The 52,465-nt window shown below is 49.3% G+C and carries 39 protein-coding genes (1 of these 39 only partly in view); 28 read left to right on the top strand and 11 right to left on the bottom strand.

The features are described 5' to 3' along the window. A protein-coding gene (locus tag ACFSUS_RS18350) for a S9 family peptidase (protein WP_381525151.1) crosses the window boundary here: on the bottom strand, nucleotides 1–1,424 show its 5' portion. 709 nt of this gene lie to the left of the window's left edge; 1,424 of the gene's 2,133 nt are visible here — the first part of the coding sequence; its start codon is at nucleotides 1,422–1,424; its stop codon lies beyond the left edge, outside the window. A gap of 143 nt (nucleotides 1,425–1,567) precedes the next feature. On the opposite strand from ACFSUS_RS18350, the gene ACFSUS_RS18355 reads away from it, so the two are divergent. Beyond that, the gene (locus ACFSUS_RS18355) at nucleotides 1,568–2,260 is read left to right on the top strand and encodes a DUF3431 domain-containing protein (protein ID WP_381525153.1); all 693 of its coding nucleotides are present in this window, start codon (nucleotides 1,568–1,570) and stop codon (nucleotides 2,258–2,260) included. A gap of 123 nt (nucleotides 2,261–2,383) precedes the next feature. Continuing rightward, nucleotides 2,384–3,877: a M20/M25/M40 family metallo-hydrolase gene (locus ACFSUS_RS18360; RefSeq protein ID WP_381525155.1), complete on the top strand. Its 1,494-nt coding sequence runs from the start codon at nucleotides 2,384–2,386 to the stop codon at nucleotides 3,875–3,877. Between the two features lie 18 nt (nucleotides 3,878–3,895). Here the strand turns inward: ACFSUS_RS18360 and ACFSUS_RS18365 are convergent, their stop codons facing one another. Both ACFSUS_RS18365 and ACFSUS_RS18370 read right to left on the bottom strand, forming a co-directional pair. Further along, the gene (locus ACFSUS_RS18365) at nucleotides 3,896–4,303 is read right to left on the bottom strand and encodes a putative toxin-antitoxin system toxin component, PIN family (RefSeq protein WP_381525158.1); all 408 of its coding nucleotides are present in this window, start codon (nucleotides 4,301–4,303) and stop codon (nucleotides 3,896–3,898) included. 2 nt (nucleotides 4,304–4,305) lie between these two features. Beyond that, a complete protein-coding gene (locus ACFSUS_RS18370; protein WP_381525160.1) occupies nucleotides 4,306–4,536 on the bottom strand; it encodes a hypothetical protein in 231 nt (76 codons plus the stop codon). A gap of 287 nt (nucleotides 4,537–4,823) precedes the next feature. On the opposite strand from ACFSUS_RS18370, the gene ACFSUS_RS18375 reads away from it, so the two are divergent. The 4 genes from ACFSUS_RS18375 to ACFSUS_RS18390 all read left to right on the top strand — a co-directional run bounded on the left by ACFSUS_RS18375 (nucleotide 4,824) and on the right by ACFSUS_RS18390 (nucleotide 7,888). After that, the gene (locus tag ACFSUS_RS18375) at nucleotides 4,824–5,054 is read left to right on the top strand and encodes a DUF433 domain-containing protein (protein ID WP_381525162.1); all 231 of its coding nucleotides are present in this window, start codon (nucleotides 4,824–4,826) and stop codon (nucleotides 5,052–5,054) included. After that, nucleotides 5,038–5,283 (top strand): hypothetical protein, encoded by a 246-nt coding sequence (locus ACFSUS_RS18380; RefSeq protein WP_381525164.1) that lies wholly within the window; start codon nucleotides 5,038–5,040, stop codon nucleotides 5,281–5,283. Before ACFSUS_RS18375 ends, ACFSUS_RS18380 begins: the two co-directional genes overlap by 17 nt. Before the next feature lie 111 nt (nucleotides 5,284–5,394). Further along, complete coding sequence (locus ACFSUS_RS18385; RefSeq protein ID WP_381525165.1) at nucleotides 5,395–5,793, top strand: FtsL-like putative cell division protein; 399 nt, start codon at nucleotides 5,395–5,397, stop codon at nucleotides 5,791–5,793. Beyond that, nucleotides 5,783–7,888, top strand: a complete 2,106-nt coding sequence (locus tag ACFSUS_RS18390; protein WP_381525168.1) for a penicillin-binding protein — start codon at nucleotides 5,783–5,785, stop codon at nucleotides 7,886–7,888. Before ACFSUS_RS18385 ends, ACFSUS_RS18390 begins: the two co-directional genes overlap by 11 nt. A gap of 83 nt (nucleotides 7,889–7,971) precedes the next feature. Here the strand turns inward: ACFSUS_RS18390 and ACFSUS_RS18395 are convergent, their stop codons facing one another. After that, on the bottom strand, nucleotides 7,972–8,382 hold the full coding sequence (locus tag ACFSUS_RS18395) for a hypothetical protein (RefSeq protein ID WP_381525169.1): 411 nt from the start codon (nucleotides 8,380–8,382) through the stop codon (nucleotides 7,972–7,974). A gap of 278 nt (nucleotides 8,383–8,660) precedes the next feature. On the opposite strand from ACFSUS_RS18395, the gene ACFSUS_RS18400 reads away from it, so the two are divergent. The 15 genes from ACFSUS_RS18400 to ftsZ all read left to right on the top strand — a co-directional run bounded on the left by ACFSUS_RS18400 (nucleotide 8,661) and on the right by ftsZ (nucleotide 24,638). Next, nucleotides 8,661–10,139 carry a UDP-N-acetylmuramoyl-L-alanyl-D-glutamate--2,6-diaminopimelate ligase gene (locus ACFSUS_RS18400; protein ID WP_381525171.1) on the top strand — a complete coding sequence of 493 codons (1,479 nt, stop codon included), beginning with the start codon at nucleotides 8,661–8,663 and terminating at the stop codon, nucleotides 10,137–10,139. Nucleotides 10,140–10,220: 81 nt separating this feature from the next. Continuing rightward, on the top strand, nucleotides 10,221–11,429 hold the full coding sequence (gene mraY / locus ACFSUS_RS18405; RefSeq protein WP_381525173.1) for a phospho-N-acetylmuramoyl-pentapeptide-transferase: 1,209 nt from the start codon (nucleotides 10,221–10,223) through the stop codon (nucleotides 11,427–11,429). Nucleotides 11,430–11,555: 126 nt separating this feature from the next. After that, nucleotides 11,556–11,999 carry a 50S ribosomal protein L13 gene (gene rplM / locus ACFSUS_RS18410; RefSeq protein WP_381525175.1) on the top strand — a complete coding sequence of 148 codons (444 nt, stop codon included), beginning with the start codon at nucleotides 11,556–11,558 and terminating at the stop codon, nucleotides 11,997–11,999. Between the two features lie 11 nt (nucleotides 12,000–12,010). Beyond that, on the top strand, nucleotides 12,011–12,397 hold the full coding sequence (gene rpsI, locus ACFSUS_RS18415) for a 30S ribosomal protein S9 (RefSeq protein WP_020597105.1): 387 nt from the start codon (nucleotides 12,011–12,013) through the stop codon (nucleotides 12,395–12,397). Between the two features lie 157 nt (nucleotides 12,398–12,554). Next, nucleotides 12,555–13,415 carry a 30S ribosomal protein S2 gene (gene rpsB, locus ACFSUS_RS18420; RefSeq protein WP_381525178.1) on the top strand — a complete coding sequence of 287 codons (861 nt, stop codon included), beginning with the start codon at nucleotides 12,555–12,557 and terminating at the stop codon, nucleotides 13,413–13,415. A 176-nt stretch (nucleotides 13,416–13,591) separates the two neighbouring features. Further along, nucleotides 13,592–14,425, top strand: a complete 834-nt coding sequence (gene tsf / locus ACFSUS_RS18425) for a translation elongation factor Ts (RefSeq protein ID WP_381525180.1) — start codon at nucleotides 13,592–13,594, stop codon at nucleotides 14,423–14,425. A gap of 130 nt (nucleotides 14,426–14,555) precedes the next feature. Beyond that, complete coding sequence (locus tag ACFSUS_RS18430) at nucleotides 14,556–15,116, top strand: RNA polymerase sigma factor (RefSeq protein ID WP_381525182.1); 561 nt, start codon at nucleotides 14,556–14,558, stop codon at nucleotides 15,114–15,116. 230 nt (nucleotides 15,117–15,346) lie between these two features. After that, a complete protein-coding gene (mscL, locus tag ACFSUS_RS18435) occupies nucleotides 15,347–15,679 on the top strand; it encodes a large conductance mechanosensitive channel protein MscL (RefSeq protein ID WP_381525185.1) in 333 nt (110 codons plus the stop codon). A gap of 89 nt (nucleotides 15,680–15,768) precedes the next feature. Next, nucleotides 15,769–17,127 (top strand): UDP-N-acetylmuramoyl-L-alanine--D-glutamate ligase, encoded by a 1,359-nt coding sequence (gene murD, locus ACFSUS_RS18440; protein WP_381525188.1) that lies wholly within the window; start codon nucleotides 15,769–15,771, stop codon nucleotides 17,125–17,127. 50 nt (nucleotides 17,128–17,177) lie between these two features. After that, entirely contained in the window at nucleotides 17,178–18,299 is a 1,122-nt protein-coding gene (locus ACFSUS_RS18445) for an FtsW/RodA/SpoVE family cell cycle protein (protein ID WP_381525190.1), read from the top strand. Between the two features lie 72 nt (nucleotides 18,300–18,371). Further along, nucleotides 18,372–19,469, top strand: a complete 1,098-nt coding sequence (gene murG, locus ACFSUS_RS18450) for an undecaprenyldiphospho-muramoylpentapeptide beta-N-acetylglucosaminyltransferase (protein WP_381525226.1) — start codon at nucleotides 18,372–18,374, stop codon at nucleotides 19,467–19,469. Between the two features lie 48 nt (nucleotides 19,470–19,517). Continuing rightward, on the top strand, nucleotides 19,518–20,903 hold the full coding sequence (gene murC / locus ACFSUS_RS18455; protein WP_381525192.1) for a UDP-N-acetylmuramate--L-alanine ligase: 1,386 nt from the start codon (nucleotides 19,518–19,520) through the stop codon (nucleotides 20,901–20,903). A gap of 37 nt (nucleotides 20,904–20,940) precedes the next feature. Next, on the top strand, nucleotides 20,941–21,714 hold the full coding sequence (locus tag ACFSUS_RS18460; RefSeq protein ID WP_381525194.1) for a cell division protein FtsQ/DivIB: 774 nt from the start codon (nucleotides 20,941–20,943) through the stop codon (nucleotides 21,712–21,714). After that, complete coding sequence (gene ftsA / locus ACFSUS_RS18465; protein WP_381525196.1) at nucleotides 21,711–23,102, top strand: cell division protein FtsA; 1,392 nt, start codon at nucleotides 21,711–21,713, stop codon at nucleotides 23,100–23,102. Before ACFSUS_RS18460 ends, ftsA begins: the two co-directional genes overlap by 4 nt. Nucleotides 23,103–23,189: 87 nt before the next feature. After that, a complete protein-coding gene (ftsZ, locus tag ACFSUS_RS18470) occupies nucleotides 23,190–24,638 on the top strand; it encodes a cell division protein FtsZ (protein ID WP_381525227.1) in 1,449 nt (482 codons plus the stop codon). A 321-nt stretch (nucleotides 24,639–24,959) separates the two neighbouring features. On the opposite strand, the gene ffh is transcribed toward ftsZ, so the two are convergent. Continuing rightward, the gene (gene ffh / locus ACFSUS_RS18475; protein ID WP_381525198.1) at nucleotides 24,960–26,279 is read right to left on the bottom strand and encodes a signal recognition particle protein; all 1,320 of its coding nucleotides are present in this window, start codon (nucleotides 26,277–26,279) and stop codon (nucleotides 24,960–24,962) included. 249 nt (nucleotides 26,280–26,528) lie between these two features. Here ffh and ACFSUS_RS18480 point away from each other — a divergent pair, with 249 nt between their 5' ends. Further along, nucleotides 26,529–26,990 (top strand): hypothetical protein, encoded by a 462-nt coding sequence (locus tag ACFSUS_RS18480; RefSeq protein WP_381525200.1) that lies wholly within the window; start codon nucleotides 26,529–26,531, stop codon nucleotides 26,988–26,990. A 114-nt stretch (nucleotides 26,991–27,104) separates the two neighbouring features. Here the strand turns inward: ACFSUS_RS18480 and ACFSUS_RS18485 are convergent, their stop codons facing one another. Both ACFSUS_RS18485 and ACFSUS_RS18490 read right to left on the bottom strand, forming a co-directional pair. After that, nucleotides 27,105–28,796 (bottom strand): peptidase dimerization domain-containing protein, encoded by a 1,692-nt coding sequence (locus ACFSUS_RS18485; RefSeq protein ID WP_381525202.1) that lies wholly within the window; start codon nucleotides 28,794–28,796, stop codon nucleotides 27,105–27,107. Nucleotides 28,797–29,012: 216 nt separating this feature from the next. Beyond that, nucleotides 29,013–29,171: a hypothetical protein gene (locus ACFSUS_RS18490; protein WP_381525204.1), complete on the bottom strand. Its 159-nt coding sequence runs from the start codon at nucleotides 29,169–29,171 to the stop codon at nucleotides 29,013–29,015. A gap of 234 nt (nucleotides 29,172–29,405) precedes the next feature. Between ACFSUS_RS18490 and ACFSUS_RS18495 the strand changes: the two genes are divergently transcribed. Next, nucleotides 29,406–30,623, top strand: coding sequence for an NADP-dependent isocitrate dehydrogenase (locus ACFSUS_RS18495; RefSeq protein ID WP_381525205.1), 1,218 nt, complete (start codon nucleotides 29,406–29,408; stop codon nucleotides 30,621–30,623). Between the two features lie 84 nt (nucleotides 30,624–30,707). Next, nucleotides 30,708–31,103, top strand: a complete 396-nt coding sequence (locus ACFSUS_RS18500; RefSeq protein ID WP_381525207.1) for a Dabb family protein — start codon at nucleotides 30,708–30,710, stop codon at nucleotides 31,101–31,103. A 113-nt stretch (nucleotides 31,104–31,216) separates the two neighbouring features. Here ACFSUS_RS18500 and ACFSUS_RS18505 read toward each other — a convergent pair whose 3' ends face one another. The 3 genes from ACFSUS_RS18505 to ACFSUS_RS18515 form a co-directional block, all read right to left on the bottom strand. Further along, the gene (locus ACFSUS_RS18505; RefSeq protein WP_381525209.1) at nucleotides 31,217–33,412 is read right to left on the bottom strand and encodes a S9 family peptidase; all 2,196 of its coding nucleotides are present in this window, start codon (nucleotides 33,410–33,412) and stop codon (nucleotides 31,217–31,219) included. Nucleotides 33,413–33,488: 76 nt separating this feature from the next. Beyond that, the gene (locus ACFSUS_RS18510) at nucleotides 33,489–34,073 is read right to left on the bottom strand and encodes a YcxB family protein (RefSeq protein WP_381525211.1); all 585 of its coding nucleotides are present in this window, start codon (nucleotides 34,071–34,073) and stop codon (nucleotides 33,489–33,491) included. Between the two features lie 106 nt (nucleotides 34,074–34,179). Next, the gene (locus ACFSUS_RS18515; protein ID WP_381525213.1) at nucleotides 34,180–34,584 is read right to left on the bottom strand and encodes a DUF4783 domain-containing protein; all 405 of its coding nucleotides are present in this window, start codon (nucleotides 34,582–34,584) and stop codon (nucleotides 34,180–34,182) included. A gap of 139 nt (nucleotides 34,585–34,723) precedes the next feature. Here ACFSUS_RS18515 and ACFSUS_RS18520 point away from each other — a divergent pair, with 139 nt between their 5' ends. Both ACFSUS_RS18520 and ACFSUS_RS18525 read left to right on the top strand, forming a co-directional pair. Then, nucleotides 34,724–35,236 (top strand): phosphoribosyltransferase family protein, encoded by a 513-nt coding sequence (locus ACFSUS_RS18520; RefSeq protein ID WP_381525216.1) that lies wholly within the window; start codon nucleotides 34,724–34,726, stop codon nucleotides 35,234–35,236. 208 nt (nucleotides 35,237–35,444) lie between these two features. Beyond that, nucleotides 35,445–36,056, top strand: a complete 612-nt coding sequence (locus ACFSUS_RS18525; protein ID WP_381525218.1) for an OmpW family outer membrane protein — start codon at nucleotides 35,445–35,447, stop codon at nucleotides 36,054–36,056. 97 nt (nucleotides 36,057–36,153) lie between these two features. Here ACFSUS_RS18525 and ACFSUS_RS18530 read toward each other — a convergent pair whose 3' ends face one another. Beyond that, a complete protein-coding gene (locus ACFSUS_RS18530; protein WP_381525220.1) occupies nucleotides 36,154–39,129 on the bottom strand; it encodes a DEAD/DEAH box helicase in 2,976 nt (991 codons plus the stop codon). A gap of 790 nt (nucleotides 39,130–39,919) precedes the next feature. Between ACFSUS_RS18530 and ACFSUS_RS18535 the strand changes: the two genes are divergently transcribed. After that, the gene (locus tag ACFSUS_RS18535) at nucleotides 39,920–41,140 is read left to right on the top strand and encodes a vanadium-dependent haloperoxidase (protein ID WP_381525221.1); all 1,221 of its coding nucleotides are present in this window, start codon (nucleotides 39,920–39,922) and stop codon (nucleotides 41,138–41,140) included. 782 nt (nucleotides 41,141–41,922) lie between these two features. Then, on the top strand, nucleotides 41,923–52,465 hold a 10,543-nt coding region (locus ACFSUS_RS18540), incomplete at its 3' end, for an SdrD B-like domain-containing protein (RefSeq protein ID WP_381525222.1).

Here is a 52,465-nt window from a genome sequence, read left to right on the forward strand (position 1 = left end):
GCCGAGCCGTCTTTTTTGGTGCCTTTACGGTAGACAAGCGAAATTGGCACCTTAACCCCATCGCGAACCGTAGCATAGACCCGTTCGGATACGTAGTTATTCTTGTCGAAGCCACCTAAGACCTCCTGCTGCTTCAGGAGTGTTTTCTCCTTCGTGTCCATGTTATAGTCGAAGGTCGAACTGGGCGTCGTTAGCGATGAATAGCCATAACGGAGTACGTTCGTGTTGAAATCGGGGTTGTAGCCAATACCAGCTACGTAAGCTGGTTCGCCAAAATCCAGGTATTCATCCGTCTTCGTCTTTTGGTTAATCACCCGGATGTTAGTTAAACCGGCTTTGCGTTCGCCCAAAACGAGGTGGTTAGCAAAAACGTCCAAATCTGCCAGATATACGTCCGGGCGATGAGCGATAACTTCTTTCCAGGCGGTACGGTCGGTAGTTTTGCCTTCCGGTACTTCCATCAGCCGGAAGTTTTCGGCCTTCCAGTTCGTGCGGACGTAAAACTTGTCTTTGTAATGCACAATGTCATACTCATGGCCTTTCTCGCGGGGCAGAAACACCGTAAACTGGCCCGTTGGCTGGCTGGCGTTTAGCAATCGGTACTCTGTCGATACGCCGTTGTGGTCAGAGCCAATCATGATGTATTTCTTCGACTTCGACCGTTCCAGCCCCATGTAGAACTGGTTATCCTCTTCTTCGTAGACCAGTACGTCGTTCTTGGCGTCGGTACCCAACACATGCCGATACACTTGATAACCGAGCAAGGTTTGTGGGTCTTTCTTGATGTAAAACAGCGTCTTGTTGTCCGTGGCCCAGGCAAAGCTGCCTACTTCTGTGTTCGGAATGGCCTCGGGGTAGAGCTGACCCGTTTTTAGGTTTTTAACCCGTAGCGTAAATAACCGTCGGCTCACGGTATCCTCCGCAAAAATGGCCAGCTCTTCGTTGTCGGATACCTCAAAGCCGCCGATCTGGTAATAGTTATGGCCTTTTGCCATCTCGTTGCCATCGAACATGACTTCTTCGGGGCCTTGCAGTGAGCCTTTCTTACGGCAGTAGATGGGGTATTCTCCTCCCGTTATGTAGCGGGTGTAGTAAAAGTAGTTCCCTTCCTTGTAGGGGACCGACTCATCCTGCTGCTTAATGCGCCCCTTCATTTCCTCGAATAGTTTGTCCTGTAAGCTCTTAACCGGAGCCAGCACCTGTTCGAGATAAGCGTTTTCGGCTTTGAGATAGTTGATTACCTCTGGGTTTTCGCGTTCGTTGAGGTAGTAATAATTGTCGGTGCGCTTATCGCCGTGGATTTCTAACACTTTGGGTTTAACGGCGGCCTTAGGTGCCGCAACGGATGTTGGCTGTAACGTTTGGGCTTGTGTCATGCTGTATAGCGTGAGCGTGGTGATGAGAGTAAAACACGTCTGTTTCATTGGGGTTCGCCGGTGCGGTCAATTATGAGTGTTTATTCGTAAAATTAGGATAAACACAGAGAAAACGGAGGGTTATACCGAGGCCAGGAAGTTTTGCCGTTCTTTGTGATCTCCATGAAACCTCTCGGTGTTTAATTGTAACCATGCTCGAACTGGTTGTTGCTCGTTATACCGAAAATCTGAACTGGCTGCGAAAGCTGCCGACTGGGCTACATACAACGGTGTACGATAAAAGTCCCGATCACTCAGCGGGTCCGGCAGCTATCGTATTGCCGAATATCGGACGGGAAGCACATACGTACCTGCATCACATCGTCAGCCGGTACGATACGCTGGCTGAGTGGACTGTCTTTTGTCAGGGCAAACCCTTCGATCATGCGTATGACTTCAAGAAAAGTCTGCGCGAGTTTGCTCTCAATCCCATTGCTATTAGTCCAGCCGGATTCCGTTGGCTAGGTCACCTGATCGATACGGATGATGACCAAGGGGAACGCCTTTTCAGGCCCTGGAGCAAGAATGAAGATAACCGCGGACTGGACTTACGGAGCTTTCACCACGCCCTTTTTGATAGCGACGGACCAGCCACTTACACGTTTGTGCTCGGAGCGCAATTCGCAGTTCATTGTGATTTGGTACGTCGGCAGCCGCGTGCTTTTTACGAGCGGGCGCTGGCCGTATCTATCAACTTCCCGGATGCTGCTCACTGCTTTGAACGAAGCTGGGATCTGGTATTCGGACTGGTGGGCATTGATCGTGGTTGGCTGGCCGGACGATTAACAGTTCAATTGAAACTAATGAAACACCAGTCCGCAGAGGGGCAAAATTCTGGTGAGTAACAACCGATGCAAAACTTTTTTTGCGACCAGACTAAACGATTTAATGCTACTCCGCGTCTACTAATTCGGCTTCGCAATCAACAGGCTTTTTCATATCTTTAGCCAAGCTTTATTCTCCCTTCTATGCATCGAACGTTTTACGTGCCCAGTTTTCGGCTCGTCCTGTTCAGTATCGGTACGGCCGGTTTATTGACCGCTTTTTATCCCAACAAACTTTCCCTCGAAAAAGCGTTTAAACGGATCAATGATGAGGTGCAGCAACACAGCCGTGCCTACGAAACGCTCTCCGAAGCATCACAACGGTTAGGCCATCGCCTGACGGGGAGCCCCAACGGAACCCGCGCTGAGTCGTACGCTTTTGATTTGCTGTCGTCGTATGGCTTCAAAGAAGTGCGGTATGAGCCGTTTGAAGTTGAAGCCTGGCAGCGTGATACCGTCACGTTATCCGTAGTGCCCGATCGTAGTGATAACTTCCGCGAAGTGCCCGTTGTCGCGCTGGCGCACTCGCCGGTGGAATCGCACGTAAAGGGCGAAATTGTCGACGTTGGTAACGGCCTGGAAGGTGACTTTGCGGCCGTTAAAGATAAGCTTAAAGGTAAAATTGCCTTAGTTAACATCGGTTTAGCGGCACCGACTAAAGGCGCCCGAAACCTCCACCGCTCCGAAAAAACCGCTTTAGCCATTCAGCATGGTGCATCGGGAGTAATCATGGTTAACCTCGTGCCGGGGAACGTACTGCTCACCGGAACCGCTTCTGTAACGGGCAAACTGATTTCAATTCCATCCGTTTGTATTTCGCTGGAAAGTGGTCAGGCGCTGCGGGCGTGGATGCAGGAAGAGCCGAGTAAGATGCAGGCCGTCATTGATATGACAAACACAAGCCGCAAAATTCGGGCACGTAACGTCATTGCTACGTTGAAAGGATCGAAATACCCCGATGAAAAAATTATAGTGGGTGGACACCTCGACTCCTGGGACTTAGCCACCGGTGCGATCGATAACGGCATTGGCTCATTTGCCATCATGGACATTGCCCGTACGTTTAAAACATTGAAACTAAAACCGAAACGTACCATCGAGTTCGTGCTCTTCATGGGTGAGGAGCAGGGGTTGTTGGGATCGCGGGCAATGGTTGAGAATCTGAAAAAAGCGGGTCAACTCGATAAGGTCCGCTACATGATGAACCTCGACATGACCAACGATCCAACAGGACTGAACGCGTTCGGCCGGTCTGATATGGTCTCGTTTCTCAATACCGTTGGCGAAACCATGAAGCAGGTGGAACCCACTTTTGGTAACCAGATGCAAAACCAGGCCGGTTTGCACTCGGACCACCAGCCGTTTATGCTGGAAGGCGTACCGGTAGTTGGGATGAATGGTCACCTGGCCAAAGACGTCCTGGATTGCTACCACGCCAACTGCGACCGTATTAACCTAGTTAATGCCGATCAGCTGAAAAATACCGTACGTTATTCGACGATGCTGCTCTATGCGCTGGCCGATGCGGATGCCATTCCAACCCGTCGCCAGACCGATACGCAAACCCGCGATTACCTCGTGGCGCAGGGCTTACGAACGCCTTTACAGATTGCTAACGAGTGGCGCTGGAAAGAATAAACCGAACTTATATGCCAATCAGACGCTGGTTAATTGGCGAAAGGCATGAGGAGATAGAACCGAAATTTTAGGAAATTCCAGTTTTTCGAGAACATCAAAATGTCGGTCGTTCGTAACAATACACTGAGCGTTAGCGGCAACAGCACAATCTACAAACTTATTATCATCTGGGTCTGCCTCGATGGCAACCCAATGAAAGTAAGTATCAGTCTTCTCCACAAATGGACTGTATACAAGCGCTGTCAAAAAGCTTTCGGCAACGATTGGGCTATAGAACCGACCAAATATTTCGGCATATTCAGTCAGTATCTCGTTAGAAACGCAAAGGGTGAACGTACCGTTGATAATGCCTTCAAATAGCCAGAAATTACCAGATGTGGGTAGGACTGCATTCAGCAACACATTCGTGTCAACCACAATTTTCATGATTAAAATTTAGAAACGCGGTTGTGCTGATGAGCAATGGCTTCAACATCGTTAGCCGTCATTCCCCGCTCTTCAATAATCCGTTGTGCTTGCATGGATGCCTTTCGGGCAAAATATTGAGACAACATTTTACGGATTTCGTGCAGATCACTTTCGTCAACGGTGGGCATAGCAAACGCTTTAAGAAGCTCAACCTGCAAAGGTGATAAGGGAGGATTAAGGTCTGTATGCATAAAAAAGAAAACTATTTCTAACAAAAATAACCACTGGCTATTCCAATCGCAATTTCATTGACACGCAAACCCGCGATTACCTCGTGGCGCAGGGCTTACAAACGCCTTTGCAGATTGCTAACGAGTGGCGCTGGAAAGAATAAACCGAACTTATTAGTTAAGCGCAACCCCGGAGGGTCAACGACTTTCCGGGGTTTTTTATGATCAGGCAGTCGTCGTACACAAAGATTTCACTGCCCACGAAGCGATGTTTTTGTTACTTTGTGTTTAATTAATCTAAGAAAGACATGACGGCTAAAGAAGTAATCGTGGTTGACCCTGAAGTACTAGGTGGTACTCCGGTGTTTGGTGGGACGCGTGTTGCCATCCAAACACTTTTCGATTATTTGGAAGCAAGTTCGCTGGACGATTTTTTGGAAGGTTATCCATCCGTCAGTCGCCAGCAAGCCGAAGTTGTTATCGAATTAGCCAGCAATCTGCTCAACACCTTCTCGACACAATATGAAGGTATTGCTTGATGAAAATATAGACATCCGGCTTCGCTACGCTTTCGAGGGGTCCGGGCAGGAAGTTTTCACAGTTAAATATATGGGCTGGAGTGGTATTAAGAATGGCCAATTGCTGGCTTTAATGAAAGAAAACAAATTTGATGTCTTTGTTGCTGTCGATAAGAACTTACCCTATCAACAGAACCTGCATAAATTGCCTGTTACGATATTTATTCTGGACGTAGTAAAAAATGTTTAAGTGATGTTAAGCCATATGTGCCCATCATTGTTGATCGGATGAAGGAAAATATGAATAACGAAGTAATCGTATTGCGTTTAGAATAAGACCTATTTCTATCCACTGCTCAATATGGCGAAAAATACCTTTAAGCAGCCCGAGCGGGTAGCCAAACAAAAGAAGCAACGACGTAAGCTTCAATTGGCAACCTGGTTAAACGATTTTATTGGCTTAGACCGGCTCTTCGGCGAAGATAATGCTTGGCCCATTCGTCACATTGATCGCATTTTGTGGGTAACGGCTCTACTCATTCTCTACATTGGCCTGAACCATAACGCCGAGCGACTCGTCCGGCGAATTCAGCGTACCAAAATACAGGTCGACGAACTGCGGTCACAGTTCACCGTTCTACAGGCCGATTACAACCGAAGCGGTAAACAATCGGAGCTTAATAAACGCGTTGCCGCACTAGGCTTGACTGGTAGCCAGACCCCACCCCATAAAATTGTCGTCAAGTCAGATGAACATTAAACAGGACATCATTTCTCGGGCCAACAACGTCTTTTACGTTGTTATTTTTCTGGCTATGGGTGTGGTTGTACGGCTTGTTTACGTGCAATACTTCCAGACGTTCAAGGGGAAATTCTGGCGCGAACGTGTAGCCACCACGCTTATTCAGCGAGATACGATTCGAGCCATGCGGGGCAATATCCACGCAGCCGACGGAAGTTTGCTGGCTACCTCGTTACCTACCTACGTCGTTGGGCTGGACCCAACCGTTGCCAAACCTGAGTATTTTGCCAAAAAGGTGGACTCACTGGGTGTGCTGCTATCACGCATTTACGGCGACCGATCAGCTCGGGATTACACGGACCTCGTACGTGACGCCCGGGCGCGCAAACGTCGTTACGTACTCCTAAATCGTCGCCGGGTTACGTTTCAGGAGCGGCAATACATGCTGAAATGGCCTTTCTTCCGGTCGTCGGCTAAGGTAGCGGCTCGTGGGGGCGTTCTGCGGCCTTACTACGAACGATACCATCCCTTTGGCCGCATGGCTGAACGAACCATCGGTAATCTGGACGCCAAAAACGGTCGGGGCCTGATTGGACTGGAAGCGAGTTTCCAATCAGAACTGGCCGGTAAAAACGCCGTGGGTTTGGTTGAGGTCCTATCGGGTGGTGTACGCAAACCCGTTAACGACGGTCCCGACATGAAACCTGAGCCGGGAATGGACCTCTATACGACCATTGACGTCAATTTTCAGGACATGGCTGAGTCGGCCTTACACTCAGCGCTTGAAAAGTACAATGCCGCCAAAGGATGCGTCATTGTGATGGAAGTAGCTACGGGCGAAATCCGGGCTATGGCTAACTTAACGAAGCAGAAGGATCATTATGTCGAAAACTTTAATCACGCGCTGGCCGGACGTACAGATCCTGGGTCGACATTTAAGCTAGCCACCATGATGGCTTTGATGGAAGAGAAAGCCATTTCACTTGATCAGATGGTTGCCACGGGCAATGGATCGATGACCTACAATGGCCTAAACATTCGTGACGCGAGCCGAAATGGTAAGGGGACAATTACCGCCCGGCAAGTATTCGAAAAATCGTCGAACGTTGGTACTCACCTGCTCATGCGCAGTTATTTCTACCGACGCCCCGATTTGTATTGTCAGTATCTACGCCGGTTCCGGCTTACGCAGCCGACCGGTATTCGCATGAAAGGGGAAGCTATTCCAGTAGTGCGTAATCCGGATATGAAAGGCTGGAGTAAAGTTTCTCTAACATCAATGTCATACGGCTACGAAATGCAGATAACGCCCTTACAAATGCTGGCGTTCTACAACGCCGTGGCCAACGACGGGCGTTGGGTTCGCCCAATGATTGTCAAACAAATTCGGCGGGACAATGAACTAATTGAGGATAACATGCCCTATGTAGCCCCCGAGCCAATTTGCTCCAGAGAGACCGCTCGTAAAGCGCAGCAGTTATTAAGGGGCGTTGTTGAGCACGGTACGGCCAAACATATTAATAATCCGCACTATGCTATAGCGGGTAAGACTGGTACTGCTCAGAAAATCATTAACGGCCAGTATCAGGTGGGTAAATATTATACTTCATTCATTGGTTATTTCCCGGCCAACAACCCCAAATACAGCATGATTACCGTTGTTGACAACCCACAGGGCGATAACATTGATTTGCTGTATGCTGGATCGGTAGCTGCCCCCGTGTTCAAAGAAGTGGCTGATCGAATTGTTGCGTACGACATCCGAATGCACGCGCCGATTCGGCGGGGAGGCCGACAGAATCGCCCGGCAACCGGTTTGCTGGCGGGCTACTCCGATGACCTGCACACCATCAGTACTGCACTCAATATAAACAGTGAGCCCACAACGGAAGGGTGGGTAGAGGCTACTGCGAATGGCCGTTGGAAATCGCGTCCAACCCGACCCGACCGCGTTCCGGATGTTCGTGGCCTAAGCCTCCGTGATGCTCTCTTCCTACTCGAGAACCGAGGATTTCACGTTGTAGTTGAAGGACGCGGTAAAGTAAAAAAACAATCTCTGGAGCCTGGCGATAAATCAGCCGACAGTAAACAGATTGCTCTGCAGTTGGAGTAGTGGGGTGACCAAGACATACACCAACGAGCACAAAAAAACGCTACGATCACGAAGACCGTAGCGTTTTTTATAAATCACTAATTCTACTGTTCCATACTGATCGTACGGCTAACTTGGGGTAGCGTCGAAAGCGTAAACGAATGACGGCTAACTTCCTGACCATTCACTAACTCAATCTCGTAATTTCCGTCGGTTAACTCCTCTACGTTAAACTTCGTCCGGTGACTAGTCACGTTCTTACTAATAGTCTGGGTAAATAGCAGGTGATTTTGTTTATCGACCATGCGGACAACCAGCGTTTGGCCAGCTGGTTTTTCGATGACCACGTTTACCGCTTTACCCGCGGCCGATGGAAATACCGCTGAACGAACCGCCGTGGGAGCGGTAGGATTCGTAGGGCGGCCCTGAGCGGCTCCGGCCGTCATGATAACTATGGCACTAAAGGCTGCGATCAGCGCTATAGCGAGAAACAAGGATTTAACTAAAATTTTCATAATGTTCAAAAGTTGTTGTTGGTAGTTGTTTTTAAGAGAACGGCACAAAGGTATACCGAGCTAAATCACTTGTTTACAAGCTTTTGAGTGAATAGCTGAAGTGGAGTGATGAATCGTGGAAAAAGGTGTATGAACCGTTACCTGTATAAGAAAAGTTATACTCAGACAGGTTAAGCCATACAAGCGATTCAGGATATACCGCTTACCAAAAATTAGGTAGAACCGTTCTCAACGGTTTGTTTTGCACAAAAAGCGGGCTTTAAGCTCGTTTCATTGGCATGCAGCTTAAAGACCTTGTTTATAAAATTTCCTTGTTGTCGACCGCTGGCAACATGGACGCCGACGTTACAGACCTGACAATGGATTCGCGTAAGGTTGGACCAGGTAGCTTATTCATTGCCGTGCGAGGAACCGTTACTGACGGCCATAATTTCATTGGAACGGCTGTTCAACAGGGCGCGACTGCTGTTTTATGCGAGGAATTCCCCGCTACCACTACCGACGGTGTCGCTTACGTACGGGTCCAGGATTCAGCACGGGCGATGGGATACGTAGCGGCTAACTTTTATAATCAGCCGTCACAAAAGCTCAAGCTCGTTGGTGTAACCGGTACCAACGGCAAAACGTCGGTGGCTACGTTGTTATTCCGACTGTTTCGAACCTTAGGATACCGCTGTGGGTTGCTCTCGACTGTTCAGAACCAGATCGATGACCAGGTTATCCCGGCTACCCACACGACCCCTGATGTAATTACGACGAATCAGTTGCTGAGTCAGATGCTCAATCATGGTTGTACGCACGTCTTTATGGAAGTTAGTTCACATGCCGTGGTGCAGGAGCGCATAGCCGGCCTGGCGTTTGCGGGCGGCATTTTTACCAACATAACCCACGATCACCTCGATTTCCACGGTACGTTCGATAACTACATTCGTGCGAAGAAGGGCTTCTTCGATCAACTGCCAGCTTCCGCATTTGCGCTTACCAACGTAGACGACAAACGTGGCCTGGTTATGCTTCAGAACACAGCCGCCCGCAAAGAGACGTATTCACTGCAAACACTAGCTACGTTCAAAGGCAAGATCATTGCCGACAGCCTGTTCGGACTGAATATGCTCGTCGATGATCAGGAAGTGTGGTTCAAGCTGATTGGTCGCTTCAACGCCTATAACCTGCTCAGCGTTTATGGAGCCGCCGTGCTGCTGGGCGAAGAACCCGCCGATGTATTGACGCTGTTATCAGGAATAACTCCTCCGTCTGGCCGATTTGAACAGGTCATATCCGAGGATAAAATCGTTGGTATAGTCGATTACGCACATACGCCTGACGCGCTCCAAAATGTGCTGGAAACCATTGTGGGCCTGCGACATGACAACGACCAGGGCCAGCTCCCCCAAATTATTACGGTGGTCGGCTGTGGAGGCAACCGCGATGCCGCTAAACGGCCCATCATGGCTGAAATTGCTTGCCGGTTTAGCAACCGAGTTATCCTGACCTCCGACAATCCCCGCAACGAAGATCCCATGGCTATTCTGGAGCAGATGCAGGCTGGCGTACCTCCGATTGACTTCAAGAAAACGTTAACGATCGAAGACCGGCGTAGTGCCATTCAAAAGGCGGTGTCGCTCGCCAAACCAAATGATATTATTCTAGTAGCGGGCAAAGGCCATGAAACGTATCAGGAGATTAAAGGGATTAAATACGATTTTGATGACCGATCTGTGCTGCGGGAGGCTTTTGCAGAACACGGAAATCTATAACTTTGACGAACAAAGAGCGAAAGGGTGAAAGAGCGACTTCTGACTCACTCTTTCGCTCTTTCACTCTTTCGCTCTCTACTAATGCTTTATTATCTCTTCCAATTTCTCGACGAGCGCTATAACTTCCCCGGTGCGGGCGTTTTTCAATACATTTCGTTTCGGGCGCTTAGCGCTGTTATCACCTCACTGCTGATTGCGGCTATCTTCGGGCGTCGTATTATCGACAAACTGCGCAGTCTTCAGATTGGCGAATCAATTCGCGACCTTGGCCTGGAAGGTCAGTTACAGAAACGAGGAACGCCAACCATGGGAGGCTTCATCATATTGGCCTCGTTGCTGATTCCGGCCTTACTGTTTTCCAAGCTTTCTAATGTCTATGTCGTGCTGGCCCTCGTATCAACCGTTTGGACCGGGTTAATTGGTTTCCTCGACGACTACATCAAAGTATTCAAGAAAAATAAAGAAGGGCTGGAAGGGAAGTTTAAAGTGGTAGGGCAGATTGGTCTGGGACTAATTGTTGGTCTTACGCTTTATTTTAATGATTACGTTAAAATTCGGGTGTACGCCCCCCGGCTCCTTACTACATCGAATGTGCCCGATGTATACACCGACATTAAGTCTACTCTGACAACCGTGCCCTTCGTTAAAAACAACGAGTTTGATTACAGCTCGCTGTTGTTTGGCTTCTTACCGGATAGCTACACCTGGATTGTCTACGTTCTTGTTTGTATTTTCATTATTACGGCCGTTTCTAACGGTGCTAACATCACCGATGGTATTGATGGGTTGGCTGCTGGTACGTCCGTTATCATTGCGCTAACGATTGGCGTGTTGGCGTATCTGTCCAGCAACAAGGTCTTTTCGCAGTACCTGAACATCATGTATATCCCTAACGCTGGCGAACTGGTAATTTTTAGTGCAGCTTTTGTGGGGGCCTGCGTTGGATTCTTATGGTACAACTCCTATCCGGCACAGGTTTTCATGGGCGACACGGGTAGTTTGATGCTGGGCGGAGTTATCGCCGTATTGCTGCTGGCTATTCGTAAGGAGCTAATGATTCCCATCATCTGCGGCATATTCCTGGCGGAGAATCTCTCGGTGATTATGCAGGTCAGCTACTTTAAATACACCAAGCAGAAATATGGCGAGGGCAGGCGAATCTTTTTGATGTCACCTCTGCACCACCATTTTCAAAAGAAAGGGTACCACGAAGCTAAGATTGTGACGCGCTTCTGGATCATCGGAATCATACTAGCCGCATTAGCTCTGGCAACGTTGAAACTTCGTTAGAAAGGAAAAGTAGGCACTCCCTTGTATTTCAGCAGGATAACGCCTATATTTGCACTCCCGTTTTGAAGCGGGAGTGCTTTTTGTTTAAGCAATCAGTTAGAAATCAAACAATTAGTCTCCATAACAGTGAATACGCTCAGTTACAAAACCATCTCTGCCAACAAAGAAACGGTGCAGAAGGATTGGGTTGTGGTTGACGCTCAGGGCGAAGTGCTCGGTCGGCTGGCCAGCCAAATCGCGCGCCTGATCCGCGGCAAACACAAAACCAACTTCACTCCGCACGTTGATTGCGGGGATAACGTAATTGTCATCAATGCCGAGAAGGTGCGCCTGACTGGCTCGAAGATGACCGACAAAATCTACGTCCGCCACACGGGCTACCCCGGCGGTCAGCGCTTTGCTACGCCCCGGTTGTTGCTGGAAAAGCACCCCGAGCGGATAATCGAACATGCTGTAAAAGGTATGTTACCTAAGAACCGGCTTGGTCGGCGGTTGTTTACCAACCTGCACGTGTACGTCGGTGATCAGCACCCACACGCGGCTCAGCAACCTACAGAAGTTAAATTCTAAGTCACAGACGAATGGATCGTATTAATACCATTGGCCGCCGTAAAACTGCTATCTCCCGCATTTATTTGTCGGCGGGCAGCGGGGCCATCTCGGTGAACGGGAAAGATTACAAACAATACTTCCCAACCGAAGTGCTGCAAATTATCCTGAACCAGCCGTTTGCTACGGTGAACGGTGTGGGGGGCTACGACGTAAAAGTTAACGTTCGTGGTGGTGGGGTGGCTGGTCAGGCTGAAGCAACGCGCATGGCAATTGCCCGCGCTTTAGTTGAGTTGAACGCTGATTTCCGCCCGGCACTGAAGAAAGAAGGATTCCTGACCCGGGATTCCCGCATGGTCGAACGTAAGAAATACGGCCGTCGGAAAGCGCGTCGTCGGTTCCAGTTCTCGAAACGTTAATCATTGGCATGGGGCATGGCGTCTGGGGCTTAGGGTCGTTATATATCCTCCGCTCTTTGCCCGTAACCCTTCGCTTATTTCGTCCAGACTGCCCTTAGATGATGCCGACGGGCGGTGCTGCGTAATTTTTTTACAACATTCATTTTTCATTACGAAAATGGCACAAATCGAATATAAAGACCTGCTCGACGCTGGTGTGCACTTTGGCCACCTGACGCGTAAGTGGGACCCCCGGATGGCTCCGTATATCTTCATGGAGAAAAACGGCATCCACATTATTGACCTCAACAAAACGTTGGCCTCTTTAGACGAAGCCTGCAATGCCATTAAAGGTATTGTTCGCTCGGGCCGGAAAGTGATGTTCGTCGCAACGAAGAAACAGGCACAGGAGATCGTTTCGGAAGAAGCGCGTCGTCTGAAAATGCCTTACGTTACTGATCGCTGGCAGGGCGGTATGTTAACGAACTTCGCTACGATCCGTAAATCGCTGAAGAAAATGCAAACGCTGGACAAAATGCTGAAAGACGAGGAGACCGTCAAGAGCATTGCCAAGCGCGAGCGTTTAACCCGGACTCGTGATAAAGAAAAACTGGAGCGCGTATTGGGCGGTATTGCCGACCTGACCCGCTTACCAGCTGCTCTGTTCGTTGTTGACGTAAAGCGTGAGCACATTGCCGTTGCTGAAGCACACCGTCTGGGTATCCCCGTATTTGCTATGTGCGATACGAACTCGAACCCCGAAGAAGTAGACTTCGCCATTCCAGCCAACGACGATGCGTATAAGTCGATCTCTTTGATTACCCTTGCCATTGGTAAGGCGATCGAAGAGGGTTTGATGGAGCGCAAGCAGGATAAAGATGATCAGCGCATTCAGGAAGAGGAAGAAGCTAAGCGCAACGAAGACCTCGTTAAGGCCCGTGCTGAAGACGAGAGTAAGCCGGGCGACGCTTCGCTTGATCCTCAACCAGAAGCATTAGCTTCACCAGCGGCTATCGCTGAAGAAGAGCAGGAAGACTAAAGAGTTATACAGTTGTAAAGTTTGCGACAGGTTAAACTACGTAACTCTACAACTGTAGAACTTTGCAAGTCATTAAATAGCCCGTAGCCCAGCCGCTATGGGCTATTCCATTTCAAATACAATATGTTGATTACCAAATTATTTTTGGCAATTTAAATAGATAACCACCCTTTATTATGGCAATTACTGCTGCTGACGTAAACAAACTTCGGCAAGAGACCGGAGCCGGCATGATGGACTGCAAAAAAGCCCTGACCGAAGCCGACGGCGATTTCGAAAAAGCAAAAGAGATCCTGCGTAAGCAGGGGCAAAAAATAGCTGACAAGCGTGCCGATAACGCTACGGCCGAAGGTATCGTGTTGGCGCACGTGAGTGAAGATGGCAAAAGCGGTAAAGTAATCGCCCTCGCCTGCGAAACGGAGCCTGTTTCTAAAGTTGCTGACTTCCAAAATCTGGCTATGGCCGTAATGAGCACAGCTGTTGCCACCGGTGCAACTGACAAAGAGACATTGCTGGCGACTTCACAAGCTGATGGTCGCGCTTTGCAAGACCACATCACCGACCTGATGGGTAAAATTGGTGAGAAAATCGACGTAGCGTCTTTCGAAACGGTATCAGCTGATAAAGTTGTGTCCTATATCCACTCGAACGGTAAGTTAGGCGTACTGGTTGGCTTGAGCAATACCAATGGTACCGACGTATCTGAAGTTGGTAAGGACGTAGCCATGCAGATTGCCGCTATGAAACCAGTTGCGCTGGACAAAGATGGCGTTGACGCAACGATCGTAGAACGCGAAATTGAAATTGGTAAAGAGCAGGCTCGTCAAGAAGGAAAACCGGAAGCCATGCTCGAAAAAATTGCCTTGGGTAAGCTCAATAAGTTTTACAAAGAGAACACACTGCTAAACCAGGAATTCGTTAAAGATAATTCGTTGACGATTGCGCAGCTTTTGGATAAAACTAGTAAAGGCTTAACGGTTTCGGCGTTTAAGCGCGTTTCGATTGGATAAAAGCTTGAAACAAGATACCGTTTAGTAAATACCCGGCTTTTAGCCGGGTATTTTTGTTTTCGGGGAAACTAGAAGTTATTGATGTACGTACATGAATTATATAAAGGCCTTTTATTGACCACCGTACAGCATGAAGAATTATTTTACCGACGAAGAACTCGTCAATCAATACCAGGAAACAAGACAGAACGATTATTTTGAACAGCTTTACGAACGCTATTGTGACAAAGTGCACCGTAAGTGTATGTCATTCACAAAAGACTCGATGCAGGCTGACGACTTAACGCAGGATATCTTTCTACGATTAATAAATAAGATTGACGGATATAAGCACCAGGCAAAATTTTCAACCTGGTTGTATTCTATCACTTATAACTACTGCACCGACCAAGTAAGAGCTCCCCGCTCGCGTAAGGAAACGTTGTTAGGAGAAGGCTGGGAAGGCTTGAACATAAACGCCGACGATGGCTTGTCTGAACGGGAAGAGCTGGCCGCTCGGCAAGTGCAAAAAGCAATGATGCGCCTGGCTCCTGAAGATCAGAGTCTGTTGCGCCAGAAATATCAAGATGATCTGAGTGTAAGGGATCTGGCCTATAGCCACTCGTTAACCGAGAGTGCGGTAAAAATGCGGCTCAAACGGTCAAGAGATCGGCTGAGACAGTACTACCAAGAGCAAATGGCTGATTATTAACAACAAATATCGGGCTCCAGCATTGTACTGGTTACTCTGATAACAAAAAGTCCGACTGCTAAGCCGGACTTTTTGGCTTTTAGATAAGAGTATATTTTTAGAGGAAACATGCTACAAAAAAACATCTCAGTCGGCAAGAGTGGGCATTCTTGTTTTGATATATAATTGATGTTCATTAGTTTACCACCGCTTTACCTTAATTCCGTTTCTCACCTTAACCAGATTGTACTATGTTAAAAGAATTCCGTGCCTTTATTGCCCAAGGTAACGTACTTGACTTAGCCGTTGGTATCATCATTGGTGCCGCTTTTACGAAGATTGTGAATTCGCTGGTTGAAGATATCCTGAACCCAGTGATTGGTCTGTTACTCGGCGGAGTTGACTTGACCCAATGGAAAATAGTCCTGAAAGAAGCGGTTGGAACCGATCCTGAAGTGGCTATTCGGTATGGTAATTTTTTAAACAACATAGTACAGTTTCTGATCGTGGCCTGGGTGATTTTCATCATTGTAAAAGCGGCTAACCGTATGCGTCTGTCTAGTTCTCTAGCCGCTAAGGAATAAGTTAAACAGATTAATTCGCTTGAAAAGCTCTCCGAACGTTCGGGGAGCTTTTGTTTTATGCGTTATTTTGTCTTGAGTACCGTTTGACTATGGCAGGATCGAAAGTAGTAATTTTAGGTGGGGGCGAAAGTGGAGTAGGAGCGGCCTTATTAGCGCAAGCGAAAGGCTTTGACGTTTTTTTGTCCGATAAAGGAAAATTAAAAGAAAGCTACCGGACAACGCTCCAGAATGCTGGTATCCCCTTCGAAGAAGGTGAGCACACGGAAGAACGTGTTTTAGGCGCTGATGAGGTTATCAAAAGTCCAGGAATTCCATCGACCGTACCGCTTGTTCAGAAGCTGCGTGCTCAAGGAACGTCAGTCATCTCCGAAATCGAATTTGCCGCCCGCTATACAAAGGCTAAGCTTGTCGGTATCACCGGCAGTAATGGTAAAACCACCACTACGCTATTAACGTATCATCTGTTCAAAACGGCAGGCCTGAACGTAGGCTTGGCTGGTAACGTTGGCGATAGCTTTGCCGAGCAGGTTATCGACGATACGTTTGACTATTTCGTGTTGGAATTGAGTAGTTTTCAGCTAGACGATATGTACCAGACGCACCTTGATATCATGGTGCTGCTGAATATTACGCCCGACCATCTCGACCGGTATGGCTACAATTTTCAGAATTACGTGGATTCTAAATTCAGAATTTTGCAGAACGCCCGGCCTGATGATGACTTTATCTTTTTTCGGGAAAGCCAGCCTATCGCAGACGAATTAGCTAAGCGTACGCCAACTGTGCATCAGTTGCCTATTTCATTGGAGGCTTCAGTCGAAGTAGGCGGTTACCGGCAGGATGAGCAGTTAATAGCCATCAATCGTAACCATAGATTCTCAATACCTCAAGCCGAGACTACCTTACGTGGGCCACACAATGCCATCAATATGTTGGCAGCTATACTAGCGGCTCAATCCGTTAGTGTACCGGAGGAGGCCATTGCCGAGGGCTTAAAAACGTTTGAGAATGCGGCTCACCGGCTCGAGCCAGCGGGTACAATTAACGGTGTCCAATTTATCAACGACTCAAAAGCAACGAATGTAGACTCGGTGTTTTATGCCTTGTCGAGCATGGACGCGCCAACAATCTGGATTGCCGGTGGCCAGGATAAAGGCAATGATTACAGCCAGTTAGATCAAGTTGTGCAACAAAAAGTCAAAGCACTAATTTGTCTTGGCGTAGATAACCATAAATTAGTGGATTACTTCGGTAGTAAAGTCATTTCTATATACGAAACTCAGGATGTACAAGACGCGGTAGCACACGGATTGGCTTTTGGTCAACCCGGCGATGTGGTGCTGTTATCACCTGCCTGCGCCAGTTTCGATCTGTTTAAGAATTATGAAGACCGGGGGAATCAGTTCAAAGAATCAGTAAGAAATCTAATGATGAATGATAAAGGATGAATGCATTTGCCCTTCATCGTTTATCATTCATCACTTATCATTCAGGAAATATGGTGCTTCGCGACTGGATTCGTACCCATCTCAAAGGTGACCGCCAGATTTGGTGGATTGTGCTGTACTTGTCGATTATGAGTGTACTAGTCGTTTATAGTGCGACGGGTACGAAGGCGTTTCGTGAGCTTGACGGAAATACGGAGGTCTTTCTGCTGAAGCACGGCTCGCTGTTATTGATCGGCTTGGCTTGCACCTATTTTGCGCACCGGATTAATTACATCTATTACGCCCGACTGTCAAAATTTGGGCTTTGGCTATCCATTCCGTTGCTGCTATGGGCGTTTTTTAAGGGATCGACCCTGAACGATGCTTCACGTTGGGTAACCATTCCGATTATCAACCAAACGTTTCAGCCATCTGACTTAGCGAAACTGGCGCTTATTTCCAATTTGGCGGCAATGTTGGCTAAGCGGCAGCGGTTCATGAACGACCCTAACGTGTTGTTCAATTTGATTCTCTGGATCGGTATTATTTGTTCGCTCATCATCCTGTCGAATACGTCAACGGCATTGCTACTTGGGGCAACCTGCTTTCTGTTGATGTACATCGGTCGGGTACCCGTGCGCTATCTGGCTTATATGATTGGCGTATGCGTTGTATTCGGTGGCTTGGCATTGCTTTTGGGCCAACGCTTTGGTACCGCTACGAATCGAATGAAAAACTTCATGGATTCTGACACGATTGTCTACCAGGTCGAGCAGTCATATATCGCGCTGGCGAATGGAGGCCTAACCGGGCAAGGGCCGGGTAACAGCCACCAACGTAATACGCTCCCGAATCCATTCTCAGATTTCATTTATGCGATCATCGTTGAAGAATACGGCTTAATTCTGGGAGGTATTCCGGTCGTGTTAGCCTATATCTGGTTTTTATGGCGAGGTATGAAAACGTTACAGAAAGCGACCAGGCCATTTGGAGGATTATTGTCAGCTGGATTGACCTTTAGTATCGTGTTTCAGGCTTTTGCCAGCATCTGCGTGGCCATTGGTCTGGCACCTGTAACAGGTCAGCCTTTGCCACTGCTAAGCATGGGCGGTACATCACTGATATTTACTGGTTTAGCCATTGGTATTGTACTGAGTGTCAGCCGCGAAGAAGCTGACGAAAGCAAGATATAATAATTTATTCTTCCATAAACGGGCGATTTAAATTACCCGCTCATGGAAACGAAAAGTCGGTTCGAAAACGAAATGAGAATAATTATTAGCGGGGGCGGAACTGGTGGGCACATTTATCCTGCCATTGCCATTGCCAACGAATTGAAAGCAATGGACCCGTCCACCGAAATTTTGTTCGTGGGAGCGGAAGGGAAAATGGAGATGGAAAAAGTGCCCCGCGCTGGCTACCGGATTGTCGGGTTACCCGTCGTGGGCATCAAGCGCGAATTGACGCTGGCCAACTTAGCCTTTCCGTTTAAACTCGGTCGTAGCTTTCTACGAGCGCAGCAAATCGTCCGCGATTTTCGTCCTGATGTGGCAGTAGGCGTTGGTGGTTACGCGAGTGGCCCGCTTCTGCTGGCTGCTTCTGTAAAGGGCATACCGACGCTCATCCAGGAACAAAACTCGTATGCTGGATTAACCAACAAAGCGCTATCCCGTTGGGCTGAGCGCATTTGCGTAGCCTATCCGGGCATGGAATCATTCTTTGCAGCCGGAAAAATAAAACTAACGGGTAATCCAGTACGTAGTGATATTCAATTGGCCGATCAGCAGGTAGAGGCCGGGCGTAAACTATTTGGACTAGAAGATAATCGACCAACCCTATTGGTGATTGGTGGCAGTCAGGGCGCAAGAACGCTGAATGAAAGCCTGGAAGCAGGGCTAAAGCGGTTTGTAGATGCGGGTGTTCAAGTGGTTTGGCAAACGGGACCCGCTTTTATTGAGCGCGCACGGGCGGCCGTCGCCACGGTTGGGTCGCCATTGATTAAAGCGTACGATTTCATCTATGACATGGACAAGGCATACGCCATCGCCGACGTGGTTGTATCGCGGGCCGGAGCTTTATCAGTATCTGAATTGTGTCTGGTTGGCCGACCGGCGATTTTAGTGCCATTTCCTGCCGCAGCTGAAGACCATCAGACTAAAAATGCAATGGCGCTCGTTGACCGGAAGGCGGCTCTTCTGGTTCGCGATCAGGATGCCCGGGAAACCCTCGTTACGACAGCCCTAACGTTGATTAACGATCAGTCGCAACGACAGCGGTTGGGTGCTGAAATCAAAACATTAGCTAAACCTAATGCCGCTCGAGAAATCGCCGAGGAGGTATTAAAACTAACAAATAAAGGATAAGAGCGATAAGGAGGCTTCGGTTATATCTTATCGCTCTTTTTTGCAATCATGACATTAGATCAGTTCAAATACATTTATTTTTTAGGCATTGGCGGCATCGGCATGAGCGCGCTGGCACGTTGGTTTCGGGTAAATGGCTATTCCGTTGCGGGTTATGACAAAACCGCAACTGGCCTTACCGAAGCTCTACAGGCGGAAGGCATGGCTATCCATTTTACCGAAGATGTTAACGAAATACCAGCCGCCTTTCGTGAGAATGCGACCGAAACGTTGGTAATCTATACGCCGGCCGTACCAAAAACACATGCAGAGTACATTTTTCTAACAGAGAACGGCTTTACGCTACAAAAGCGGTCGCAGGTGCTCGGGTTATTAGCCGGACAAATGAAAACCGTTGGTGTAGCTGGCACACACGGTAAAACAACGACCTCATCGATGGTGGCGCATATCCTGCGCGACGCCGGAGTGAATTGTGCCGCTTTTTTAGGAGGAATTACCAACAACTATGGCACGAATTTCTTGCTCAATGATCCTGCTGAAGACTTACGCTCGGTTGTCTGCGTAGTGGAGGCAGACGAGTTCGACCGTTCGTTTCTAACGTTGTTCCCTCACTTAGCCATTGTCACCTCAACGGATGCCGACCACTTAGATATTTATGGCGCACACGATGCTGTACTCGAATCGTTTGGCCAGTTCGTGAGCCAGATTGAACCGGATGGTACACTGTTCATGAAAAAAGGATTATCGCTGGCGGATCAAACAAAAGCAGCTGTTCGGAAGTATTCGCTAGAAGAAGGTGATTATTACAGCCAGAATTTACGAATCCAAAACGCGGCCTTCGTCTTTGATTTGGTGCATCCCAACGGTATTATTTCTGATATCCATTTGATCGTCCCTGGGTTTCATAATGTCGAAAATGCAGTAGCCGCTTCTGCCGTAGCGCTGAAGTTAGGCGTATCGGCAGAAGCGATCCGGTTGGCACTCAACACGTACCGTGGCGTTCGCCGACGGTTTGAGTACATCCTTAAAACTGATAAAGTCGTATTTATCGATGATTATGCTCATCACCCAGCTGAAGTGCAGGCGTTTTTATCCTCAGTAAAGGCGTTGTACCCAGACCGGGAATTAACGGCTGTGTTCCAGCCGCATCTGTTTAGCCGCACACGCGATTTCGCGGATGGGTTCGCAGAGAGCTTATCATTAGCAGATAACGTGATTTTATTGGATATTTACCCGGCGCGGGAGTTACCGATAGAAGGCGTTACTTCAGAGTTGATATTCAAAAATGTTACATCGAAAACAAAAAAACGATGTACAAAGGCTGAATTAGTCGATATTTTACAAGAAATGAAGCCATCTTTGCTAGTAACCATCGGAGCTGGTGATATAGATCAGCAGTTACCAACGATAAAAAACGTATTAGAATACCAATAGATAAAAATATCTGTGTAACAACTTAGCTTATTTACAGATGTTTTTTACCTTTAATTCAACCAGAAAGTGGCTGTTCGTAGCTGGAGGGCTTTTAAGTCTCTTTGGACTCATTGCTTTTACAGAAGCTCGGCACGGTCAGAAGCGCGTTCGGGCGGTAGTCATTCAATTAGATCAAATTGACGGCCATCGCTTTTTAACTCGCAAAGACGTAACGGGTTACCTGACGAACGAAGGTGCTGATCCGGTTGTCGGAAAGGCATATGATGAGGTAGATTTTAAGCGATTGGAGACTCGGTTAAGGCAGCATGGATTAGTCAGAAATTGCCAGGTATCGCGTGATCTCATGGGCAATCTGCTTGTGATGGTTGAGCAACCCCGGCCATTGGCCCGCCTGATGCCATCTGGTGATGGAATACGAGCTGTATCAGGTCAATATGTGAGCGAGGAAGGGCGGTTTTTTCCGATATCGATGAACTATTCGGCACGAGTCCCAATTCTGACCGGAACGTATTTCGTGCGGAATCGCTCATTAGCTAGTGAGCGAAATCGGCCGTTACTGGAGCTGCTGAAACGAATTAACGACGATCCGTTTTGGCGAGCCCAGATTACAGAACTTTCCGTTGATGAGCTGGGGGAGGTGACGATGTGGCCCCAAATGGGAAATCATCGAATTGAATTGGGTCCACCAACGGATTTAGAGGCAAAGTTTAAAAAATTGAAATTAGTCTATACGGACGTTCTACCGGCAAAGGGTTGGGACCGTTACAGCCGGGTAAGCGTTCAGTACCGAAACCAAATAGTTTGCGAATGACAATGACGGGCATGGACGAGAAAATTGTGGTGGGCCTGGATATCGGCAGCACCAAGGTGTGTGCGGTAGCGGGCCGGTTGATTCGTAATAACAAAGAACAGGAAACACTCGAAGTATTGGGTGTGGGAGAAACGAATCTGACTGACGGCGTTGCTAAAGGCTCCGTAGTAAACGTCAACAATACGGTTAATGCGATTCGACGGGCAGTGGCAGAAGCCTCTAATCAATCGAATCTTAATATTCACTTAGTAAACGTCAGTTTCAGCGGCTCGCACGTTACATCGGTCAAGTCAAGTGGTAGCATCACGCGGTCTTCGTCGGGCGATGAAGTGCAAACCGAGGACATTGACCACCTCCTGAGTGACATGTACCGCACGTCTATTCCAGCCGATAAAGAGATTATTCACGTGCTGCCAATGGATTTCGTGGTGGATAACGAAACCAACGTAAACCAACCCGTTGGCCGAAACGGGGTTAAGTTAGGAGCTGATTTTCAGTTGATTACGGCTCAGGCTAATGCAGCGCGTAACATTCGGAAATGCATTATGCGTAATAACCTGGCGCAGGATACTATGATGTTATCTGCGCTGGCGTCGGGTTTAGCCGTGCTGACCGACGAAGAGAAATACGCTGGCGTTGCTTTGGTTGACATTGGCGGAGGCACAACCGAAATGGCTATCTATTACCGCAATGTATTACGTCACGTAGCAGTGTTTCCGTGGGCGGGTAATAGCCTTACGTCCGACATTCAGGCAGGTTGTAAAATCCTGCCTAACCAGGCCGAACAACTCAAGAAGAAATTTGGTAGCGCAAACCCTGCCGAATACAACTTAAATGAAGTTGTAGCTGTGCCAGGGTTAAGCAATCGTAAGCCGAAAGACGTCTTGCTAAAAAACGTAGCGGTTATTATTGAAGATCGGCTACGCGAAATAGCAGCGTTGGTTCAGGCTGAAATCATTCGTTCTGGTTACGAAGGTAAACTGCTGGGCGGTCTTGTGCTGACTGGCGGTACAGCACTCATTCCGGGTGTAGAGCAGATTTTTGGGCGCGTGACGGGTGTTGAAGAGGTTCGTGTTGGTTTCCCCGAACACCTTGAGCCCAACGGGCGCGCTGACCTGGTGGGCGATCCGGCGTATGCCACGGCCGTTGGCTTAGTTTGGGCGGGTTACAAGACCATTGATAACCGGATTTCGTTTATCAGTGATCCTAACCGGAGCTCTTATAGTGAAGAGCCAGCTCCTGCTCCCGTTCGGCAATCCTACGCTCCGCCCGTTAGCCGCGAAAAGCCGGTTGAAAAAGTTGAGAAAGAGCCTGAAGAAGGTGGTTTATTAGGATGGCTGCGTAAGGTTACCAGACCGATTCGTGGCAGTGAAACCGATACGTATTAACGACCCCGCAAGGAGAATCGGCCTACCGCCGATTTAATCGTAATTATGCAGTTTTTGTATAACGAAAAGACACCACAGGCTGATAAAATGCTTAGTCAGGGCTATAGATTCGAGATTCCAGACGACAATCCAACCATTATAAAGGTTGTCGGTGTGGGGGGCATGGGCGGTAATGCCGTCAAGCACATGTTTAACCTCGACATGAAGGATGTTAACTTCGCTGTTTGCAACACAGACCGGCAAGCTCTTATGAGCAATCCCGTGCCAACAAAGTTGCAATTAGGAGATGGGCTGGGTGCTGGAACAGAGGCTAAAGCCGGGGAAGATGCGGCCCGCGCCAGTATTGAAGAAATCCGGAATCTATTAGCTCCACCAACCAAAATGGTCTTTATCACGGCCGGTATGGGCGGAGGAACGGGTACAGGGGCTGCACCGGTTGTGGCCGAAGTAGCCCGGGAAATGGGCTTACTGACCGTCGCTGTCGTCACAGCACCGTACTGGTATGAAGGAACGGATAAGAAAGAACAGGCCCGCGAAGGTATCGAAAAGCTGAAGAAAAGCTGCGATACCGTGTTGGTCGTGCTCAACGATAAACTAGCCGAGTTATACAGCGAGCTTACCTGGACCGAAGCCTACGCGCATGCTGATGACGTACTGGCCAATGCAGTGAAAAGTATTGCCGAAATTATTACGACGCAGGGCGACATCAATGCGGACTTTGCTGACGTAAAGAAAGTGCTCGAACAGGCGGGTCAATCGGTCATGGGCTCTGCTGAAGCATCCGGTGAAGATCGGGCGCTTCGGGCTATTGAGGCTGCTTTGAATTCGCCTTTGTTGAACGACCACGATATTCGGGGCGCCAAGCGAATTCTGCTTACCATTTCGTCGAGTAAAGAGCACGCCATGCGGCTTAAAGAGCAAATGGCGATTTCTGAACACGTTGCCAAAAAGATTCAGACCGAAGCCCGGATGTTTAAGTTCGGCGCTATAACAGATAAGAATCTGGGCGAAAGTTTGCGGGTAACCATTATTGCGGCCGGTTTTGATGGGACCAATGCCCTCATGGACCAGCTGAAGAATACGGTTGATCCTGAAGAAGAAAAGCCCGTTGACGATGTACTTGATGTAGTTGACGAGCCTGAAGGTAGTTTGGATCAGGAAAATACAGCGGAAGAGTTAGTGGCTGTTGAAGACGAGGCTGACGAACCGATTGGCAAACCAGTGGGGGTAACTGTTAAAACTGACGAGAAACAGACGCAGACCGGTTATAACGGCACGACTATCATCCGCCCCGAACCGTCGTCGACTAGCAGGCCTTACCCTCATGAAGAGCCTAACGCCGATGTGTTGGTGCTCGACGACGAAGAGCGCCCCAGCGATGCTGATCTTATCCGGCGAATGGTTGATGCGTTTGTGAAAGGTCAATATCTGGCGGCTGATCTCGACAGACCAACGTTCGAGCGAAACAAAACGATGCTGTATGGCATGCCGTTGTTGTCTGAACACGAATTTGTACGTTCTAAATTGAACGACTAATACAAGCTGTTAACGATATTTTATACCATAAGCAGAGGCTCTAACGGGTCTCTGCTTTTGTTGTACAACGTATAGCCATAACTCACATGGACGTAAGGAATAGGATGATGCGCTGAAAGGGTTCATCCATGACTATGTTCGAGAGATGCCTCGTACGTCTCTTTGTTGTGCCACTGAGCGCTTCGAACCAACGCGAGGACTTCTGAATTCATGAAAACATATTCTGTTTACTTCAGTAAAGACAAAAGCGGACAACCTTCATAAAGTCGTCCGCTTTTGTAAGTAACGCGGGTGGAAACCCGCAAACCTTTCGCAATGCAATTAGCGCATCATTTTGTTCAGTTTACCCGAAGCCTGCATCGTGTTCATCTTCTTCATCATCTTACGCATCTCGTCGAACTGCTTCAGTAAGTTGTTTACTTGCTGAATGCTCGTTCCACTACCGGCGGCAATGCGTTTTTTACGGCTACCGTCGATGATTTCGGGACGACTACGCTCTTTGGGGGTCATAGAGCTGATAATGGCTTCAATGGGCTTAAATGAATCGTTATCAATGTCCAGGTCTTTCACCATCTTGCCCATACCAGGGATCATGCCTAGCAGGTCTTTAACGTTCCCCATTTTCTTGATCTGCTGCAGCTGCGACAAAAAATCATCGAAGTCGAACTGATTCTTGCGCATCTTGGCGTTGATGCGTTTCGCTTCGTCCTCATCAAATGCCTGCTGAGCCCGTTCTACCAGCGAGATTACGTCGCCCATGCCCAAAATTCGGCTGGCCATCCGATCAGGGTAGAACACGTCGAGGGCTTCCATCTTTTCACCTGTGCTGATGAATTTGATGGGTTTATTAACAACCGTTTTAATTGAAAGAGCCGCTCCTCCGCGGGCATCGCCGTCGAGTTTGGTCAATACAACCCCGTCGAAATTGAGCCGGTCATTAAAGGTCTTGGCCGTGTTCACCGCATCCTGACCCGTCATGGAGTCGACAACAAATAGCGTTTCGGTAGGATTGATAGCTCGCTTAACAGCTTCAATTTCCCGCATCATCGCTTCATCGACCGCTAAACGGCCTGCTGTATCGACGATAACGACCTTTTTGCCGGTCTTACGCGCCTGCGAAATAGCGTTTTGTGCAATTTCAACGGCGTTTTTATTCTCAGGCTCTGAGTACACCTCGACGCCGACCTGCTCACCCAACACCTTCAACTGGTCGATGGCCGCTGGTCGATAAATGTCATCGGCTACAAGCAGTACGTTACGCCCCTGCTTTTTCAGATAAGAAGCCAGTTTACCCGAGAACGTGGTTTTGCCCGATCCTTGCAAACCCGCAATCAAAATAACAGCGGGATCACCTTTAATATTAATACTTTGGGCTTCACCCCCCATTAGCTCGGTCAATTCTTCCTGCACAATCTTGACAAAGAGCTGGCCAGGCTCAACCGAAATGAGAACTTTTCGATCGAGAGCTTTATCGCGAATGCGATCCGTAATATCCTTGGCAACTTTATAGTTTACGTCGGCATCAGTGAGAGCACGGCGGACTTCTTTAATAGTCGCGGCAACGTTGATCTCGGTAATGCGGCCTTGCCCCTTTAGGGTTTTAATAGCCTTATTGAGTTTATCCTGAAGATTCTCGAACATAGTTTATTACAAACAGTGACGCAAAGATAACAGTTTCCGGCGGGCAACGATTGCACCTCTACTATTGAATTGCGGGGCTAAGTAAACACTGGAAAGATTTATTAATCAGTAGGTTAAGTAGATTATTGGACTGATTAGAAAGGTTCGTAAAGAATAATATTTTGGTGTTGTTAAACTCGGAACGGTTTTTGTTTGGCTCAAAATGCATTTCCAGCAAACTATCTATTGTTTAGCTAGAAAAATAATTTAATGGGTTCATATCAATTAATTGCATTATTCTTCGTTAAATTTGTTACAGCCGGTTCAGCCTTGTTTAAGCAGTTCTGCCAGGCAGTGTCTGTTCCTAATAACCCAACTATGAGAAAGAATATCGGAATGAGGAGACAAGGATGGTTGGCAATCGGTGTGGTACTCACACTGTCAATAACGGCGCCAACATGGGCTTTATCGAGAGAACATGTAAGGCAAGACCCGCCGAAGCAATCCCTTGATGGCCGTTCAAAAGAAATTACTAAGTCGGCTAAGGCTCCCGTTCTTGCCCGCAACACAGCGCCTAAGACCCTTATAGACCCGGTCCCTGCTGCCAAGACAGAAACAGCTAAGCCACAACCACAAGCTACCCACGACAAAAAAGCAATAGGTCGCTGCTGGAAGCGCTTGATGAACATGGTACGCGAAGTAAATCATGCGCAACGCAGTCGCACAAAATAATATTAGCAATCTTGCTAGCAAGAAAAAGCCTACCGTTTTAAAACGGTAGGCTTTTTCTTGTAACTCTGGGATACGAACCGGCTGAGCAGCTCTTAAAAGATTAGTACTGACAAACTACTTCCCCTTTGATTCTTTAGCTTTTTCTAGTTCAGCACGCTGATCGTCGCGCAGGGTTGGATACTTGATGCCCAATTGCTCCAGATAGGTTTTATACTTTGATGGATCATAGTAAAACTTCTCTAATTTCGGTTTGAAATCGGCCATAATCTTCTGGTTCAAGTAGATAGCCGGAAACTCTTTAGGCGAGATGAGTGGCGTGTATTTCTGATCTTTTGTTTGCTCTTCTTTGTAATAAACCCATGCTTCCTTAATGATTTCAGGTTTCATGAGCATGTCGAGTAAGGTCATGGCTTCGGCTTTGGCACCGGCTACAATGCCTTTGTGGGCAATGGGAGTAGCCATTGAAATGGCGTTGCTCCAGTGGTGACCAGGTAAGTCAGGAATGTTACTCGGATAACGTAGCACAATGGTTGGCAATGACCAAGAGATGTCGGCGATATCGTCGGAGCCACCTGTGAGCGGCACGAGAGTTTGACCTCCCATCATCACCGTCGGAGCCGTGGAAGCAGGTAGGCCAAGGCTATCCAGTTTCATAGCAAGCCCTTCAACCTTACGGGCTTCCAATTCTTTCTGAGTTGCCTTTGCCAACATCTGATCTTCGGGTGACCAAGTAGGCAAACCTACTTTTTTGATGTTCTGATACATGGCCTCAGCGATAGGTTTATTGAAATGCCCCGGCCAGGCTGATCCCAAAATCTCGTACGTAAACTTGGTATCAGTCATCAAAGCTGCGCCTTCAGCCGTTTTTATGCCAGCTTCAAACAGTTTCTTGATCTTTGGATAACTACGTTCCCGAAAGTAGTACCAGACTGACGCTTTTGAAGGGACGACGTTAGGCTGGTCGCCCCCGTCCGAAATGACATAGTGCGAACGCTGGGTTAATTCAAGGTGTTCGCGTCGGTAATTCCAGCCAATGTTCATCAGTTCAACGGCATCTAGGGCACTCTTTCCGCGCCAGGGTGCTCCTGCTGCGTGGGCGGCTGAACCTTCAAAGTTGAACTTGACCGATACAAGCCCATTGTTGCCTGCATCGCCGTAGGAGGTAACCAAGTTATTGCCAACGTGCGTAAAAATGCAGGCGTCAACATCTTTAAAATAGCCGTCGCGGATGTAGAATGCTTTTGCGCCAACAAGTTCTTCAGCCACACCTGGCCATAGCATGAGTGTACCCGGAATCTTCTCACGTTCCATGATCTGCTTGACAGCTAGCGCCGATACAATGTTCAGCGCCTGGCCCGAGTTATGCCCCTCGCCATGTCCGGGTGCCCCGTCTACAATCGGATCTTTATAGGCTACCCCGGGCTTTTGACTGGCCTTGGGAATACAGTCAACATCGGAACCGATAGCAATGATAGGTTTCCCGGAGCCCCACGTAGCAATCCAGGCGGTAGGCATACCCGAAATGCCCTTCTGCACAGTGAACCCTTCTTTTTCAAGCAGTTTGGTTAAGTAGTTGAACGTTTCCTGTTCCTGAAAGCCAAGTTCAGAGAAGCTAAACAGCATGTCGTTGATCTGTTGCGCCTGGTCTTTTCGGGCTTCAACGGCAGCCGCAGCTTCCTGCTTTAACTTCTCGATTCGATTACTCGCAGCCCGGTCCATACCACCCTTCGCCGTTTTTTTAGATTGCCCGAACAGTAGAAGAGGGGCTAGTAGCAGGGCTCCTACCAGATAAGTACAGTTTCTCATAGGTATATCAAAATTATATTGCGTATGCTGATTATTTTTAAAATAAATATACTGTAATCTATGATTCTACTTTATAAAAAAAGCAACCTTAATCAGGGTTGCTTTTTTTATGGCTTATCCACCTAACTGTATTTCGCGGTAGAGAAGTCCTAACATCTGATTATCAAAAGAGCTTATCTGTCTATCCCCTCTTGGTTAGTGATTACTCCAACAGGATTAGCTTCGATCAGATGGACCCTGTTGGTTTATGCCAGGTCGGCTTCCGGCTTCCGGGTCGTTGGCCTTATTGCCGCCCTTACCCGAGAGTCGGGAAATCATTAGAATGACGGCTACTACGCCAACGACGAATATGATAATCATTAATGTGAGTCCCATAATCTTGATTTGTTAGTTGAGTAATGATCGATCAGACAGGCGGTTATCGCCTGGCTTACTTATTAACTACCAGCTATCCCCCCTGACCGCCTGTCTTTTGGAGTAAGAGTTAGGAAACGGTTCCGCTAACACAGTTAGGTGGATAAGCCGCAGCTGGGTCGTTCATTTATTTTAGATTCACTACTTTTGCGCCAAGTTTCTGTATCGTTTTCAATCGTTTATACCTTAGTCTCAATGGAAAAAATCAAAGTAGCCAATCCGGTAGTTGAACTGGATGGCGACGAAATGACCCGCATCATCTGGAAATTCATCAAGGATAAGCTAATCCTGCCTTACGTTGATGTTGATATTAAATATTATGACCTTGGTATTGAGTATCGTGATGAGACCAATGACCAGGTGACTATTGATGCCGCCAATGCGATTAAGCAGTACGGTGTTGGTATCAAATGTGCTACTATTACGCCCGACGAGCAGCGGGTTGAGGAGTTTGGCCTGAAGCAGATGTGGAAGTCGCCGAACGGAACGATCCGGAATATTCTGGACGGTACCGTGTTCCGCGAGCCAATCGTCATGAGCAACGTACCTCGTTTGGTTACGAACTGGACGGCTCCAATCATCATTGGTCGCCACGCCTTTGGTGATCAGTACCGCGCTACGGATTTTGTAGTACCGGGCAAGGGGAAGCTGACCATGAAATTTGAAGGTGAAGACGGTACTGTACAAGATTTTGAGGTATACAACTTCCAGGGACCTGGCGTAGCCATGGGCATGTACAACGTTGACGAGTCGATTCGTGGTTTTGCCCGGGCTTGCTTCAACGTGGCGCTGGACAAAGGCTGGCCGCTGTATTTGTCGACTAAGAACACAATTCTGAAGAAATACGATGGTCGTTTTAAGGACATTTTTCAGGAAATTTACGACACCGAATACGCAGGCAAAGTACACTATGAACACCGCCTGATTGATGACATGGTTGCCTCGGCCCTGAAGTGGGAAGGTAACTTTGTGTGGGCTTGTAAAAACTACGACGGCGACGTACAATCAGATACGGTAGCCCAAGGTTTTGGTTCGTTGGGACTGATGACATCGGTACTTGTTACGCCCGATGGCAAAACGATGGAAGCCGAAGCGGCCCACGGTACCGTAACGCGCCACTATCGGGAATATCAAAAAGGCAACAAAACCTCGACCAACCCAATCGCGTCGATCTATGCCTGGACACGTGGTCTGGCGTTCCGGGGGAAGCTGGATGATAACCAGCCGTTGATCGACTTCGCCAACGCCCTCGAGGCAGTCTGCGTTGAGACGGTTGAGAGTGGCAAAATGACGAAAGACCTGGCGCTCTCGGCTTATCCGGCTGGCACGAAGCTGGTGGCTGGTGAGCACTACCTCAACACGGAGGACTTTCTGGAGGCACTGGATGAAAACCTCAAAGTGAAACTAGGATAAGTAGTTCGACTAATTTTTAGAGACCTGCCAGGAATTGAAAGCCTTGCAGGTCTTTTTTGTTTTCTTTGCGAAAAAACTGATTCCATGAAACAAACCCTGACGCTGCTGGCTTTCTCGCTCCTGTTAACTGTTGGCTCGTTTGCCAAACCACCTCGCAAGCCCATGAAAAATGCTGTAGTACAGCACATCGTGCTGTTTAAGTTCAAGCCCGAAACAACGCCCGAACGAGTAAAAGAAATCGTAGCGGCTTTTGAGGCCTTGCCATCGAAGATCAAAGAGATCAAAGGGTTTCAATGGGGAACCAACAACAGCCCCGAAAAACTAAATAAGGGCCTAACCCATGCCTTCATTCTGACGTTCGATTCGGAGAAAGACCGGGATGCGTATCTCCCGCATCCGGCACATAAAGAATTCGGCAAAACGCTCGGATCTTCGTTGGACGACGTAACCGTGGTTGATTTTACTAACCAGGCGAAGTAAGAGTTTTTTCTAAACACAGAGATCACTAAGGTTTTCACGGAGTACACAGAATTCTTTCGCTCTGTGTACTCCGTGAAAACCTTAGTGATCTCTGTGTTTGAACGAGAATTACTTTACAAGTTCTTCTCAATAAAATCCGTCATCATCTGATACAGGTGCAGGCGTGTATTGCCGCCGTAGATGCCGTGGTTCCGATTAGGATAGTAAAACGATTGAAACTGCTTCCCGGCAGCAATCAGGGCGTTTTCCAGCGCGACTGAGTTCTGAAAATGTACATTATCGTCGCCCGTGCCGTGAACGAGCAGGAAAGGGCCGCGTAGCTTGGCCGCGTGCGTCACAGGCGAGTTATCGTCATAGCCCGATGCATTTTCCTGAGGGCGTTTCAGGTAACGCTCTGTGTAGATACTGTCGTAGAATCGCCAGTTTGTGACTGGAGCAATTGAGATACCGGCTTTAAAAACATCGGCCCCAAGTGTCATACATAATGCGGTCATATAGCCACCGTAACTCCAGCCCCAAATACCAACCCGCGTTGGGTCAACGTAGGGCAGCGTTTTCAAATAACGAGCGGACGCAATCTGATCTTCGGTTTCGAGCTTGCCCAACTGAGCATACGTAACGGTGCGGAAAGCGTTGCCCCGAGCGCCCGTACCACGTCCATCAACTGAAACAACGATGTATCCTTTTTGAGCCAGCGTTTGATACCAAAAGAAGTCCCTTGTATCCCAGTCATTCTTAACGGTTTGGGAGCCGGGTCCACCGTACACGAACATAAGCACCGGATATTTCTTCGTGCTGTCGAAGTTCATTGGCTTAATCATCCAGCCGTTCAGGGGTGTATTGTCGGCGGCTTTAGCCTGGAAAAACTGTTTTGGGGCTAAGGCGTAACCTGCCAGTCGATTTTTGAGGGCGTCATTTGATTCCAGCACCCTAACATCAGCTGTGCCTTTAGCTTCTCGCAAGCTAACCGTGGTAGGCGAATTGGTTGAGCTATGGTAGAGCAGGTAGTAGGCGAAATCAGGGCTGAAATTGGCGGTATACGTTCCTGCCTGTGTTGTGAGCCGCTGCTTATTCTTTCCATCCAGGCCAATTCGGTAGAGGTGCCGTTCTAAAGGCGACACTTCGGTAGACAGGTAGTAGATGACCTGGTTTTTTTCGTCAATGCCCACAATATTGAACGCTTCGAAATCGCCTAAGCTGATGGGTCGAATCAACCTACCAGTCATGTCGTACAAGTACAGATGCTTATAACCACTCCGTTCACTGCTCCAGACAAACGACTTTCCATCTTGCAGATATGTTAGGTCATCCGTAAACTCTAAATCGACATACGTTGGGCTCGACTCGCTCAAGACTGTAGTTGCCTGACCCGTGGTGGCATTTACATGCAACAGATCAAGTTTGTTCTGGAGCCGATTAAGACGTCGGATCGAAAGCAGGTTTGGGCTTTTTGTCCATTGGATGCGCGGCAGATAAATGTCGGTCTCTGTGCCGGTTTGCGCCTGTACTTTCTTCCCTGTGCTAACATCGGCTACCCAAACCGTTACGAGCGAATTGGCTTCGCCCGCTTTCGGGTACTTGAAGCGGTACTCAACCGGATATAACCCACCCCAGAGTTGCATATCATACTCGGGAACGCGGCTTTCGTCGAACCGAATCCAGGCTATGCGCTTGCTATCCGGCGACCACTCAAACGCTCGTGCCATGCTAAACTCCTCTTCATAAACCCAGTCGGCAGCGCCGTTAATAACTGCATTACGCTTACCATCGGTAGTCAATTTGGTTTCTGCACCGGTAGCTAAGTCAACACTGAACAAGTTGTTATCGCGCACGAAGGCCGCACGTTTACCGTCTGGCGAGAACGTAGCGAATTGTTGTTTACCATGCCGGCTTAGCGGATTTAGCTGCTTGGTTGATAAGTCATAAACGTAGAATTGGGCCTTGCTCGACCGGCGATAGATAGGTTCTTCCTCCGTGGTAATGAGCAGCTTTCGTTCGTCGGCGGAGAGCTGATACCCTTCCAGTTGAATCTTCTGGCCGACCCCTGAAACAGTTGCCTGGTTCTGATCAAATAGCGTCTCGACGGGCTGACCGGTGGTAATGCTAAATTTTACTACTTTTCCAGCGTCGAGCGTTGTGTAGAAACCGCCCGTTTTCATCCAGTTAACTCCCTGGACAGTGCGCTGGGTAAATACACCCTGATTACGCCCCCAAATCTCGTCGAGCGTAACCGATTTCTGGATTTGGCCGAGGACTGGTGTTACGACAAAGAGGAGCAGAGCTGCCCAACTTCTGATCATCTGATTCATAGATTACGAAAGGGTTATTACACAAGCGGGCGACTTAGGTCGCCCGCGTATTAAACGATAGAAAAATTATAGATATTTACTTCACCGGTTCGGCCACTGCACTATCGGGTAGCAGGCCTTTACGTCTCAGCAGAGCATCCGTAAAACGCAGGTCATTGTCACTGGTGAAAATATTGAACGGCAGATACAGAAATTGTGCTTTAGCTAGCCCCTTGGTCACCGTGCGGGCAATCCAGTTGGCCTTCACATTCTTCATCGCTTCGGCGTTGTCCAGAAACAGGATGTATGCCTCCTTATCTTTAATAACGCCATTAATCTGGCTCCATTTCAGAATGCCGCCTTCTTTCGCGTTGATTCGCATCAAAATCTGGCGGCTGTCAATCTCGTATACGTACTTCTGAAACAAGGCTTTGCTTTGTTCCATCTGGGCAATGCCCGTAATTTGAATGGCCCAGAACAAAACGTACAGAATCGTAAGGAGCACAATCACAATGTAAATCCAGATGTTAGGATAAGCCCCCGTTACGTTCAAAACAGCATTCAGGATGATTAGGCCCAACGGCACAAATGCCCACTTCCAGTTATCTTTCAGCCATTGCCGCAAGGCAATGTTAATGTACGTTTTTTGGTCTAACGCGTATTTTTTAGTCTTAACAATCATAACACTGGCATCGGCCAACCGTCTAAATGAAGAGGCAAAGATACAGCGATTTACGATCTGCGACTTACGATTTACGATTTCTGATGGCAGCAAAACGCCTATCCGATTACTCTTTGCGGAAATGCAAGGCCTGAATGGCAAACCGCTGACCGTTGGTTTGCCGAATTAAGACATAAACGGCAAACGTTTGCCCATTTGTTTCGTAGGTACCCGTACTATAGCGTAAGTGATCGGAAGCACCTGAATAAACAAACTGGAAATTGTGGGGTGGGTACTTTCTGAAAAACGAACGTAAAATAAGCGCTGCGTGTGTAGCTTGTACGGATGAAAACTCGACTTTCTCGGCATCGATCACTAACTCGATACTCTTAGCAAAACGAGTAGAGAGTTGACTGGCATCACCGCTGCGGAGCGACGCACACACTGTCTGTGTAATGTCGCTATCAGTCAGCGCTTTGTGTGGAAGTAACCAGATTAGCGCAATGAAAACAAAATTCACAAAAATGTTCATGGCTGGATCGAGGAGTTATGACGTTAGCAAGACTAAAGGCGAAAACTATGCCAACTAAAGCTGCGCTCCGGCTTTTACTTATTTCATTGGGTAACCGACTTTTCTCATCTTTACGTCATCAATCGTTTCTGATTATTACATGAGTACCTCCGAGCCGACGCTTATCTTGAATGCTGAACAGATTCGCCAAAAAATCAGACGAATTGCTTTTCAGATCTACGAAAATAATTTCGAGGAGACAGCTCTTTTGCTCGCCGGCGTGTCGGGCGAAGGCTACATATTGGCTCAGGCGCTGGTTCGCGAATTGCAAACTATTACGCCATTCTCGGTGGAGCTGCTTCAGCTTAAACTGGATAAAACGCAACCAGCTCAACCAGTTGTTGATGTCGATTATGCCGCTACTAACTTTACCGATAAAGTTATTATTGTAGTCGATGATGTGCTGTATACGGGCCGAACGCTGGCGTTTAGCTTACAGCCGTTTTTGAGCGTGCCGGTACGAAAATTGCAGGTCGCTGTGCTCATCGACCGGAATCATCCCCGTTACCCTGTGCTGGCTGATTATAAGGGGTATGAGCTTAGCACAACCCTGACCGAACATGTTGACGTTGTGCTCAGCGACGAAAACAGAGTGGGTGTTTATTTGAGGTAGCTGTTTGCCAGTAGTTTCCTGTAGCTAAAGCTAGTGCGATAAGTAAAACGTACTCGTAACCTTTTCACCGAAATACTATCGCTACCATAGGTAGTTAGACAACTGCTTAACCTACTTCTAAGCTGAACCAGTAACCTTTAGCTAAATGAACGTAGGCTATTTTATTCATAAGGTGTAGTTTCGCACTGATTAAATCAACATACTCATCATGATAAACACCATTAAAGTTACGGCCTCCTTATTAGTTGTTATGGTTGCCCTGCTTTTGCCGGGCGGAGCAAAGGCGCAGTTTCAAGTTAATGTAACAGGCAATTATCTTGGGCCCGCAGAGTCAGGGTCTTCTTTCTCTGATGGACCATGGGGTGGTGGAGTTACGCTACGCTATTTTGTCAGCCCGAATCTGGCAGTTGGATTAAACGGCCGGTATTTTAGTAGTAACGGCTCTGCTAATTTCGATTTTGGCTCTGGAGCCGGAATAGGGGCTAGCGGGTCAGTTAAAGCTTCTGCAAATCTTCTTGCGGTAACAGGACAGGCCGAATACTTCTTTTCCGAGTCAGCTTTGCGACCATATGTTGGTATAGAAGCTGGATTGTACCGAGCCGCTGGCACAGTTGAAATATCTGACGGGTTTAATACCATAAAAGCATCAGAGAGCGCTAATAATTTTGGGGTCGCACCCAAAGTAGGCTTGCAGTATGCCATTTCACCAGCTTTTGGGGTAAATGCTGATGCGGGGTATCATATCGTTTTTAGCGATGGTGATACGAGTAAATTTCTTTTGCTCGGAGCAGGGGTCTACTTTACGTTTGGCCAGAGATAACAAGGATAAAATTATAATAGTATGTAAAAATAGCCAGCAGAGACGCTGGCTATTTTTATGCTAAATACAACTGGCTGATCAAAAGGAAATTTTCTTGTTATTCCAGCAGCACCATAATGTCTTCTTTGGTCAGCGATTTCATAAAATTCTCTTCCGTTGTGATCAGGCTACCGGCGAGTTGCTGCTTAGCACGTTGTAACGACAAGATCTTTTCTTCGACCGTATTCTTAGCAATAAATTTATAAGTGAAGACGGTTTTTTGCTGCCCAATGCGGTGCGCCCGGTCAACGGCCTGCGCTTCAATAGCCGGGTTCCACCAAGGATCGAGAATAAATACGTAGTCGGCTGCCGTCAGGTTGTGGCCCAGGCCACCCGCTTTCAACGAAATCAAAAAGAGTTTTACCGAATCATCAGTTTGGAATAGCTCAACCTGACTTTGCCGATCCGAGGTAGACCCATCTAAATAGGCGTACTTGATATTCTTCTCCTTTAAATATTGCCGCACAACGCTCAGATGCTTGATGAACTGGCTAAACACCAACACTTTGTGGTGTTCCGTCATGGCACTTTCGAGTCGCATCAGCACATCGTCAAGCTTGCCGGAGTCACCTTCATAGTCGGCGTCAACCATACGGGGGTGGTTCGCGATCTGCCGAAGTTTGGTAAGGCCTTGTAGCACAACCATCTGCGACTTTGCCATGCCATCTTCCTCAATGCGCTCCAGAATCAGATTGCGGTAATACGATTTAGCTTCTTCGTATTGCTTTTCCTGGTCGGGCGTCATTTCGCAATACAACACACTTTCGACCTTGTCGGGAAGATCGGTCGCCACCTGCGACTTGTTGCGCCGGAGCATAAACGGTTTAATCAACCCATACAAACGGCCGGTTTTGCTCTCGTCGTGTCGTTTCTCAATCGGAATCTGAAACTCGTTACGGAAGAACGATTGACTACCCAGCAAACCTGGATTGATGAACGACATCTGCGTCCACAAATCCATAGTGCTGTTTTCGAGCGGAGTACCGGTCAGAATAAGCCGATGGGCCGCATTCAGTTGCATCACGGCCTTCGTGATGTGCGACGACGGATTCTTGATGGCCTGCGACTCATCCAGAATAACGTAGTTGAAGCGGTAGTCGCTCAGAATCTCAATGTCGATCCGGACAATGCCATACGACGTCAGAATGAGATCATAGCCGTCAAACTGGGCCGTGTTTTTTTCGCGATACGTACCCGTGTAGACCATCACGCGTAAGTCGGGCGTGAACTTACGGGCTTCCAGCTCCCAGTTGTAGAGGAGCGACGTAGGCATAACCAACAACGTCGGGTCCGTAGCGCCCGCTTCTTTCTGGCCCTGCAACATCGCGAGCGTCATCACGGTTTTTCCCAAGCCCATGTCGTCGGCCAGGCAACCCCCGAAGCGATACTGGCGCAGGAAATTCATCCAGTCGTAGCCAGCCTGTTGGTAGGGGCGGAGGGTACCGTTAAAATGGTTGGGTAGCGGAAAACGCTCAATCTCGTCGAAGTCGCGCAACCGTTCCAGCTTCCGGCTCATTAAGGTCGTTGCCAGATTGTCGCGCTCCAGTTCCTGCACCAACGCAAGATGATGTTTCTGAAGTACCAGCTGATCGGTTCCTTCGGGCTGCTCAACAAAACCGAACAATTCAGAATACTTGGTAAACCACGCTTCCGGAATTACCGCGACCTCGCCGTTAGGCAGCGTAAACTCGTGCTTCTTATTCAGAATTAGCGTTCGCAGCTTCAAAAAAGGGATCTCAAAGTCCCCAAACCGCACATTGGCATAAATGTCGAACCAATCGCGACCTTCCTGAATGGATACGTTGATGCTCGAATAGCCTAAGAAATACCGTTTGGTGTCCTGCGCGTGCTGTTGGAGCAAAAAGCCTGCTTCGCGTAACTTCTCGCTGTTTTCGGATAACCAGGAAAAGGCTTCGGATTTTGGCAGGGCGAGCCGACCATGGCGTAGGTCGAGTCCTGTGTCGCGGAGGAAGCCAAGCTTATGCCGCTCCAGGCGTTGGTCCCGGCGAATCTTATGAAAAACGTAATCATCGTTTTTCTTTTCCAGACTAACATTGGCCGATGGACCGAAGCTATCAAAGCGGAACGTAAAATCACCATACTGAAACGATAAATCGAAGGCAATTCGTTGCCCCGACTCTTCGTCAGCATCTAGTTCGTCTGGTGCGTCGGAGCCAGCCTTAACGACCGATGCCGAAAGAGACCGACTGGACATAATCATTTCGGAAACGGTTAGCACCGGCGTTGGCTCTAATACTTCCGCCCTGATTTCGAACCCTTTAGCATATACGTCGTAGGCCGCAATGAGCTGGGTTACAAAGCGTTCGTAATACTGTTGTTCAATATTGCGGGGAATGATGATGTGATTTTTATTGAAGAACGGTCTAAGCTTTTTACCGTCTACGTTCTTACTGAAATGATACAGCCGGTTACCCACCATCATGTAAGCCGGTTCATCGCAAATCATTAAAGCGTCTTTGAATTGAAACTCGACTCGTTCGGTCTCGCCTGCCTGGCCAACGGGATAGCGGATGATCGGGAAGTAATGCGTTGAATCAGGATTACGAACGAAGTGGAAATGAACCCGTGCGGGTTCGGGCATCCAGACAATTGGCTCCCAGGCCGGATTGCCATCGTTGCCCATAATATAAAAAGGCTTGTTGGGCATCAACGCCATAATCTGCGCCTTCATGTTCTCGAGGTAGCCGCAGATGGCTTCCTGCACGAGTTTATCCCCCTTTTGCGGGTCGTATATCTTCAGAAAGAAGTCGACAGCCGGTAACTTCTTCGTGTTAAACTTCTTAACGATGGTATCCTGCTGAATGCTGTCGATTAGTTTAACCAGTTCGAAGTCTCGCTCGTCCAGTTCCTGCGCAAATTCGCCAACGTTCTGAGTTGACAGTGTCTGATTCAACAGGGTCAACTCGCCTTTACTGTTTCGTTGCACAACGAAAGCTTCAATCAGGTAGCCCAGAAACTCATGGTCCAGTAAGGAGTAAACAATCTGGAAGGGTTGTGTGGGCGATACTTTCATGCGACTACATACTTGTCAGCCAATCAGTTAGCGATTGGGGAGACAATGGCAACGGGTTGAACGGTTAGTATGAGACCCCTGGTGGAACAGGGCATTGATACGTTAGAAAAGAGACCTCAACAAACTCATAATGAGTTGTTTGAACTATAAACTGACTTATCAACGGTTTCAAATATACGAAGCAAAACAAATTCTCCAACGGCAGATTTGCCAAAAGGAGTAAATGGTAATACCGAAGAAAAAGAACATTATTAAGCGGTAAATGCATTAAAAAGTGGAGTGCCATGCTTAGGCGTTAATGCGTTGGCTCTGTGTGGTCATCAGTTTGGGCAAGAGGGGAAGCGCTAATCCAATCAAAGTGAGTCTAGCGCTTCAGGTACTTGGGTGGAAACCCGCATTTTTAATTATACGATCGCGGGTTTCAACTGGAACGCCAGCCGCCTAATTACGATAAATTCATTAATTTATGTTACTAAATTTTCTAGTCTGGTATTTTTATTGCTAGTTCATTATACAGTATGAGTTGTAAATAACATTGGTCTTAGGTATCGGTACCAATCCGTACTTTACTGATACTATGTATGAATAGGGCCAACTCAAAGCCTTCTTTGTTTGGGTTGGCACATTAATTGTTTGGGTGCATCACAGCATGAGCAAGGTTGTTTCCTTTTTGTCTGTTCTTTTATTCTGCAACGTACTGTTATTACTGTGCGGGTTTCAACGTCATGCGTCTGCTCAAAAAAACAATGCCTCCCTGTCGAGTTCAGAGGTGGCTGTGAAATGGGCCGACATGTCCTTGTATGTTATAAAGAATAGTCCGTACAACAGTCCCACCTATTCATCCCGTTCGCTGGCTTATTTAGGCATAACCATGTATGAAAGCGTGGTTCATAGCAACCCCGCGTATCGTTCATTGGCCGGGCAGATTAATGGGTTAGCTGCGTTGCCCCAGCCGCAGCCTAAATTAGAATATAACTGGCCGCTGGTGCTCAATGCAGCGCAGGCATCAATGCTGTATAAGCTCTACCCGCACGGAAACATTATGGGCCGGGTTGATTCATTACAAACAGCGGTTGCTAATGGGTTAGCTGCTACTGAAAAGCAGGACGTTGTTGAGCGGTCGGTCATATATGGGTGGAGTTTGGCCAACGCTATTTTTGACTGGTCAAAAACGGATGGCGGTTACGAAGGTTATAGCCGCAATTTTAACCCCAATTACAAAGTACCTGTCGGGAAGAGTTATTGGGTTGCTCCGCCTAAAGGGTCGGGGCAGTCACCGTCGCTTTATCCCTTGCACCCTGATTGGGGGCAGAACCGTACATTTGTTGCAAGCAATGGTACGTTGCCTTTGCCAACGCTTTTAGAATACTCGTCACTTCCTGGCTCCCTGTATTATAAGGAACATGAAGCCGTTTACAAAAAAAATAAAGTATTAACCAAAGAAGAAAAAGAAATCGCCATTTGGTGGGCCGATGATCCAGCGCACACGGCTGCTCCACCTGGGCATTCGTATAACGTAGCGACAACAACTATCAAGGTAGCCAAACCAGATTTGGTAAAAGCCGCCGAGACTTACGCTCGGGTAGGCATGGCCGTGGCCGACGCCTTCATAACTTGCTGGAAGTGTAAATATATGTATCACCGGGAGCGTCCGTCTACGTTTATTACCGCTACGATTAGTAAAGAGTGGAGGCCATTCTGGCCGGAGCCTCCTTTTCCTGCTTTCTCGTCGGGCCACTCCACGCAGGCAGCGGCAGCCGCAACGGTATTAACTGACTTATACGGAAAGCGTATAGAACTGACCGATAGTACGCATTACGGACACCCACCCGATCCCATTACCGGAACGGCGTATAAACCTCGTCGTTTCAAATCGTTTTGGGCTATGGCTGTTGAATGCGCCAACTCCCGATTCTACGGAGGTATACACACGAACAATGACAACCAGGTTGGCTTAACAGAAGGTAAAAAGATTGGAGACAATATAAATAAACTCGTTTGGCGTAGATAAGGACACAGACAGAATACGTGTTAAGAATGCCCAGCATAGAGCTGGGCATTTTTGTTTTAAACATAGCTAAACGCATCCATAGAAACGATTAGCCAACAGCCCTGTTAGGCAGAACACATAGGTATACTGTACGCTTAATTCCTTAAAAATCAATTAAGTCAGTTGTTAGGTTACGCAGAGGTTAGCAAAATCTGTTGGATACCAGGTCGTGTCATATAATATGCAATATGAAGTACATTGATTTATATGTTTGGCATGGTATTAGATAAAGGCGAATAACAGCTATTGATAGATTAGCTATAAAGAAAAATGATGCAGAAAGTGCAGCACTGCTAATACTAACCTGAAAATTTATAATACTATAAAGGCTATACTATAAATTTAAAACAACCTTTATAATCTATAAAAGCTAAAAATAATGCCTTCTATTTTAAATTAAACTGCTTCAGTTAACTAATTCTTTTATTTCATTTTCTATTAAGAATGTATAGGTAACTACTTAATAGTCAGCTATTTGTGTAGATGTATATCAACGATGAGGGTCAGCTATTCTTAGGCAAGTAGCTGACCCTCATTATTAGTAGGGTACATACGGTGGTCTGAGTATCGCCAAAATTTTCATACGTAATTCTTATTTGGCATTGCAAGCTGGCATTCTCTTTGATTACTCATTGACCAGGCAATAATAAAGAGCAAGCAAAAGTGTGTCAACTCGGCTAAGCCCGCTTCTGGGTAGTCTGGTGGACACGACTGTTTTCTCCTCAACCTTATTTCTTCTGCGTATGGTAAAGAACCTTTACCCCATTGTATATAGTCTGCTTTCGTATCTCTGGAAGGGAGAGTCCAACAGGTTATATAGGAACGGTGTTTCCTTACTCATTTTGTTGATGCTGGGCGGTAACGCAGTGGCCCAGATATCAGGAACAGTCTACCGTGATTTCAACAATGACGGCGTTCGCAGCTTCACGGCTACCTCTCCATTAGATGGAGAAATTGGCGTAGGGGGCGTAACGGTGACTGTTTATAGTGGTACCGCTGTGGTGGCTACTACTACAACCAGTTCCGCTTCAGCTACTGCGGGGCAGTTTAGTATATCTACTTCCGCAACAGGACCCTTCCGGGTTGTATTCACTAACTTGCCTGCGGGTTATTTCGCCGGCAGAGTAGGTACAAATAGTGGTACTACCGTTCAGTTTGCCCCCGATAACACAACCGCCAACCTGAATCTGGGCATTAACTACCCTTCAGATTATTGTCAGGCCTCGCCTAATTTTATAGTCCCGTGCTATGTCAATGGAGACCCACAAAGTACGACTGCTACCAGCACAACGGCAGCTGCTAATCAGCCCGTGCTAGTCACATTACCTTACAGTGCGACAAGTGGTAATGGTAATGCTCCTTCTGAAGTATCGCTTGCCCAGAATAGTCAACTAGGTGCTGTTTACGGGGTCGCTTACCAACGAGCAACTAAATACGTATTTACGTCCGCTTTTGTGAAGCGCCATTCCGGACTTGGCACAGGCGGGCCGGGAGCTATTTATATAACGAAGCCGACGGGTACTACACTATTCGCGACGATTCCCAATGTGGGTACTGTAGCTTCGAACTCAGCTCGGGGACTTCCAGGGGCTATTAATGCGCAGAACCGGGACGTATCCGTTTTCGGGCAGGTAGGTAAAACGGGCCTGGGCGATATGGAAATCTCTGAGGACGGTACAGAGTTATATGTCGTGAACCTGTTTAATAATCAATTATATAGAGTTCCCATCTTAAACGCTAATACGGCCAACCCTACTGCTGGTACTCCCGTTGCTATAGCCATACCAACACCAACACAAACAGCAGGAAGTGTCTTCCGGTCTTTCGGCTTAAAATATTATCGGGGCCGGGTATACGTCGGTGGTGTTACAACCAACGAGGCTGTCTCTACTACGGTTGTGCAGAGCGCTGCTGGTAGCTCAACTTCTTCCCCCGACTTAATTACACGCAGTAGAGCCGGTATGTTAGCGGCTGTATATGAATACAATCCGGAAACGGGCGCGTTTAATAGCTCGCCCGTACTGTCATTCCCATTAACGTATACGCGGGGAGCAGTCAATAATGATAAAACGGGTATAGACCGGACCACCCTATGGTACCCCTGGACGGATGTACAGCCAGGAACAGGTAACTTACCCAACCGATTCGTTCGGGCCGACCTGGCTAACTGTAGTTACCCGCAACCCTGGTTCGCTGGTATTGAATTCGATGTCGATGGATCGATGATTATTAGCATCCGCGACCGCTTCGGTGATCAATACGGCAACAACAACCTGGGCACAGATCTGTCCAGCAATCAGCTTTATCGGGCCATCGCTCCGGGCGATATTCTGCGGGCGGGCCGGTGCAATCCGGCTACGAACGTATGGACGCTTGAGAGCAACGCCAGTGTTTGCGGTGGTGCTCCGACAGCTGGCGCTAATAATGGACAAGGACCAGGGAACGGCGAATATTATTTTAGTGACGCTATTGCACCCGGGGATCTTATCAATGGAGTTGTGAGGCCATACCACGCCGAAATGAGCGAAGGTGGATTGGCCATGCTGCCTGGTAGTGGTGAAGTAGCGTCTATTGTATTAGACCCTACCACTAATATTGATGCGGGTGGTATCCGTCGTTTCAACAACGCGGATGGTAGCGGTAGTGTCGCAACCAGTGTGCAGATTTACCAAAGTAGTAACGTGGCTACCTATGGTAAAGCTAATGGCTTGGGCGATCTCGAGTTAAATTGCGACGTTCCGCCCATTGAGATCGGGAACCGTCTGTTCAATGACGGTGATTTCCTGACGGCTGATGGTATTCAGGGTAATAACCAGATACAATCGAACGTATCTGGTGCCACTGTCCTGCTTTACCGCGTTGGTAACGCAACGCCAGTGGCATCAACCACCACCAATTCAAATGGTGAGTATTACTTTAATAATACGAACGTAACAGGTGGCTTGCTGCCCAATACGGCGTACGAAATCCGGGTTGCTCTCAACCAGTTCGCTACCCCAACGACCGTCACCCGGGCTAATATTGGTACCGATGATCTGAGCGATAGCGACGGTTTACTCCAGACGATCTCGGGAGTAGCAACGGCTGTTGTATCGTTGACGACCGGTGACTATGGCGAAAATAACCATAGCTACGATATTGGCTTTATTCGCGCTCCAGCCACCATCGGCGATTTTGTGTTTGAAGACCTCAATCGCAATGGTATTCAGGATACGGGCGAACCAGGTTTAGCCGGTGTAACGGTGCAACTGCTCGATGCCAATGGTAACCCCGTAGCCGGAGTTGCTTCGGTAACGACCACGGCAACGGGCTTTTATAGCTTCACCGGCCTGACACCCGCCACGCCATACATTATCGCTTTCACGCAGCCCACTGGTTATACCGCTACGTTGGCTGATCAGGGGGCAAATGATGCGATTGATAGCGACGTTAACCCAACCACGGGCCGTACTATCAGCTATACCGTGGCTTCTGGCGCCAGCCTGACCACGGTCGACGCTGGTTTTTACCGGTCGGCCAGCATTGGTGATCGGGTCTTTGTTGATGCCAACCGCAACGGTATTCAGGATGCGGGTGAATTGGGGCTGGCCGGTGTACCCGTGCAGTTGCTCACCGGCGCTAATACCGTTGTTGCTAGTACGACCACCAACGCGAGTGGTATCTATAGCTTCACGGGTTTAACTCCTGCTGTGTCGTATAGTGTTGTCTTCGGGCGCCCAAGTAGTTATTTGTCTACCTCGGCGAACGTAGGGGCCAATGATGCCGTTGATTCTGATGCTGACCCAATTACCGGCCGCACCATTGGCTACACCTTAACCTCGGGCCAAAGCTTAACTACGGTCGATGCCGGATTCTATCTGCTAAATTATGACCTGGCACTGCGCAAAACGGTGTTAAGTCAACCTGCACCACTCCTGCCGCTGTCTAATGTGACTTTCCGGATTGAAGTATTTAATCAGGGCGAGTTACCGGCCAGTGGTATTGTCGTAACCGATTATGTTCCAGCCGGATTTGTCTTTGCCCAGGCATCAAACCCTGGGTGGTCCACAGGCCCCAATCCAACATTCCCGATCTCGGGTACCATATCACCGGGTGCCAGCACGACTATAAGTATTGTTTTGCAGGTGGGAGCGCTCTCGGGTGGACAGAGTCTGACCAATGCGGCCGAAATCAGTACCGACGATGGTAATGACCTGGATTCGACACCGGATAACATAGCAAATAATGACGGTACGGTAACCGATGACGCGATTGCCAATCAGAACGGCGATCAGGACGACCATGACATCGCCGTTGTTAATGCACTGGCATTTGCTTCGTTAGGCGACTTCGTCTTTGAAGATCTGAATGCAAACGGGGTTCAGGATGCCGGTGACGTAGGTATTAATGGTGTGACGGTACAGTTGTTGACGGGAACAACTAGTGTAACGGTAATAAATACGACCACCACCAACGCCAGTGGTCTTTATAGCTTCACCGGTCTGACGCCGGGCGTATCGTATAGCGTTGCGTTTGGTCGGCCAAGCGGTTATTCGGCTACAGTAGCGAATGCCGGAGGTAATGATGGTACCGACAGCGATGCTGATCCGGTCACGGGCCGCACGGGAGCCTACGTTCTGGCTGCCGGAGAAAATAACACAACCGTAGATGCTGGCTTTTACCGGACAGCCAGCTTAGGTGATTTCGTCTTTGCTGATAATAACCGTAATGGCATACAGGATACGGGTGAACCGGGAATTCCGGGGGTAACGGTCCAATTGCTGACAGGAACTAATACCGTCGTGGCCAGTACGACCACCAACGCGAGTGGTAGCTATAGCTTTACCGGCCTGACGCCGGGTGTTTCTTATAGCGTTGTCTTCACTCGTCCGGCTGGCTACACGAGTGTTGTCGCTGATCAGGGCGGTAACGATCTCACCGACAGTGACGCTGATCCTACCACTGGTCGTACAGGTAGCTATACGCTGGCTTCCAACGGAAGTAATCTCACGGTCGATGCCGGATTCTCGTGTATTCCCCCGGTCGTGACAGCCACGGGTGGGGCATTATCATGTACGCTGACCACTGTACAGTTACAAGCTACCTCCAGCATTACGCCATCGACGTTTGCCTGGACCGGACCGGGTGGTTTTACCAGTACATTGCAAAATCCGACGGTGGGTGTTGCCGGAACGTATACAGTAGTCGTTACCAGCAATGCGGGCTGTTCGGCAACGGCCGTTGCCACAGCCATCGTTACCCAGAACGTTACGTTGCCAGGGGGCGTAGCCGCTAGTAACACGGGCCCGTTAACCTGTACCTTAACCACGGCCGTCATTAGTGGAACCTCCACCACCGCTGGGGTAACCTACCGCTGGGTGGGTCCAAATGGCTTCACCTCTACGGCGCAGAGCTTCTCAACCAGCATCGCTGGTACATACTCGCTAACGGTAACGGGGCCAAATGGTTGTACCAACACCGCGAGCACAACTCTCCAACAAGACATTGTTGCCCCTACCAAGACGGCAACCAACACGGGTCCCTTGACCTGTACGCTCACGACGGTGACCGTTAGCGCATCCTCGACCGAACAGGTAACGTATCGTTGGTCGGGTCCGGGCAGCTTCACGACGACGGCTCAAAGCTTCTCAACCAGCATCGCTGGTACGTACTCAGTGACGGTGACGGCAGCCAACGGTTGTACGGCTACTACTACGACCGATGTTCAGCAGAACTTGACCGCACCAACCCTGTCAGCCAATAACACGGGTCCGTTGACCTGTACGCTGACCAGTGTAACCGTGAGCGCAACGGCTAACGAAGCCGTTACTTATCGTTGGACGGGTCCAGGCAACTTTACCTCCACGGCGCAGAGCTTTACGACCAGCGTTGCGGGCATCTATTCGGTAACGGCAACGTCGGCGAATGGTTGTACGGCCGTAACGACGACGACTGTTCAACAGAACGCAGTAGCTCCGACTGTGACGGCGAGCAACTCGGGCCCATTAAGCTGTACGTTAACAAATGTAACGGTCAGTGCGGCCGCGAGTGCGGGAGTAAGTTACTTATGGAGCAATGGTCAGACGACGGCCAGCTTCTCGACCAGCATTGCCGGTACCTACTCGGTAACGGTGACCTCGGCCAACGGCTGTACGGCCACGGCCAGCACGACGGTTATTCAGAACATCACCCCGCCAGCGGGTGTAGCGGCCAGTAACACGGGTCCCTTGACCTGTACGCTCACGACGGCTACGGTCAGCGTCAGCTCAACGACAGCTGGGGTAACCTACCGTTGGGTAGGCCCAGGTGGCTTCACCTCCACGGCGCAAAGCTTCAACACCAGCGTAGCTGGTCTGTATTCAGTAACGGTAACTTCGGCCAACGGCTGTACGGCTACGGCCAGCACAGCCCTGGGTCAGGACATCACCCCACCAGCGGGTGTGACTGCCACCAACAACGGCCCACTAACCTGTGCTCAGCCAACAGCAACGGTCAGCGCCAGCTCGACCACGGCCGGGGTAAGTTACTTATGGAGCAATGGTCAGACGACGGCCAGCTTCTCAACCAGCATTGCCGGTACCTACTCGGTAACGGTGACCTCGGCCAACGGCTGTACGGCCACGGCCAGCACGACGGTTATTCAGAACATCACCCCGCCAGCGGGTGTAGCGGCCAGTAACACGGGTCCCTTGACCTGTACGCTCACGACGGCTACGGTCAGCGTCAGCTCAACGACAGCTGGGGTAACCTACCGTTGGGTAGGCCCAGGTGGCTTCACCTCCACGGCGCAAAGCTTCAACACCAGCGTAGCTGGTCTGTATTCAGTAACGGTAACTTCGGCCAACGGCTGTACGGCTACGGCCAGCACAGCCCTGGGTCAGGACATCACCCCACCAGCGGGTGTGACTGCCACCAACAACGGCCCACTAACCTGTGCTCAGCCAACAGCAACGGTCAGCGCCAGCTCGACCACGGCCGGGGTAAGTTACTTATGGAGCAATGGTCAGACGACGGCCAGCTTCTCAACCAGCATTGCCGGTACCTACTCGGTAACGGTGACCTCGGCCAACGGCTGTACGGCCACGGCCAGCACGACGGTTATTCAGAACATCACCCCACCGGCTGACGTTGTCGCCAGCAACAATGGTCCGTTAACCTGTACCTTGACGACAGCTACGGTCGGTGTAAGCACCTCAACATCAGGCGTCACTTACAGCTGGGTGGGTCCGGGTGGCTTCACCTCCACGGCACAAAGCTTCAACACCAGCGTAGCCGGTCTGTATTCAGTAACGGTAACTTCGGCCAATGGCTGTACAGCTACGGCCAGCACGACGGTTATTCAGAACATCGCCCCGCCGACGGGTGTAGCCGCCAGCAATACGGGGCCCCTAACTTGTACTTTAGTGACGGTGACGGTGAGTGCTTCCAGCACGACGGCCGGGGTAACGTATCGGTGGGCAGGACCGGGTGGCTTTGTCTCGACCGCCCAGAGCTTCCCCACTAGTATTGCGGGCGTTTACTCCGTAACGGTGACAAACCCCGTTAACGGTTGTACCACAACGGCAACAACAACGGTTATTCAAAATACTACCCCACCAGCGGGTGTCCTAGCCAGCAATACGGGTCCGCTGACCTGTACACAAACCACGGCTACCGTGAGTGTGACGACCACAACGGCTGGTGCTACGTATCGATGGGCCGGTCCGGGTGGCTTTACCAGTACAGCAGCTAGTTTCTCAACCAGCGTAGCTGGCACTTACTCAGTGACGGTCACGGCACCGAATGGCTGTACCACCAGCAGCAGCACTACGCTGCAGCAGAACGTGACGGCTCCGACTGTGACGGCCACAAACACCGGTCCGTTGACCTGTACCCTCACCAGTGTCAGTGTGAGTGCCACGGCTAATGAGGCTGTATCCTACCGCTGGAGCACAGGAGCAACGACGGCCAGTATCTCCGTTAGTGTAGCCGGCACTTATTCGGTTACGGTCACCAATGCCAACGGCTGCACAGCGACTACCAGTTCAACAGTTCAGCAGAACCTGGAAGCACCGACCTTGACGGCCACGAACACCGGTCCGCTCACCTGCACCCTTACCAGTGTCAGTGTGAGTGCTACGGCCAATGAAGCTGTATCCTACCGCTGGAACATCGGCGTAAATACGGCTAGCTTCACAACGAGTATTGCTGGCTTGTATTCAGTGACGGCAACGTCGGCCAACGGCTGTACGGCTGTGGCAACGACCACGGTTCAGCAAGATCTCTCGGTACCAACGGTAACGGCTTCCAACACGGGTCCCTTGACCTGTACCCTCACCTCAGTAACTGTGAGCGCCAATAGCACACCCGGCGTCACGTATCGGTGGAGCAATGGTCAGACGACGGCCAGCTTCTCGACCAGCATCGCTGGTACCTACTCGGTAACGGTGACTTCGGCCAACGGCTGTACCGCCACCGCCAGCACGACAGTTGGCCAGGATACTACCCCGCCAGCGGGTGTGGTGGCCAGCAATAATGGGCCGTTAAACTGCGCGCAGGCCACCGCTACAGTGAGCGTAACCTCGTCTACGGCTGGAGTACTCTATAGCTGGACGGGTCCAGGCGGCTTTACTGCCACCGCACAAAGCTTTACGACTAACATCGCCGGTACGTATTCAGTCACGGCAACGGCAGCCAATGGCTGTACCACTGTGGCTTCGACCAACGTAATTCAGAACACGACGCCACTGGCGGGTGTAGCGGCCAGCAACACGGGTCCCTTGACCTGTACCTTAGTAACGGCAACGGTAAGTGCCACCAGCACTACACCCGGCGTCACTTATAGCTGGACGGGTCCAGGCGGCTTTACCTCCACGGCGCAAAGCTTCACCACCAGCATAGCCGGTACCTATCAGGTAACGGTATCAGGACCCAATGGATGCGCTCCTGCCTTAGTCGCCACAACTGTCGGCCAGGATGTTACCCCACCGGCGGGCGTAGCGGCTAGCAATACAGGTCCGCTAAGCTGCACCCTGAGCAACGTAACAGTGAGTGCCTCTAGCTCCACTCCAGGAGTAACCTACCGCTGGGTAGGTCCCGGCGGATTTGTATCAACGTCTCAGAGTTTCGCAACGGCTGCGGCTGGCTTGTACTCAGTCACAGTAACTAGCCCGAATGGTTGTACGGCCGGAGCTACTACCACAGTTGGTCAGGATAACACGGGTATTCAGAATATAACGATCAGCAACACGGGTCCGCTGAACTGTACACTGACAACGGTAACCGTAAATGCCAGCACTTCTACTCCGGGGGTAACTTACCGCTGGGTGGGTCCAAATGGCTTCACTTCGCAGGTGCCTAGTTTTGCCACCAGCACAGCTGGTACCTATTCGTTAACATTGTCGGCTCCCAACGGCTGCACGGCGGCTACGTCAACTACAGTTCTCCAGGATATTGCCGTCCCGGCGGGTGTCCTGGCCAGCAACACGGGTCCGCTAACCTGTACACAAACCACGGCTACCGTGAGTGTGACGACTACTACGGCCGGTACCACCTATCGCTGGGTTGGACCGGGTGGGTTCACTTCGACGGCTGCCAGCTTTACGACAGGCACGGCTGGTACGTATTCGGTCACACTGACGGGTACCAACGGCTGTACCGCCACCGCCAGCACTGTACTGGGTCAGGACATCGCCCCGCCAGCCGGGGTAGTGGCCAGCAACACGGGTCCGCTGACCTGTACACAAACTACGGCAACGGTAAGTGCCACCAGCACTACTGCGGGCGTTATTTATAGCTGGGTTGGACCAGGAGGCTTTGCTTCCTCGGCGCAGAGCTTCGCTACCAGTGTGCCAGGGACGTACTCAGTCACCATAACAAACACAGCCAATGGCTGTACAACTACAGCTTCGACCACTGTTGGGCAGAATGTTACGCCACCGGCTGGAGTAACAGCCACGAACAATGGGCCATTATCCTGTACACTGACGACGGTGACAGTAAGCGCTTCCAGTACGACACCGGGGGTTACCTATCGATGGGCCGGTCCGGGGGGCTTTACCTCAACGGCGGCTAGTTTCTCCACTAACGTGGCGGGTTTGTATTCGGTGACAATTACATCGGCGAATGGCTGTACAGCCGTAACAACGACTACGGTTCAGCAGAACCTGACGGCTCCGACTGTGACGGCCACGAACACCGGTCCGTTGACCTGTACGCTCACTACCGCGACGGTGAGTGCCACGGTAACGGCTGCTGGACCAGTGACCTATCTGTGGAGCAACGGACAAACGACGGCCAGCTTCTCAACCAGCCTCGCCGGTACCTACTCGGTAACGGTGACTTCGGCCAATGGCTGTACGGCTACCGCCAGCACGACCATTCAGATCGACCAGGCTTCACCGACGGTAACAGCGAGCAACACGGGTCCGCTGACTTGTACACTCACCAGTGTCAATGTAAGTGCTACCACGAATGAGTTTGTGACGTATTTGTGGAGTAACGGCCAGACGACGGCCAGCTTCTCAACCAGCATCGCCGGTACCTACTCGGTGACGGTGACTTCGGCCAACGGTTGTACGGCCATCGCCAGTACGACCGTCCAGCAGAATGTTGATGCGCCTAGCGCAACGATTGGAAATACGAGCCCACTAAGCTGTACGCAAACGACGGTAACGCTGACGGAAATTTCTAATGTACCCGTTACGTATCGCTGGAGCACAGGGGCAACCACGGCTTCTATCTCGGTAAGTGTGGCCGGTCCGTACTCAGTGACGGTGACAGCAGCCAATGGTTGTACCGCAGTGGCTACAACCAACGTGGTGAGCGATACAGCGGTGCCAACCGTAACCGCAACTGTGAGCAATACGCTGACAGTAAACCAACCGACGGCGACCATCTCGACGGTGGCCACCCTGGGTGTAAGCTATTTGTGGAATACCGGCGCGACCACGCCAAGCATCTCAGTGAGTGCCGCGGGTACCTACTCAGTGACAGTGACGGCCCCCAACGGCTGTACGGCTGCCACGACCGCGACGGTCGTCAGCGATACAGCAGCACCGACGGTAACGGCCAGCGTGAGCAACACCTTGACCTGTGCGCAAACAACAGCGACAATTTCAACAACGGCTAATCCGGTTGCAACGTATCTATGGAATACCGGCGCAAATACGGCGAGCATTGTCGTAAGCGTAGCGGGTACGTATTCGGTAACGGTGACGGCACCTAACGGGGCTACCGCTGCCACGACCGCCACGGTGGTCAGCAATACGGTCGTGCCCACGGTAACGGCTTCGGTGAGCAACACGCTGACCTGTACTCAGCCCACGG

This window comes from Spirosoma soli, from assembly GCF_042684525.1.
In the GTDB taxonomy this organism is placed as follows: domain Bacteria; phylum Bacteroidota; class Bacteroidia; order Cytophagales; family Spirosomataceae; genus Spirosoma; species Spirosoma soli.

Bases quoted from the DNA above. Each gene is read 5' to 3' on its own strand.
- ACFSUS_RS18490 (WP_381525204.1), bottom strand. From the start codon at position 29,171: ATGGGACTCACATTAATGATTATCATATTCGTCGTTGGCGTAGTAGCC.
- ACFSUS_RS18380 (WP_381525164.1), top strand. From the start codon at position 5,038: ATGAAGGTATTGCTTGATGAAAATATAGACATCCGGCTTCGCTACGCT.
- ACFSUS_RS18355 (WP_381525153.1), top strand. From the start codon at position 1,568: ATGCTCGAACTGGTTGTTGCTCGTTATACCGAAAATCTGAACTGGCTG.
- ACFSUS_RS18370 (WP_381525160.1), bottom strand. From the start codon at position 4,536: ATGCATACAGACCTTAATCCTCCCTTATCACCTTTGCAGGTTGAGCTT.
- mraY (WP_381525173.1), top strand. From the start codon at position 10,221: ATGCTTTATTATCTCTTCCAATTTCTCGACGAGCGCTATAACTTCCCC.
- ACFSUS_RS18515 (WP_381525213.1), bottom strand. From the start codon at position 34,584: ATGAACATTTTTGTGAATTTTGTTTTCATTGCGCTAATCTGGTTACTT.
- ACFSUS_RS18535 (WP_381525221.1), top strand. From the start codon at position 39,920: ATGTCCTTGTATGTTATAAAGAATAGTCCGTACAACAGTCCCACCTAT.
- ACFSUS_RS18395 (WP_381525169.1), bottom strand. From the start codon at position 8,382: ATGAAAATTTTAGTTAAATCCTTGTTTCTCGCTATAGCGCTGATCGCA.
- ACFSUS_RS18485 (WP_381525202.1), bottom strand. From the start codon at position 28,796: ATGAGAAACTGTACTTATCTGGTAGGAGCCCTGCTACTAGCCCCTCTT.
- ffh (WP_381525198.1), bottom strand. From the start codon at position 26,279: ATGTTCGAGAATCTTCAGGATAAACTCAATAAGGCTATTAAAACCCTA.
- ACFSUS_RS18460 (WP_381525194.1), top strand. From the start codon at position 20,941: ATGTTTTTTACCTTTAATTCAACCAGAAAGTGGCTGTTCGTAGCTGGA.
- ACFSUS_RS18495 (WP_381525205.1), top strand. From the start codon at position 29,406: ATGGAAAAAATCAAAGTAGCCAATCCGGTAGTTGAACTGGATGGCGAC.
- ACFSUS_RS18360 (WP_381525155.1), top strand. From the start codon at position 2,384: ATGCATCGAACGTTTTACGTGCCCAGTTTTCGGCTCGTCCTGTTCAGT.
- ACFSUS_RS18480 (WP_381525200.1), top strand. From the start codon at position 26,529: ATGGGTTCATATCAATTAATTGCATTATTCTTCGTTAAATTTGTTACA.
- mscL (WP_381525185.1), top strand. From the start codon at position 15,347: ATGTTAAAAGAATTCCGTGCCTTTATTGCCCAAGGTAACGTACTTGAC.
- ACFSUS_RS18430 (WP_381525182.1), top strand. From the start codon at position 14,556: ATGAAGAATTATTTTACCGACGAAGAACTCGTCAATCAATACCAGGAA.
- ACFSUS_RS18385 (WP_381525165.1), top strand. From the start codon at position 5,395: ATGGCGAAAAATACCTTTAAGCAGCCCGAGCGGGTAGCCAAACAAAAG.
- ACFSUS_RS18525 (WP_381525218.1), top strand. From the start codon at position 35,445: ATGATAAACACCATTAAAGTTACGGCCTCCTTATTAGTTGTTATGGTT.
- murD (WP_381525188.1), top strand. From the start codon at position 15,769: ATGGCAGGATCGAAAGTAGTAATTTTAGGTGGGGGCGAAAGTGGAGTA.
- ftsA (WP_381525196.1), top strand. From the start codon at position 21,711: ATGACAATGACGGGCATGGACGAGAAAATTGTGGTGGGCCTGGATATC.
- ACFSUS_RS18400 (WP_381525171.1), top strand. From the start codon at position 8,661: ATGCAGCTTAAAGACCTTGTTTATAAAATTTCCTTGTTGTCGACCGCT.
- ACFSUS_RS18375 (WP_381525162.1), top strand. From the start codon at position 4,824: ATGACGGCTAAAGAAGTAATCGTGGTTGACCCTGAAGTACTAGGTGGT.
- rpsI (WP_020597105.1), top strand. From the start codon at position 12,011: ATGGATCGTATTAATACCATTGGCCGCCGTAAAACTGCTATCTCCCGC.
- tsf (WP_381525180.1), top strand. From the start codon at position 13,592: ATGGCAATTACTGCTGCTGACGTAAACAAACTTCGGCAAGAGACCGGA.
- ACFSUS_RS18445 (WP_381525190.1), top strand. From the start codon at position 17,178: ATGGTGCTTCGCGACTGGATTCGTACCCATCTCAAAGGTGACCGCCAG.
- ACFSUS_RS18520 (WP_381525216.1), top strand. From the start codon at position 34,724: ATGAGTACCTCCGAGCCGACGCTTATCTTGAATGCTGAACAGATTCGC.
- ACFSUS_RS18510 (WP_381525211.1), bottom strand. From the start codon at position 34,073: ATGATTGTTAAGACTAAAAAATACGCGTTAGACCAAAAAACGTACATT.
- ACFSUS_RS18390 (WP_381525168.1), top strand. From the start codon at position 5,783: ATGAACATTAAACAGGACATCATTTCTCGGGCCAACAACGTCTTTTAC.
- ACFSUS_RS18505 (WP_381525209.1), bottom strand. From the start codon at position 33,412: ATGAATCAGATGATCAGAAGTTGGGCAGCTCTGCTCCTCTTTGTCGTA.
- ACFSUS_RS18500 (WP_381525207.1), top strand. From the start codon at position 30,708: ATGAAACAAACCCTGACGCTGCTGGCTTTCTCGCTCCTGTTAACTGTT.
- ftsZ (WP_381525227.1), top strand. From the start codon at position 23,190: ATGCTTAGTCAGGGCTATAGATTCGAGATTCCAGACGACAATCCAACC.
- ACFSUS_RS18530 (WP_381525220.1), bottom strand. From the start codon at position 39,129: ATGAAAGTATCGCCCACACAACCCTTCCAGATTGTTTACTCCTTACTG.
- rpsB (WP_381525178.1), top strand. From the start codon at position 12,555: ATGGCACAAATCGAATATAAAGACCTGCTCGACGCTGGTGTGCACTTT.
- murG (WP_381525226.1), top strand. From the start codon at position 18,372: ATGAGAATAATTATTAGCGGGGGCGGAACTGGTGGGCACATTTATCCT.
- murC (WP_381525192.1), top strand. From the start codon at position 19,518: ATGACATTAGATCAGTTCAAATACATTTATTTTTTAGGCATTGGCGGC.
- ACFSUS_RS18365 (WP_381525158.1), bottom strand. From the start codon at position 4,303: ATGAAAATTGTGGTTGACACGAATGTGTTGCTGAATGCAGTCCTACCC.